This is a genomic window from Tessaracoccus lapidicaptus, assembly GCF_001693815.1.
Lineage (GTDB): Bacteria > Actinomycetota > Actinomycetes > Propionibacteriales > Propionibacteriaceae > Arachnia > Arachnia lapidicapta.
The window spans coordinates 1-56,093 of record NZ_MBQD01000026.1 but is presented as its reverse complement, the minus strand read 5'-3'; the positions used below and the strand labels follow the sequence as shown (position 1 = coordinate 56,093).

General features: G+C 70.8%; 52 protein-coding genes and 4 tRNA genes (1 of these 56 running past the window's edge). 44 read left to right on the top strand and 12 right to left on the bottom strand.

Features of this window, described 5'->3' with window-relative positions; all coding sequences use genetic code 11:
* Positions 1 to 710, top strand: partial view of a 2-succinyl-5-enolpyruvyl-6-hydroxy-3-cyclohexene-1-carboxylic-acid synthase gene (menD, locus tag BCR15_RS12955; RefSeq protein ID WP_068752636.1) — the final stretch only. Its footprint begins 820 nt before the window's first position; the window shows 710 of its 1,530 coding nt (coding positions 821-1,530); its start codon lies off the left edge, out of view; its stop codon occupies positions 708 to 710.
* Between the two features lies 1 nt (position 711).
* Here the strand turns inward: menD and BCR15_RS12950 are convergent, their stop codons facing one another.
* Together BCR15_RS12950 and BCR15_RS12945 are read right to left on the bottom strand one after the other, a co-directional pair.
* Positions 712 to 2,409, bottom strand: a complete 1,698-nt coding sequence (locus tag BCR15_RS12950; RefSeq protein ID WP_068752635.1) for a TM0106 family RecB-like putative nuclease — start codon at positions 2,407 to 2,409, stop codon at positions 712 to 714.
* A gap of 1 nt (position 2,410) precedes the next feature.
* Positions 2,411 to 3,106 carry a demethylmenaquinone methyltransferase gene (locus BCR15_RS12945; protein ID WP_068752634.1) on the bottom strand — a complete coding sequence of 232 codons (696 nt, stop codon included), beginning with the start codon at positions 3,104 to 3,106 and terminating at the stop codon, positions 2,411 to 2,413.
* Between the two features lie 59 nt (positions 3,107 to 3,165).
* Here BCR15_RS12945 and BCR15_RS12940 point away from each other — a divergent pair, with 59 nt between their 5' ends.
* The 3 genes from BCR15_RS12940 to BCR15_RS12930 all read left to right on the top strand — a co-directional run bounded on the left by BCR15_RS12940 (position 3,166) and on the right by BCR15_RS12930 (position 6,221).
* Complete coding sequence (locus BCR15_RS12940) at positions 3,166 to 3,876, top strand: alpha/beta fold hydrolase (protein WP_068752633.1); 711 nt, start codon at positions 3,166 to 3,168, stop codon at positions 3,874 to 3,876.
* 69 nt (positions 3,877 to 3,945) lie between these two features.
* Positions 3,946 to 4,596, top strand: coding sequence for a heme ABC exporter ATP-binding protein CcmA (gene ccmA / locus BCR15_RS12935; RefSeq protein ID WP_141680140.1), 651 nt, complete (start codon positions 3,946 to 3,948; stop codon positions 4,594 to 4,596).
* A gap of 56 nt (positions 4,597 to 4,652) precedes the next feature.
* Entirely contained in the window at positions 4,653 to 6,221 is a 1,569-nt protein-coding gene (locus BCR15_RS12930; RefSeq protein WP_256094656.1) for a DUF6297 family protein, read from the top strand.
* A 26-nt stretch (positions 6,222 to 6,247) separates the two neighbouring features.
* Here BCR15_RS12930 and BCR15_RS12925 read toward each other — a convergent pair whose 3' ends face one another.
* Complete coding sequence (locus BCR15_RS12925) at positions 6,248 to 7,501, bottom strand: isochorismate synthase (RefSeq protein WP_078920494.1); 1,254 nt, start codon at positions 7,499 to 7,501, stop codon at positions 6,248 to 6,250.
* Between the two features lie 236 nt (positions 7,502 to 7,737).
* On the opposite strand from BCR15_RS12925, the gene BCR15_RS12920 reads away from it, so the two are divergent.
* The 16 genes from BCR15_RS12920 to BCR15_RS12845 are packed head-to-tail and all read left to right on the top strand — an operon-like array spanning position 7,738 to position 25,475.
* Positions 7,738 to 9,036 (top strand): geranylgeranyl reductase family protein, encoded by a 1,299-nt coding sequence (locus BCR15_RS12920; protein WP_068752630.1) that lies wholly within the window; start codon positions 7,738 to 7,740, stop codon positions 9,034 to 9,036.
* Positions 9,037 to 9,055: 19 nt separating this feature from the next.
* Complete coding sequence (locus BCR15_RS12915; RefSeq protein ID WP_068752629.1) at positions 9,056 to 9,415, top strand: NADH-quinone oxidoreductase subunit A; 360 nt, start codon at positions 9,056 to 9,058, stop codon at positions 9,413 to 9,415.
* 16 nt (positions 9,416 to 9,431) lie between these two features.
* On the top strand, positions 9,432 to 9,986 hold the full coding sequence (locus BCR15_RS12910; protein ID WP_068752628.1) for a NuoB/complex I 20 kDa subunit family protein: 555 nt from the start codon (positions 9,432 to 9,434) through the stop codon (positions 9,984 to 9,986).
* Positions 9,983 to 10,678 (top strand): NADH-quinone oxidoreductase subunit C, encoded by a 696-nt coding sequence (locus BCR15_RS12905; RefSeq protein WP_068752627.1) that lies wholly within the window; start codon positions 9,983 to 9,985, stop codon positions 10,676 to 10,678. The genes BCR15_RS12910 and BCR15_RS12905 overlap by 4 nt, the downstream gene beginning before the upstream one ends.
* The gene (locus BCR15_RS12900; protein ID WP_078920165.1) at positions 10,678 to 12,027 is read left to right on the top strand and encodes an NADH-quinone oxidoreductase subunit D; all 1,350 of its coding nucleotides are present in this window, start codon (positions 10,678 to 10,680) and stop codon (positions 12,025 to 12,027) included. The genes BCR15_RS12905 and BCR15_RS12900 overlap by 1 nt, the downstream gene beginning before the upstream one ends.
* A complete protein-coding gene (gene nuoE, locus BCR15_RS12895; RefSeq protein WP_068752626.1) occupies positions 12,024 to 12,767 on the top strand; it encodes an NADH-quinone oxidoreductase subunit NuoE in 744 nt (247 codons plus the stop codon). Before BCR15_RS12900 ends, nuoE begins: the two co-directional genes overlap by 4 nt.
* Complete coding sequence (gene nuoF / locus BCR15_RS12890; protein ID WP_068752625.1) at positions 12,764 to 14,077, top strand: NADH-quinone oxidoreductase subunit NuoF; 1,314 nt, start codon at positions 12,764 to 12,766, stop codon at positions 14,075 to 14,077. The genes nuoE and nuoF overlap by 4 nt, the downstream gene beginning before the upstream one ends.
* On the top strand, positions 14,074 to 16,479 hold the full coding sequence (locus BCR15_RS12885) for an NADH-quinone oxidoreductase subunit G (RefSeq protein ID WP_068752624.1): 2,406 nt from the start codon (positions 14,074 to 14,076) through the stop codon (positions 16,477 to 16,479). Before nuoF ends, BCR15_RS12885 begins: the two co-directional genes overlap by 4 nt.
* 3 nt (positions 16,480 to 16,482) lie before the next feature.
* Positions 16,483 to 17,799 (top strand): NADH-quinone oxidoreductase subunit NuoH, encoded by a 1,317-nt coding sequence (nuoH, locus tag BCR15_RS12880; protein WP_068752623.1) that lies wholly within the window; start codon positions 16,483 to 16,485, stop codon positions 17,797 to 17,799.
* Entirely contained in the window at positions 17,799 to 18,356 is a 558-nt protein-coding gene (gene nuoI / locus BCR15_RS12875; RefSeq protein WP_068752622.1) for an NADH-quinone oxidoreductase subunit NuoI, read from the top strand. The genes nuoH and nuoI overlap by 1 nt, the downstream gene beginning before the upstream one ends.
* Entirely contained in the window at positions 18,353 to 19,174 is an 822-nt protein-coding gene (locus BCR15_RS12870) for an NADH-quinone oxidoreductase subunit J (protein WP_068752621.1), read from the top strand. The genes nuoI and BCR15_RS12870 overlap by 4 nt, the downstream gene beginning before the upstream one ends.
* Positions 19,171 to 19,470, top strand: a complete 300-nt coding sequence (gene nuoK, locus BCR15_RS12865; protein WP_068752620.1) for an NADH-quinone oxidoreductase subunit NuoK — start codon at positions 19,171 to 19,173, stop codon at positions 19,468 to 19,470. The genes BCR15_RS12870 and nuoK overlap by 4 nt, the downstream gene beginning before the upstream one ends.
* Before the next feature lie 55 nt (positions 19,471 to 19,525).
* Positions 19,526 to 21,385, top strand: coding sequence for an NADH-quinone oxidoreductase subunit L (gene nuoL / locus BCR15_RS12860; protein ID WP_408647400.1), 1,860 nt, complete (start codon positions 19,526 to 19,528; stop codon positions 21,383 to 21,385).
* A gap of 15 nt (positions 21,386 to 21,400) precedes the next feature.
* Positions 21,401 to 22,915, top strand: a complete 1,515-nt coding sequence (locus tag BCR15_RS12855) for an NADH-quinone oxidoreductase subunit M (protein WP_068752619.1) — start codon at positions 21,401 to 21,403, stop codon at positions 22,913 to 22,915.
* Positions 22,912 to 24,486: an NADH-quinone oxidoreductase subunit NuoN gene (gene nuoN / locus BCR15_RS12850; RefSeq protein ID WP_068752618.1), complete on the top strand. Its 1,575-nt coding sequence runs from the start codon at positions 22,912 to 22,914 to the stop codon at positions 24,484 to 24,486. The genes BCR15_RS12855 and nuoN overlap by 4 nt, the downstream gene beginning before the upstream one ends.
* 23 nt (positions 24,487 to 24,509) lie before the next feature.
* Entirely contained in the window at positions 24,510 to 25,475 is a 966-nt protein-coding gene (locus BCR15_RS12845) for a polyprenyl synthetase family protein (protein ID WP_068752617.1), read from the top strand.
* A gap of 304 nt (positions 25,476 to 25,779) precedes the next feature.
* Here the strand turns inward: BCR15_RS12845 and BCR15_RS12840 are convergent, their stop codons facing one another.
* The 3 genes from BCR15_RS12840 to BCR15_RS12830 are packed head-to-tail and all read right to left on the bottom strand — an operon-like array spanning position 25,780 to position 30,685.
* A complete protein-coding gene (locus BCR15_RS12840) occupies positions 25,780 to 27,729 on the bottom strand; it encodes a M13 family metallopeptidase (RefSeq protein ID WP_068752616.1) in 1,950 nt (649 codons plus the stop codon).
* A 35-nt stretch (positions 27,730 to 27,764) separates the two neighbouring features.
* A complete protein-coding gene (locus BCR15_RS12835; protein ID WP_068752615.1) occupies positions 27,765 to 28,805 on the bottom strand; it encodes a 2-oxoacid:ferredoxin oxidoreductase subunit beta in 1,041 nt (346 codons plus the stop codon).
* On the bottom strand, positions 28,805 to 30,685 hold the full coding sequence (locus tag BCR15_RS12830) for a 2-oxoacid:acceptor oxidoreductase subunit alpha (protein WP_068752614.1): 1,881 nt from the start codon (positions 30,683 to 30,685) through the stop codon (positions 28,805 to 28,807). The genes BCR15_RS12835 and BCR15_RS12830 overlap by 1 nt, the downstream gene beginning before the upstream one ends.
* A 110-nt stretch (positions 30,686 to 30,795) precedes the next feature.
* Between BCR15_RS12830 and BCR15_RS12825 the strand changes: the two genes are divergently transcribed.
* The 4 genes from BCR15_RS12825 to mptB are packed head-to-tail and all read left to right on the top strand — an operon-like array spanning position 30,796 to position 33,529.
* Positions 30,796 to 31,197 (top strand): NADH-quinone oxidoreductase subunit B, encoded by a 402-nt coding sequence (locus BCR15_RS12825; RefSeq protein ID WP_068752613.1) that lies wholly within the window; start codon positions 30,796 to 30,798, stop codon positions 31,195 to 31,197.
* Positions 31,181 to 31,732 (top strand): NADH-quinone oxidoreductase subunit C, encoded by a 552-nt coding sequence (locus BCR15_RS12820; protein ID WP_078920166.1) that lies wholly within the window; start codon positions 31,181 to 31,183, stop codon positions 31,730 to 31,732. The genes BCR15_RS12825 and BCR15_RS12820 overlap by 17 nt, the downstream gene beginning before the upstream one ends.
* On the top strand, positions 31,729 to 32,058 hold the full coding sequence (locus BCR15_RS12815) for a 4Fe-4S binding protein (RefSeq protein ID WP_068752611.1): 330 nt from the start codon (positions 31,729 to 31,731) through the stop codon (positions 32,056 to 32,058). The genes BCR15_RS12820 and BCR15_RS12815 overlap by 4 nt, the downstream gene beginning before the upstream one ends.
* Positions 32,051 to 33,529, top strand: coding sequence for a polyprenol phosphomannose-dependent alpha 1,6 mannosyltransferase MptB (mptB, locus tag BCR15_RS12810; RefSeq protein ID WP_141680139.1), 1,479 nt, complete (start codon positions 32,051 to 32,053; stop codon positions 33,527 to 33,529). The genes BCR15_RS12815 and mptB overlap by 8 nt, the downstream gene beginning before the upstream one ends.
* On the opposite strand, the gene BCR15_RS12805 is transcribed toward mptB, so the two are convergent.
* Positions 33,519 to 34,415 (bottom strand): exodeoxyribonuclease III, encoded by an 897-nt coding sequence (locus tag BCR15_RS12805; RefSeq protein WP_068752610.1) that lies wholly within the window; start codon positions 34,413 to 34,415, stop codon positions 33,519 to 33,521. The genes mptB and BCR15_RS12805 overlap by 11 nt on opposite strands.
* 7 nt (positions 34,416 to 34,422) lie before the next feature.
* Complete coding sequence (locus tag BCR15_RS12800) at positions 34,423 to 34,914, bottom strand: YajQ family cyclic di-GMP-binding protein (RefSeq protein ID WP_068752609.1); 492 nt, start codon at positions 34,912 to 34,914, stop codon at positions 34,423 to 34,425.
* Between the two features lie 113 nt (positions 34,915 to 35,027).
* On the opposite strand from BCR15_RS12800, the gene BCR15_RS12795 reads away from it, so the two are divergent.
* The 8 genes from BCR15_RS12795 to BCR15_RS12760 all read left to right on the top strand — a co-directional run bounded on the left by BCR15_RS12795 (position 35,028) and on the right by BCR15_RS12760 (position 38,373).
* Positions 35,028 to 35,109 (top strand) — tRNA-Tyr (locus BCR15_RS12795).
* Positions 35,110 to 35,173: 64 nt separating this feature from the next.
* Positions 35,174 to 35,884 carry a purine-nucleoside phosphorylase gene (deoD, locus tag BCR15_RS12790; RefSeq protein WP_068752608.1) on the top strand — a complete coding sequence of 237 codons (711 nt, stop codon included), beginning with the start codon at positions 35,174 to 35,176 and terminating at the stop codon, positions 35,882 to 35,884.
* 88 nt (positions 35,885 to 35,972) lie between these two features.
* A tRNA-Thr gene (locus tag BCR15_RS12785) sits at positions 35,973 to 36,045 on the top strand.
* A 34-nt stretch (positions 36,046 to 36,079) separates the two neighbouring features.
* A tRNA-Met gene (locus BCR15_RS12780) sits at positions 36,080 to 36,155 on the top strand.
* A gap of 49 nt (positions 36,156 to 36,204) precedes the next feature.
* Positions 36,205 to 36,375 (top strand): 50S ribosomal protein L33, encoded by a 171-nt coding sequence (rpmG, locus tag BCR15_RS12775; protein ID WP_068752607.1) that lies wholly within the window; start codon positions 36,205 to 36,207, stop codon positions 36,373 to 36,375.
* Between the two features lie 96 nt (positions 36,376 to 36,471).
* Entirely contained in the window at positions 36,472 to 36,888 is a 417-nt protein-coding gene (locus tag BCR15_RS12770) for an FAS1-like dehydratase domain-containing protein (protein WP_068752606.1), read from the top strand.
* A gap of 2 nt (positions 36,889 to 36,890) precedes the next feature.
* The gene (locus tag BCR15_RS12765) at positions 36,891 to 37,298 is read left to right on the top strand and encodes a MaoC/PaaZ C-terminal domain-containing protein (RefSeq protein WP_068752605.1); all 408 of its coding nucleotides are present in this window, start codon (positions 36,891 to 36,893) and stop codon (positions 37,296 to 37,298) included.
* Positions 37,299 to 37,305: 7 nt separating this feature from the next.
* Positions 37,306 to 38,373, top strand: coding sequence for a UDP-N-acetylmuramate dehydrogenase (locus BCR15_RS12760; RefSeq protein WP_228383492.1), 1,068 nt, complete (start codon positions 37,306 to 37,308; stop codon positions 38,371 to 38,373).
* Between the two features lie 7 nt (positions 38,374 to 38,380).
* Here the strand turns inward: BCR15_RS12760 and BCR15_RS12755 are convergent, their stop codons facing one another.
* A complete protein-coding gene (locus BCR15_RS12755) occupies positions 38,381 to 39,556 on the bottom strand; it encodes a M20 metallopeptidase family protein (protein WP_068752604.1) in 1,176 nt (391 codons plus the stop codon).
* Positions 39,557 to 39,611: 55 nt separating this feature from the next.
* On the opposite strand from BCR15_RS12755, the gene BCR15_RS12750 reads away from it, so the two are divergent.
* The 12 genes from BCR15_RS12750 to BCR15_RS12695 all read left to right on the top strand — a co-directional run bounded on the left by BCR15_RS12750 (position 39,612) and on the right by BCR15_RS12695 (position 53,162).
* Positions 39,612 to 41,402: an ABC transporter ATP-binding protein gene (locus BCR15_RS12750; RefSeq protein ID WP_078920169.1), complete on the top strand. Its 1,791-nt coding sequence runs from the start codon at positions 39,612 to 39,614 to the stop codon at positions 41,400 to 41,402.
* Positions 41,399 to 43,225: an ABC transporter ATP-binding protein gene (locus BCR15_RS12745; RefSeq protein WP_068752602.1), complete on the top strand. Its 1,827-nt coding sequence runs from the start codon at positions 41,399 to 41,401 to the stop codon at positions 43,223 to 43,225. The genes BCR15_RS12750 and BCR15_RS12745 overlap by 4 nt, the downstream gene beginning before the upstream one ends.
* A gap of 114 nt (positions 43,226 to 43,339) precedes the next feature.
* A tRNA-Trp gene (locus BCR15_RS12740) sits at positions 43,340 to 43,412 on the top strand.
* A gap of 92 nt (positions 43,413 to 43,504) precedes the next feature.
* Positions 43,505 to 43,942 (top strand): preprotein translocase subunit SecE, encoded by a 438-nt coding sequence (gene secE, locus BCR15_RS14460; protein ID WP_176715251.1) that lies wholly within the window; start codon positions 43,505 to 43,507, stop codon positions 43,940 to 43,942.
* Positions 43,939 to 44,739: a transcription termination/antitermination protein NusG gene (gene nusG, locus BCR15_RS12730; protein WP_068752601.1), complete on the top strand. Its 801-nt coding sequence runs from the start codon at positions 43,939 to 43,941 to the stop codon at positions 44,737 to 44,739. The genes secE and nusG overlap by 4 nt, the downstream gene beginning before the upstream one ends.
* A 57-nt stretch (positions 44,740 to 44,796) precedes the next feature.
* Positions 44,797 to 45,225 carry a 50S ribosomal protein L11 gene (gene rplK, locus BCR15_RS12725; protein ID WP_068752600.1) on the top strand — a complete coding sequence of 143 codons (429 nt, stop codon included), beginning with the start codon at positions 44,797 to 44,799 and terminating at the stop codon, positions 45,223 to 45,225.
* An 89-nt stretch (positions 45,226 to 45,314) separates the two neighbouring features.
* Positions 45,315 to 46,016, top strand: coding sequence for a 50S ribosomal protein L1 (gene rplA / locus BCR15_RS12720; RefSeq protein ID WP_068752599.1), 702 nt, complete (start codon positions 45,315 to 45,317; stop codon positions 46,014 to 46,016).
* Positions 46,017 to 46,109: 93 nt separating this feature from the next.
* Positions 46,110 to 46,865: an enoyl-CoA hydratase/isomerase family protein gene (locus BCR15_RS12715; protein ID WP_068752598.1), complete on the top strand. Its 756-nt coding sequence runs from the start codon at positions 46,110 to 46,112 to the stop codon at positions 46,863 to 46,865.
* Between the two features lie 65 nt (positions 46,866 to 46,930).
* Positions 46,931 to 47,695 (top strand): histidine phosphatase family protein, encoded by a 765-nt coding sequence (locus tag BCR15_RS12710; protein ID WP_068752597.1) that lies wholly within the window; start codon positions 46,931 to 46,933, stop codon positions 47,693 to 47,695.
* Positions 47,692 to 48,573: an ADP-dependent NAD(P)H-hydrate dehydratase gene (locus BCR15_RS12705; protein WP_068752596.1), complete on the top strand. Its 882-nt coding sequence runs from the start codon at positions 47,692 to 47,694 to the stop codon at positions 48,571 to 48,573. Before BCR15_RS12710 ends, BCR15_RS12705 begins: the two co-directional genes overlap by 4 nt.
* Before the next feature lie 108 nt (positions 48,574 to 48,681).
* Positions 48,682 to 49,833, top strand: coding sequence for an endo-1,4-beta-xylanase (locus BCR15_RS12700; RefSeq protein ID WP_068752595.1), 1,152 nt, complete (start codon positions 48,682 to 48,684; stop codon positions 49,831 to 49,833).
* A gap of 14 nt (positions 49,834 to 49,847) precedes the next feature.
* On the top strand, positions 49,848 to 53,162 hold the full coding sequence (locus BCR15_RS12695) for an endo-1,4-beta-xylanase (protein ID WP_176715250.1): 3,315 nt from the start codon (positions 49,848 to 49,850) through the stop codon (positions 53,160 to 53,162).
* Between the two features lie 64 nt (positions 53,163 to 53,226).
* On the opposite strand, the gene BCR15_RS12690 is transcribed toward BCR15_RS12695, so the two are convergent.
* The 3 genes from BCR15_RS12690 to BCR15_RS12680 form a co-directional block, all read right to left on the bottom strand.
* A complete protein-coding gene (locus tag BCR15_RS12690) occupies positions 53,227 to 53,979 on the bottom strand; it encodes an amino acid ABC transporter ATP-binding protein (protein ID WP_068752733.1) in 753 nt (250 codons plus the stop codon).
* Positions 53,980 to 53,984: 5 nt separating this feature from the next.
* Positions 53,985 to 54,728, bottom strand: coding sequence for an amino acid ABC transporter permease (locus BCR15_RS12685; protein ID WP_228383493.1), 744 nt, complete (start codon positions 54,726 to 54,728; stop codon positions 53,985 to 53,987).
* A 215-nt stretch (positions 54,729 to 54,943) separates the two neighbouring features.
* Complete coding sequence (locus tag BCR15_RS12680) at positions 54,944 to 55,852, bottom strand: ABC transporter substrate-binding protein (RefSeq protein ID WP_068752593.1); 909 nt, start codon at positions 55,850 to 55,852, stop codon at positions 54,944 to 54,946.
* Between the last annotated feature and the right edge of the window lie 241 nt (positions 55,853 to 56,093).

Sequence of the window (56,093 nt, the reverse complement as noted above, 5' to 3'; positions counted from 1 at the left end):
CGCGGCCGGTCACCGCGCTGCTGTCGCGCTCGGACGTCGAGGTGGTCGTGGTCGCGGCGACGGCCACCTGGCCGGACCCGGGACACCGCGCGACCATGGTCGCGGACCGGGTCCTCCTGGGCGACCAACCAGACTCCTGGCTGCGTACCTGGCGCGACGCCGACCGCAGCGGCGCCGGGCCCGGCTTCACGCGCCGGCACGTCGCCGACCTGGTCCTCGCCGCGCTGGGCCCGGCCGACGACCTCGTGCTGGGGTCCAGCTCGATCATCCGGGCCGCCGACCTGTCGCCGATCCCCGCCGCGCCGCCGCGGGTCTTCGCCAACCGGGGACTGGCCGGCATCGACGGCACCGTCGCGACCGCGACCGGCATCGGGCTCGCCGGCGGCCGCCCCACCACCGTCCTGCTGGGCGACCTCACCCTGCAGCACGACCTCGGCGCCCTCGTCCGCCCTCCGGGCGAGCCGCGGGCGCGCCTGCGGATCGTCGTGGCCGACGACGGCGGGGGCTCGATCTTCCACGGCCTGGAACAGGGCGCGCCGGACTACGCGGACAGCTTCGAACGAGTGTTCGCCACGCCCCAGGGCGTCGACCTCGTGGCCGTGGGCCGAGCGCTCGGGTGGCGCGCCGTCGACGCGGCGTCCCCGGCGGAGTTCACGGCCGCCTGGGCAGGGGACGCCGAGCTCATCGTGGCGCGCGTCCCCCGACCCTGACTCAGGCTCCTGCCTCGTCGAGGCCGGTCAGCCAGCGCCGCACCGCCAAGGTGGCCCGCACGTCGTCCTCGTTGTACTGCAGGACGCGCCTCCGGGCGGCGTCGCGCTGCTCGGCGGTCCCGCCGGCGACGGCCTCGGCGAACCAGGTCTGCGACGCCAGCCCGCCCGGCTCCTCGTCGCGCCACGCGAAGCCCGCCCCGCGCGTCGCCACGATCTTCAAACCGAGGCCGTCCACGCCCACGAAGTTGTCGCGGACGAAGCTGAACAGGTCGACGAAGTGGTCGTGGATCAGGTCGCAGGCCGCCAGCAGGACACCGCTGCCGCTGCGCTCTGCCAGGCGCCTGAGATGGACCGTCTCGTAGTCGGAGTAGTGGAACACGAGCGCCTCCGGGTGTCGGGACACGACGCCCGCCAGCCAGTCCGCGAACTGCTCGGCCAGTTGCACCTCGCGGCAGCCGCCGCCGGCCTCGAAGCGGCTGAACTCGTGATAACTCGACTCGCCGTCCACCGTGAGCAGCGCGCCCCACAGGTACACGGTGCCGTCGTCGGAGGTCTCGATGTCCAGGTCCACCTCGACGGCGGAGCGCGGCACGCCGATGGCGTCCACACTCACCCGCTCGAGTTCCACCCCACGGGCAAGCATCCGGGCGCGGGTCGCCGCCTGCCGCAGGCGCTGTTCCGCTCGGTCGCGGTGTCCGGTGTGCGGCAGGTAACGGGGGAGAAGCGCATCGACGTCCGCCTCCGCGAGCTGCGCGACCGTGGAGAGCCCCAGGCTCAGGAGCGTCTGGAGCTCCCGCACGTCGAGCGGCGCCTTGGAGAGCCGCAGCGACAGGTCGTCGTCGTCGATGCGCGGGCGGCACACCTGCCACCACGAGCACCACTCGCACTCCTTGACCCGAATGGGCCGCACGACGGGCGGCGGATCGTCGACGCCGGTGCGCGCGGCCGCCTCCTCCGCCACGTGGACGCGGAAGCGGTGCTCGTGGTCGTACCGCTCGAACGCCGAGCGCAGCTTGTGCCCTGCGGTCCGGGAGTAGGTGCGGATGAACTTGTGGCTGAGATCCACCCAGGTGGCCGCCGGCGCGCCGTCGGGGCCACGGTCGTCACCGACGACGGCGGCGACCGGCTCTCCCGAGGCGAAGCCGCACGACTCCAGCAGCCGCCAGTGGTGCGCCAGTTCCAGCAGGGCCCCCTCCCGGTAGACCCGGTACCGCTGATCGGGCAAGACGGCGCGGCGCCCCACGTCCTCCAGGGGCGACCAGCTGAGCGTCGTGGCGCCCATCTGCTTCTCCCGGACGCGATAGGGCTTGACCTTCAGCGGGTGGTAGCCGGGGGTCCCGGCGGCGGTGTCGGCGCCACGGACCAGCGCGTCCGGCCGCCCGCTGCGGTGCCCGTCGAGGTCCAGGGGCAGGACCCCGCCGACGACGACCGGCGCCCGGGCGGCCATGGCCGCGAGGCAGGCCTCCTCGCGCTCCTCCCAGGAGGCGCCGGCGGCATGGAGCCCACGCAGGTCCACCGCACCCGGCGTCTCCACCAGCCGCGCGAGCACCTCGTCGCGGAAGTCCGACCCGCCCTGGAACAACTCGCGCAGCGACTCGTCGATGGGCTCCTCCGGCTTGGCCACCGTCGGGTCGAAGGTGTGGAACGTCTTCACCGGGCAGCTGCGGGCCGCGTACGCGTCGAGGACGAAGCCCCCCACCTCAGGCCTTCCGGGCGCGGTGCAGCGCGACGATGCCCCCGGTGAGGTCCCGCCACTCGACGTCGACCCATCCGGCGGCGGTCATGAGCCCGGCGAGGGTCCGCTGGTCCGGCCAGGCCAGGATTGACTCGGCCAGGTACTCGTACGCCGCGCGGTTGCTCGACAGGCGGGCCATCAGCGGCAGCGCCCTGGGGAGATAGGTGGTGTACAGGCTCCGGAAGGCCGGGTGCGTCGGCGTCGAGAACTCGTTGACGACCAGCCGGCCCCCCGGCCTGGTGACGCGCAGCATCTCCCTGAGCGCGGCGGTGGTGTCCTCGATGTTGCGCAGCCCGTAGCTGATCGTCACGGCGTCGAACGTGTCGTCCTCGAACGGCAACGCCATGCCGTCGGCGTTGACGAAGTCCAGGAAGGGGAAGTTGGCCCGGCCCTCGTGCAGCATGCCGTAGGAGAGATCCGCCGCCGTGACCCGCGCCCCGCGTTCAGCGATCGCGGCCGACGACTTCGCAGTCCCGGCGGCCAGATCCAGGACGTGTTCGCCGGGCCGCGGGGCGATGGCGTCGACCGTGGCCCGGCGCCAGGCCCGGTCCTGGCCGAGCGACATGATCGAGTTCATGAGGTCGTAGCGGTGCGCGACGGCGTCGAACATCCGCTGCACGTCCGCCCTCCGCTTGTCCAGCGTGGCCCGGTCATTCTGCATTCCTGCAGCCTAGCGGTGGCCGGCGACGAGATGCCCGGCCCACCGGGCATGATGGGGGCATGACGCACCCCCCGGGCGGCCAGGTCACGCGCTTCGTGCTCGTGCACGGGTCGATGTCGTCGGCGGCCCAGTGGGCCGACTATCCGGCGTTGCTGCGCGGCCGCGACGTCGTGGCGGTCGATCTGCCCGGACACGGGACGCGGCGCCGCGACGCCTTCACGCTCGACCGGGCGGCCGCCGTCCTCGATGAGGCGGGCGCCGGCCGCCCGGACTCGGTCCTCGTCGGCCACAGCCTGGGCGGCTACGTCGCGGCGCGGTACGCGGCCGAGCGGCACGGGCCGGCCGGGCTGGTCCTCATCGGCGCCACCGGCGACCCCGGCGGGATCGTGGCCGGCCCCTACCGCGCGTTCGCCGCCGCGGCCGGACGGATCCCGTCGCGGGCCCTGGTCCGGGTCCGGCTGGCGGTGGCCCGTCGGCTCGGCGTGCGGGAGGCACTGCTGCCCGACGCCGCGGACTACCCGGCGCTGCCGGCCGTGTGGCGCGCGGTCGCGCAGTCCTGTGGGCCCGCCGACGTCGCGCGCGTCGCCTGCCCGATCCTGCTGGTCAACGGCCGGTTCGACCAGATGCGCGTCGATGAGCGGCGCTATCTGAGGCTCGCCCCGACGGCCCGCCTCGCGGTGGTGCCGGGGGCGACGCATCTGGCCCCGCTCACGCACCCGGAGCGGGTCGCGGAGCTGCTGCGCCGGTTCGCCGACGACCTGTCCGGCTGAGCGGCGAACTGCCTCCCGGTGGGGCGGCCCGGACGGGCCGATGTGCCCGCGCTTCGGCAATGGGTCACAATGGCGGGCGTGGCTAAGAAAGACGTCGTGCTCCAGGTCGACAACCTCAAGAAGTCCTACGGGCCGGTGACCATCGTCGAGAACTTCTCGATGAAGGTGCACGCGGGCGAGGCGGTGGCCCTGACCGGGCGCAACGGCGCCGGGAAGTCGACGGTGCTGCGCTGCCTCGTCGGCGCTGACCGCCCGGACGAGGGCACCGTCACCGTCAACGGCACCAAGGTCACCGAGACCAACCCCGAGATCCGGCGCGCCGTCGCCACCGTCATCGACGATCTCGACTTCTTCCCCGACCTCAGCGTCGTCGAGCACCTCGACCTCCTCGCGCGGGCCCACGGCCTGCACGAGCCGGACGCGCTGGTCGACGAGGTGCTCGAGGAGGTGCAGCTCGTGCCGCAGGCCGGGCAGCTGCCCAGCACGCTGTCGTCGGGTCAGCGCCGCCGCCTGGCTCTGGCCACCGCCTTCGTGCGGCCGCGCCAGCTGCTGGTGTTGGACGAGCCGGAGCAGCGCCTCGACGTCGAGGGCGTCGCCTGGCTGGGGGAGCGCCTCAAGGCCGAACTCGACGGCGGGCTGGCCATCGTGCTGGCGAGCCACGAGCCGGCGCTGCTGCAGGCCATCGGCGCCCGCGAGCTGCGCCTCGAGGGCGCCCGCTGACCGACGAGAGGCTCACCGACGTCGGAGTCGTCGACGAGAAGCAGCTCAAGCTGCTCATGCGCGACTGGCGCCGCGGGCGCGCCGACCGGAACCTGTGGCAGGCGCTGTCCGACGGCTACGTCATGGTGTTCTCGATCGTCGTCATCGGCGCGATGCTGGTGTCGTCGATCCTCCAGGCGCAGGAGACGGCGGCCGTGTGCGACACCGACGGGTGCGTCGCGGCGCGCGGCCTGCTGCCGTGGGCCTCGGTGGCGGGCGTGCTGGCGTTCACCCTGGTCGTGTCGCGGCTGTTCGGGCCCGTCGCCGCCTCCGCGGCCGAGGGCTTCTGGCTCATGGACGGGCCCACGGACCGACGCCGCATCCTCGCCGGGCGTCTCTTCGGCGCGATCGGCGCCGCGGGCGCGCTGGGCGCTGCCGCGGGCGCGCTGATCGCAGCGCTGACCGGCTCCGGACCCGTCGAGATCGGGATCTGGGCGCTGGCGGGCGGGTTGGGCGCCGCGGGGCTCATCGCGTTCGCGGCCGCCGAGCAGGGCCTGGACCGGCACTGGATCGTCACCGGCGTGCAGTGGCTCATCGGGGCCGCGGCCATCGGCACCATGGTGCTGCTCGTCAGCGGCGCCGCCGGCTGGATGGACCTTGGCCGGCTCACGCTGCTGGCCGTGGAACTCGCGCTGATCATCGCCGGGGTGGGCCTGCTGCTCGTCGTCGCCGCCGGCTTCCTCGCGTACCGGCGGTTGCGCAACATCAAGCGCCAGCGCCTCACGTCGGGTGGCTCGCTCATCAGCGGACTGCAGGGCGCCGCCTTCGCGCTCGAGTTCGCGCTCATCCGCGACATCCTCGTCGAGGCCAAGGCGCGGCAGCGCGGCCACGTCCGGCCGACGCGCGGCCTCGGACACGGGACGACGGCGCTCGTCATGCGCGACGTCCAGCGCCTGTGGCGCCAGCCCCTGCCGCTGGTCACCCTCGTCGCGACCATCGTCGTGCCCTACGCCGTGCAGGCGCTGGGCCTGGCGATGCTGAACCCGCCCATCTCCGCGCTGGTGCTGCTGGCGGCGCTGGTGCCCTTCATGAACTCCCTGCGCGTCCTGACCCGCACCAAGGGTCTGCAGCGCTGCTTCCCGTTCGATCCCGGTCAGCTGCGCACGGCCGCCATGATCGTGCCAGCCGTGCTGGCGCTCCTGTGGACCGTCGGGGCTTTCCCCGCCTTCCTGGGCGTCGCCGGGGGAGTGGCGACCGACCCGGTGAGCGCCGCCTCCGCCGCGCTGGTCACCGGCGTGGCCGGCCTCCTCGGCGCGGTGCGCTGGGTGTCGGCCAAACCGGCCGACTACTCCGGCCCCATCGTCTCCACCGGGGTGGGCGCCATGCCGCCGGGCCTCATGTTCTCGCTCCTGCGCGGCATCGACATGGTGGCGCTCATCACGCTGCCGATCGTCTTCAACTGGCCCGCGTGGATCTCGCTGATCATCGCGCTGATCGCCTTCTCCCTGCTGCGCAGCGGCATCGATCGCGACTCGCTCATGGACCAGCAGGCCGAGCAGAAGCGGATGCTCGAGGAGGAGCGGGCGCGTCGAAGCGGTGCGCCCGCCGCGGGCAAGCAGAAGATCCAGGTGCAGCGGAAGCGCTGACCGGGCTCAGTCAATCCTGACCGGGCTCAGTCCAGCCCGAGCGCCTGCAGCATCGGCACGAACTTCGCGGCGGTCTCAGCGAGTTCCGCCTCCGGAGACGAGTCCGCGACGATCCCCGCGCCGGCGAACAGCTGGATCTCCGAGGGGGCGGTCGCGCGGACCTGGCCGCCGCGCAGCGCGATGGCCCACTCGCCGTCGCCCTGGGTGTCGACCCAGCCGACCGGCCCGGCGTAGCGGCCACGGTCGAGGGACTCCAGCTCGCTGATGATGTCGAGCGCCAGGTGGCTCGGCGTCCCGCACACGGCGGCGCTGGGGTGCAGGGCCGCGGCCAGCGTCAGCGCGCCGGCCTCCTGGCACACGACGCCGGTGATGTCAGTGGCCAGGTGCATGACGTTGGGGAGCTTCAGCACAGACGGCGCCTCGGGCACGTTCATGGCCTGGCAGTAGGGCGCCAGCGCCGAGGCCACGGACTCGACGGCGAACTCATGCTCGGAGATGTCCTTCTGCGAGCGCGCCAGTTCCGCGGCCTTGGCCAGCGGGTCGGTGCCCTCGGCGTCCTTCCACACGGTCCCGGCCAGCACCCGCGACGTCACGAGCCCGCCCTGGCGCCGCAGCAGGAGTTCGGGCGTGGCGCCCACGAGGCCGTCGACGAGGTAGGCCCACGTCATGGGGTAGCCGGCCAGCAGCCGGCCGAAGAGGTGCCTGAGGTCGAACGGGGCGTCGGAACGCACCAGCAGGTCGCGGGCGAGGACGACCTTGTGCACTTCGCCGCGGCGGATGAGCTCGACGACCTCGGCGACGATGTCGGTCCAGACGCCCTCGCCCATCGAGCCGCCCAGCACCTCGAGCCCGCCAGGGCGGCGGGTGGGCTCCGCCACCGGAGGCAGCGCCGTCGACCGGTGCGCGGGGCCCAGGCGCGTCATCCAGGACAACTCGCCGCGCCGGCCCACGATCACCTCGGGGACGATGAGGACCGAGAGGTCCTCGGACCGGTCGGGGTCGAAGGTGAAGCTGCCGACCGCCAGGGGCCCGGTGCCGAACTCCCCAGGCATCTCGGAGTCGTGGTCGATGTGGTCGGAGATCTCGTCCCACCAGACGTCGGCGGCCTCGAGGGTGTCGGTCTCGAAGCGGGCGACCTCGCCCAGCGCCACGAAGCCGTCGCCGCGGCGCACGAACGCGCATCCGGGTGCCGACTCGGGCAGGAAGCGCTCGAGCGGCCCGGGGTCGGGGATGGCGACGGTGGTCGCACGCATCCTTGCGCTGCCGAAGTCCAGAATCACCTTCGCGAGCATAGCGGCTCGGCGTGATCTGGTCGCGCTGGGCGCGTGCCCGCGGTGGCCGTGGACGGGCCGTCCGCGCCCGGCAAGGGGTGATGGATTACGCAACGTAGTAATGGCGTAAATGGGTCACAGAAGCCCTTGTCAATACCGGGTGTGGGTGTGTCGGACCGTTTGGTCTGACTATCGGCGCACCCCTAGACTGACCCCCGAGATCCGCCCCCAGACAGGAGTCCTGCATGTCGAACGCCAAGCCTGATGGCGCGGCGCCCGCCGACACCCCGACCGAGTCCGACGTCATCGTCGTCGGCGCAGGGCCCGGCGGTTCGACCACCGCCGCCTATCTGGCCCGCCACGGGCTGTCGGTCACGCTGCTGGAGAAGTCCCACTTCCCACGCGAGAAGGTCTGCGGCGACGGTCTCACCCCGCGCGCGACCCGTGCGCTGACGCGGCTGGGCATCGACACGTCCGAGGAGAACGGCTGGCTCCACAACAAGGGGCTGCGCGTCTACGGCGGCCGGACCGAGCCGTTCGAGCTGCCCTGGCCCGAACTGACGGACTTCCCGCCCTACGGCCTCGTGCGGCCGCGCTCGGACTTCGACGACATACTGGCCCGCCACGCCGTCGCGCAGGGCGCCACGCTGATCGAGGGCGCCAACGTCGACGGCGCGGTGCTCGACGACCGCACGGGCCGGATCACCGGTGTCAGCACCAAGGACGGCCGGACCTTCAGCGCGCCCTACGTCGTCGCCGCCGACGGCAATTCCTCGCGGCTGTCGGTGTCCATGGGCCTCAACAAGCGCGACGACCGCCCCATGGGCGTGGCCGTGCGGACGTACTACACTTCGCCGCGCACGCACGACGACTACCTCGAGTCCTGGCTCGAGCTGTGGGACGGCAAGCCGCACGAGTCGACCCTGATGCCGGGCTACGGCTGGATCTTCGGCATGGGCGACGGCACCTCCAACGTCGGCCTCGGCGTGCTCAACACGTCGAAGAGCTTCGGCAAGACCGACTACCGCGAACTGCTCAAGCGCTGGCTGGACAACACGCCGGAGGAGTGGGGCTTCCGCGATCAGAACATGGTCGGCAAGGTGCAGGGCGCGGCCCTGCCGATGGCGTTCAACCGCCAGCCGCACTACGGCCGCGGCCTCGTCCTGGTCGGTGACGCCGGCGGCATGGTCAACCCCTTCAACGGCGAGGGGATCGCGTACGCGATGGAGTCGGCCGAACTCGCGGCCGCCGCGCTCGCCGAGGCGCTGTCCCGCGGTGCCGGCACCTCCTCGGCGGAGAAGGCCATGCAGGCGTACCCCCAGCAGCTCAAGTCGTCTCTGGGTGGCTACTATCGGCTCGGCACGATCTTCGTCCAGCTCATCGGAGATCCGAGGATCATGCACCTGTGCACCAAGTACGGGCTGCCCCGCAAGACCCTGATGCGCTTCGTCCTGAAGTTGCTGGCCAACCTCACCGACGCGCATGGCGGCGATGCCATGGACCGCATCATCAACGCACTGTGCAAGGCCGCGCCCTCGGCCTGACCGGAAGGAAGTAGCAAGGATGAACCCTTACATCCCGATCGTGGGCATGGTGGCGCTCGCCACCATCTTCGTCGTGATCTCGATGTCGCTCAGCCTCGTCCTCGGTCCGCGGCGGTACAACCGGGCGAAGTACGACAGCTACGAGTGCGGCATCCAGCCCACTCCGCAGCCCGTCGGCGGCGGCCGGTTCCCGGTCAAGTACTACATCACGGCGATGCTGTTCATCATCTTCGACATCGAGGTCGTCTTCCTGTTCCCCTGGGCGGTCGCCTACCGCCAGCTGGGCACCTTCGCGGTCATCGAGATGATCGTGTTCATCATCACCGTCTTCATCGCGTACTTCTACGTCCTGCGCCGCAAGGGCCTCGACTGGGATTGAGAGGAATCCACCACCAATGGGTATCGAAGATAAGCTCCCCAGCGGCATCCTCCTGACCACGGTCGAGGGTGTCTTCGGCTGGCTCCGGAAGGCCTCGTTCTGGCCCGCCACGATGGGTCTGGCCTGCTGCGCCATCGAGATGATGGCCTACGGCACGCCGCGCTACGACGCCGGCCGATGGGGCCAGGAGGTGTTCCGCGCCTCGCCGCGCCAGGCGGACCTCATGATCGTGTCCGGTCGCGTCTCGCAGAAGATGGCGCCGGTCATCCGTCAGGTCTACGACCAGATGCCGAACCCCAAGTGGGTCATCTCGATGGGCGCCTGCGCGTCATCGGGCGGCATGTTCAACAACTACGCCATCGTGCAGGGATGTGACCACTTCCTGCCGGTCGACATGTACGTCCCCGGCTGCCCGCCGCGGCCCGACATGCTCATCGACGCGATGTTCAAGCTGCGCGAGAAGGTGCAACACCGGCCCATCGGCCCGAACGAGACCGCCGCGATCGAGGATGCCGAGCGCGCCGCGCTGGTCGCCCCCGCCAAGGTCGAGATGAAGGGACTCATGCGATGAGCGAGACCCAGCCCGAGCAGAACCTGCCGGCCGAGGCCGCGGCCCCGGAGTCGCAGCCAGTGTTCGCCCGCCGGGCGGGCATGTGGTCCAGCGGCGCCGGTGACACGTCCGGCTACGGCGGTCTGCGCCGCGACCTGGCGATGCCGGGCCGCTCCGAGGGTCCCTTCGGCGAGCCGCACGACTCGGTCCTCGGCCGCGCGCTCGAGGTCATCCCGGCCCTGCGTGACGCGCGGGTCCTGTTCGACCGCGACGAGCTCACCATCTACGTCCCCCGCGAGCAGCTGACCGACGTCGCGCGGCAGTTCCGCGATGACGCGTTCCTGCGCTTCGAGGTGTGCGTGTCCGTCTCCGGCGTGCACTACCCGCAGGAGACCGGCTCCGAGCTGCACGTCGTCTACCACCTGCTGAGCTACACCCACAACCGTCGGGTGCGCCTCGAGGTGACCTGCCCGGAGGAGGATCCGCACGTGCCCTCCGTCGTGGCGACCTACCCGATGGTCGACTACCACGAGCGCGAGACCTGGGACATGTTCGGCGTCATCTTCGACGGCCACCCGTCACTGACCCGCATCCTCATGCCCGACGACTGGAAGGGCCACCCGCAGCGCAAGGACTACCCGCTCGGCGGCGTCGACGTCGAGTACAAGGGTGCGAAGGTCCCCGCCCCCGATAACCGGAGGAGCTACTCCTGATGAGCACGCACGCAGCGACCGAAGACGTCTTCTCCGGCGCCGACGACGTCCACGCCGACCGGGTGTACCTGGCGCAGGGCGGGGACTGGTCCGACATCGCCTCCGAGCAGGCCGAACGCGGCGACGAGACCATCGTCGTCAACATGGGCCCGCAGCACCCCTCCACGCACGGCGTGCTGCGCCTGATCCTCGAGATGGACGGCGAGACCGTCGAGTCCATCCGTCCGGGCATCGGCTTCCTGCACACCGGCATCGAGAAGAACATGGAGTACAAGACGTGGACCCAGGGCGTGACCTATGTCACGCGCATGGACTACGTCGCGCCGCTGTTCAACGAGGCGGTCTACTGCCTCGCCGTCGAGCGGCTCCTCGGTGTCACCGATGACATCCCCGAGCGGGCCAGCATCATCCGCGTCCTCGTCATGGAGCTCAACCGCATCGCCTCGCACCTGGTCGCCATGGGCACCGGCGGCATGGAGATCGGCGCGCTCACCGTCATGACGGTCGCCTTCCGCGAGCGCGAGATGATCCTGGACTTCCTCGAGGGCCTCTCCGGCCTGCGGATGAACCACGCGTACATCCGCCCGGGCGGCGTGGCCAACGACCTGCCGGAGGACGGGCTCAGCCACCTGCGCACCGTCATCGACTGGCTGAAGAAGCACCTCCCCGAGTACGCGACGTTCTGCAACGAGAACCCGATCTTCATCGGCCGCCTCTCGAAGGTGGGCGTCATGGACCTCACCGCGGCGACCATGCTCGGCATGTCCGGGCCGCCCCTTCGCGCCACCGGCTACGACTGGGACCTGCGCCGTACCCAGCCGTACTGCGGCTACGAGACCTACGAGTTCGACACCGTCACGTGGGACACCAACGACGCCTACGGGCGCTTCCGCATCCGCCTGGACGAGTGCTGGGAGTCCCTGAAGATCGTCGAGCAGTGCTACGACCGGCTCCAGCGCACGCAAGGTCAGCCCGTCATGGTCGACGACCCGAAGATCGCCTGGCCCGCGCAGCTGTCCCTCGGGCCCGACGGCCAGGGCAACAGCAACGAGCACATCAAGCACATCATGGGCGAGTCCATGGAGGCGCTGATCCACCACTTCAAGATCGTCACGGAGGGCTTCAAGGTCCCGGTCGGTCAGGTGTACCAGGCCATCGAGTCGCCCAAGGGTGAGCTGGGCTGCCACGTCGTGTCCGACGGCGGCACCCGCCCCTACCGGGTCCACTTCCGCGACCCCGGATTCAACCACCTGCAGTCCATCCCGGCGATGTGCGAGGGCGGCATGATGTCCGACGTCGTCGTCGCGATCGCGAGCCTCGACCCCGTCCTTGGAGGTGTGGACCGATGAGCGGCCACTTCACTAGCCATTTCCCCGAGTCCGGCTCCGTCGACTACTCGGACCAGACGAGCCACATCGACGACACCACCATCGCCGAGCTGCGCGAGCTGGCGGGCCGCTACCCCCAGCCGCGCTCCGCGCTGCTGCCGATGCTGCACCTCGTGCAGTCGGTGGACGGACGCGTCAGCCCCCGCGGCATCGAGGTGTGCGCCGACATCCTCGGCATCACCACCGCGCAGGTCTCGGGCGTCGCGACGTTCTACACCATGTACAAGCGGCGCCCCGCCGGCACGCACCACGTCGGCGTGTGCACGACGGCGCTGTGCGCGGTCATGGGCGGCGACGCGCTGCTGGACCGGGCCAAGAAGCGGCTCGGCATCGACGAGAACCAGACCACGCCGGACGGCCAGGTCTCCCTGGAGCGCCTCGAGTGCAACGCGGCCTGCGACTTCGCCCCGGTGGCGATGGTCAACTGGGAGTTCTTCGACAACATGGACCCCGCCAAGCTCGACGACCTGCTCGACAAGCTGATGGCCGGCGAGGAGGTCGTGTCGCCCCGCGGCGCCACCCTCACGTCGTGGCGCGAGGCCGAGCGCGTGCTGGCGGGCTTCCCGGACGGCCGCGCCGACGAGGGCCCCTCCGCGGGTCCGGCGTCGCTGCTGGGCCGCGAGATCGCGCGCGAGAACAACTGGTCCGCCCCGACGGCCGACGCCACGCCGGCCGCCCAGAACCCGGAGGCCACCAAGTGACCGACCTGCTGACCCCGGTCCTCAGCGCCCACTGGGGTGAGGACAAGTCCTGGAAGCTCGCCCGCTACGAGACCAACGGTGGCTACCGCGCCCTGCGGACCGCGCTGGGCATGCAGCCGGCGGAGGTCGTCAACCTCGTCAAGGAGGCGAACCTGCGCGGCCGCGGCGGCGCCGGCTTCCCCACGGGCATGAAGTGGTCGTTCGTCCCGCAGGACAACCCCAACCCCAAGTACCTCGTGGTCAACGCCGACGAGTCGGAGCCGGGCACGTGTAAGGACATGCCGCTGATGCTGGCCACCCCCCACACGCTGGTGGAGGGTGTCATCATCTCGTCGTACGCCATCAACGCGCACACGGCGTTCATCTACTGTCGCGGCGAGGTCCTGCACGTCATCCGGCGGCTGCAGCAGGCGGTCCGCGAGGCGTACGCGGCCGGCTACCTCGGCAAGAACATCCTCGGCACGGGCTACGACCTGGACATCATCGTCCACGCCGGCGCGGGCGCCTACATCTGCGGCGAGGAGACCGCGCTCCTCGACTCGCTCGAGGGGCGCCGCGGCCAGCCCCGTCTGCGCCCGCCGTTCCCCGCCGTCGCAGGCCTCTACGCGTCTCCGACGGTGATCAACAATGTCGAGTCCATCGCCTCGGTTCCGGCGATCATTGCCAACGGCGCGGCCTGGTTCAAGAAGATGGGCTCGGAGAAGTCCAGCGGCTTCACGCTGTACTCGCTGTCGGGCCACGTCGCGCGGCCCGGCCAGTTCGAGGCGCCGATGGGCATCACCATGCGCCAGCTGCTGGAGCTCTCCGGCGGCATCCGCGAGGGGCACGAGCTGAAGTTCTTCACCCCGGGCGGCTCCTCGACTCCGATCCTCACCGCCGAGCACCTCGACCTGCCCCTCGACTACGAGGGCATGGCCGGCGCCGGCACGATGCTGGGCACCAAGGCGCTCCAGGTCTTCGACGACACCACGTCGATCGTGCGGACCACGCTGCGCTTCGTCGAGTTCTACAAGCACGAGTCGTGCGGCAAGTGCACCCCGTGCCGCGAGGGCTCCTGGTGGCTCGTCCAGCTGCTGATGAAGTTCGAGGCCGGCACCGCCCAGGAGGGCGACGTCGACAAGCTGCTCGACATCTGCGACAACATCGGCGGACGCTCCTTCTGCGCCCTGGCCGACGGCGCCGTGGCGTGCGTGACCAGTGCGGTCAAGCACTTCAGGAGTGAGTTCGAACTGGGCTACCACACGCCGGCCTGGGAGCTGTTCCCGTACGAGAAGAGCGCGCTGTTCGCCGTGCAAGGAGAGATTCGATGAGCGTCGACACCAAGACGACGACGGGCGAGGAGGTCGCGCCGCGGCCCGACCTGGTCACCCTGACCATCGACGGCACCCAGGTCAGCGTCCCGAAGGGGACCCTGATCATCCGGGCCGCCGAGATGATCGGCACCGCGATCCCGCGGTTCTGTGACCACCCGCTGCTCGACCCCGTCGGCGCGTGCCGCCAGTGCATGGTCGACATCCCCGACGCCGGCAACGGCCGCGGATTCCCCAAGCCGCAGGCGTCATGCACCATGCCGGTCGCCGAGGGCATGGTCGTCAACACGCAGGTCACGTCCCCGGTCGCCAAGAAGGCGCAGGTCGGGATGCTCGAGTTCCTGCTCATCAACCACCCGCTCGACTGCCCCATCTGCGACAAGGGCGGCGAGTGCCCCCTGCAGAACCAGGCCCTGTCGCACGGTCCGGGGGAGAGCCGCTTCACCGAGCTGAAGCGCACCTTCCCGAAGCCGGTGAGCATCTCGGCGCAGATCCTCCTCGACCGGGAACGCTGCGTGCTGTGCGCCCGCTGCACCCGCTTCTCCGAGCAGATCTCGGGCGACCCGTTCATCGCACTCGTGGAGCGTGGGGCGCTGCAGCAGGTGGGCAGCTACGAGCAGGACCCTTACGACTCCTACTTCTCGGGCAACGTCGTCCAGATCTGCCCCGTCGGCGCCCTGACGTCGGCCGCGTACCGCTTCCAGGCCCGCCCCTTCGACCTCGTGTCGACGACGGTGACCTGCGAGCACTGCGCCTCCGGTTGCGAGCTGCGCGCGGACCAGCGGCACCACCAGGTCAAGCGCCGCCTCGCCGGGAACAACCCCGCGGTCAACGAGGAGTGGAGCTGCGACAAGGGCCGCTTCGGCTTCATGTACAGCCGTGGTGAGGACCGGATCACCCGGCCGCTCGTCCGTCGCGACGGCGTGCTGCAGCCCGCGTCCTGGCCCGAGGCGATCGACGCCGCCGTCCACGGTCTGCGCGCCGCGGCCGGCTCGGTGGGCGTCCAGACCGGCGGCCGCCTGACGGTCGAGAACGCCTACGGCTACAGCCGGTTCGCCCGCGTCGTGCTCGGCACCAACAACATCGACTTCCGGTCGCGGCCCGCGTCGGCGGAGGAGGCCGAGTTCCTCGCCGCCCGCGTGGCCGGCGGGACGCTGGCCGGCTCGGTCACCTACGGCGATCTCGAGTCCGCATCGCGCGTCGTTTTGGTGGCCTTCGAGCCCGAGGACGAGTCGCCCATCGTGTTCCTGCGCCTGCGCAAGGCCGTCCGCCAGAACCGGCTCCAGGTCACGACGCTGGCCCCGTTCGCGTCGCGCGGCACGGAGAAGCTGTCCGCGACGCTGGTGCCGGTCGCGCCGGGCGGCGAGGTCGCCGCGCTTGACACCCTCACCGACATCGACGCCGGCACGGTCCTCCTGGTCGGCGAGCGCGCCGCGACGGTGCCCGGGCTGCTCAGCGCCGTCGGCGCGCTGGCGGACTCCAGCGGGGCCCGCCTCGCGTGGATCCCGCGCCGCGCCGGCGACATGGGCGCCATCGAGGCCGGCTGCCTGCCCGGGCTGCTGCCGGGCGGCCGCCCCGTCGCGGACGCCTCGGCGCGCGTCGACGTCGCCTCCCACTGGGGGGTGGCCTCGCTGCCCGGTGAGGCAGGACTCGGTGCCGACGAGCAGTTCGCCGCCGCCGCCGACGGCAGCCTGAAGGCGCTGGTCCTCGCCGGCGTCGACCCCGCCGACCTGGCAGACCCCGCCGCTGCGCTCGCGGGCCTCGAGGCGGCCGAGTTCGTCATCAGCATCGAGCAGCGGCTCTCGGCCGTCACCGAGCGGGCGAACGTCGTGTTCCCTGCGGCGCTGTTGGAGGAGCAGTCGGGGCACTTCCTCAACTGGGAGCACCGCCACGGCCGCGTCCGGATCGTCAACAAGAACGTCCCCTCGCCGATGACCGACCTGCGCATCCTGGCGGCGCTCGCCGACGCCATGGGGTCCACGCTCGGGTTCCGCGCGTCCAAGCAGGCGTACGCGGACTTCGCCGAGCTGGGTGCCTGGGACGGGACGCGGCCCGCCGCCCCCGCGCACCAGGCGGCGGCCATCGGTCAGGGCCTCGTGGCCGCCGGCTGGCGGGAACTGCTCGACGCGTCCCAGGGCAACGACTATGAGCTGGCCCTGCGCGCCACGGCCCGCCCCGCGGTGGCCCGCGTGTCGCCCGCGACCGCCGACCGGCTGGGCCTCGGGGAGGTCGCCACGGTGAGCGCCGGCGGCGTCAGCACAGTGCTGCCGCTCGAGGTCACTCCCGGCATGGTCGACGACGTGGTGTGGGTCCCGCTCAATCCCGGCCTGGGGGAGCGGCTGCCCGTGGTGCCCGGCGCGGCCGTCACCGTCGCCGCCGTCTCAGTGGATGAAGGAGTCTGAGCCATGAACATCTTCTTCCAGGATCCCTGGTGGCTGATCCTCATCAAGGTGGTGGCGATGTTCGTCATCCTCCTGGTGTGGACCATCTTCAACGTCTGGTACGAGCGGCGCCTCGTCGGCAAGATGCAGCACCGCCTCGGCCCGATCATGAACGGCCCCTTCGGGCTCGGTCAGGCCCTCGCCGACGGCGCCAAGCTGCTGGCCAAGGAGGACTTCCGGCCGAAGAACGCCGACAAGTGGGTGTTCAACCTGGCGCCGATCCTCACGGGTGTCGCGGCCTTCACGACCTGGACGGTCATCCCGTTCGGCGGTGAGGTCGAGATGTTCGGCGTGACCACCCGCCTGCAGGTCACCGACCTGCCGGTGTCGACGCTGTTCATCCTCGCCATCGCGTCCATCGGCATCTACGGCATCGTGCTGGCCGGCTGGGCGGGCAACTCCACCTACTCGTTCCTCGGGTCCATCCGGTCCACGGCGCAGATGATCTCCTACGAGATCGCGATGGGCCTGTCGATGGTGGCGGTGTTCCTCATGGCGGGCGCCATGTCCACGTCGCAGATCGTGGAGGCGCAGCGCCAGACGATCCTCTTCCGGGTGCCCTTCACCGACATGACCTTCGACCCGGGCATCACCGGCTGGTACGCCATCCTGCTGTTCCCGTCGTTCGTCATCTACAGCATCTCGATGGTCGGCGAGACCAACCGCGCCCCCTTCGACCTGCCCGAATGTGAGTCGGAGCTCGTCTCCGGCTACCTCACGGAGTACTCCGGCTTCCGCTACGCGATGTTCTTCCTCGCCGAGTACATCAACATGGCCACCGTGTCCGCGGTGTGCACCACGCTGTTCCTCGGCGGCTACCTGCCGCCGTGGCCGCTGAACCTCATCCCATTGTTCAACAACCCGTGGTTCGGGCCCGTGTTCTTCATGATCAAGGTGCAGCTGCTGATCTCGGTGTTCGTGTGGCTGCGCGGCACGCTGCCGCGCTTCCGCTATGACCAGTTCATGAACCTCGGCTGGAAGCGGCTCATCCCGATCTCGCTGGTGTGGATCCTCATGATCGCGATCGCGCCGGGTTACACCATCGGGCTGGGGCTGGCGCTCTTCGTGGTGCTCTACCTCATCCAGGTCGGGCGGGTCGACGCCGTCGCCGACGAGCCGGAGCATCCGGAGGCCGTCGAGGACCAGGTCTACGACCCCTTCGCCGGCGGCTACCCGACGCCGCCGCGGCCGGGCCAGCTGCTGCCCGAGCTCGCCGGCGTCGTGTCCGGACGCGACGAGACGCCCATGGCCGAGGCCACCGCAGAACGGAAGGATTTCTGATGGGACTGCTCGATCCGTGGGCCGGGTTCGGCGTCACGTTCAACACGATGTTCCGCAAGACGTTCACGCAGTCGTACCCGCACAAGAAGGGCGCGGAGAAGGTCACGATGCCGCGCTTCCACGGCCGGCACCAGCTCAACCGCTGGCCGGACGGGCTCGAGAAGTGTGTGGGCTGTGAGCTCTGCGCGTGGGCCTGTCCCGCCGACGCCATCTACGTCGAAGGCGCCGACAACACCGACGACGACCGCTACTCGCCCGGCGAGCGCTACGGCCGCGTCTACCAGATCAACTACCTGCGCTGCATCTTCTGCGGCCTGTGCATCGAGGCCTGCCCGACGCGCGCGCTCACGATGACCAACGAGTTCAAGATCTCCGACGACACGCGGCTCAAGCTCATCTACGAGAAGCAGGACCTCCTGGCCCCGCTGCTCACCGGCATGGAGGAGCCGCCGCACCCACGCCGCCTGGGCGACGACGAGAAGGTCTACTTCCTCGGCCTGCCGGAGACCGGCAAGCCCGACACGCGCACCGCCACGACGACAGGAGCGGCCCGATGATCCCCCTCATCCCGCTGGTGACCGCCAGCGAGGTCGCCTTCTGGGTGTGCGCCCCGATCGCGGTGCTGTGCGCCCTCGGGCTCCTACTGGCGCGCAAGCCGGTGCACTCGGCCATCTCCATGGCCGGCGTGATGGTGAGCCTGGCCGTGCTCTACGCGGCCAACGACGCCCCGTTCCTCTTCGTCATCCAGATCATCGTCTACACGGGCGCGATCCTCATGCTGTTCCTGTTCGTCGTCATGCTGGTCGGTGTCGACTCCACCGACTCTGTCGTCGAGACGATCAAGGGCCACCGGGTCTCGTCGGCGCTCGTCGCGCTCGGCGTCGGCCTGCTGCTCATCCTCGGCGTCGGCCAGTTCGCCGTCGGCGGGGCGCCCGCGGGCCTGGAGGCGGCCAACGCGCAGTACGGCGGCAACATCCAGTCGATCGCTGCGTTGCTGTTCTCGAAGTACGTGTTCATCTTCGAGGCGACGGCGGCGCTGCTGATCACGGCGGCCGTTGGCGCGATGATCCTGGCCCACGGCGAGGAGCTCAAGCGCAAGCGGACCCAGCCCGAGATGCTGCAGGACCGGGTCCGGGCATACGCCGAGGACGGCACGCACCCGGGTCCGCTGCCCAGCTCCGGTGTCTTCGCCCGGCACAACGCGATCTCGACGCCGGCGCTGCTGCCCGACGGCTCCGTCGCGGAGAACTCCATCTCCAAGACGCTGGCCATGCGCGGCGTCATCGTGGACGTCGACGAGCTCCGCGCGCCCACCACCAGCGCCTACTCCGCCATCGCGGGGCGCACCGACGAGGTCGAAGGAGACGACGAATGAACCCCGAGGGCTACCTGGTTCTCTCGGCCATCCTGTTCGCCATCGGCGTCGCGGGCTTCCTGCTGCGTCGCAACGCGATCATCGTGTTCATGAGCATCGAGCTGATGCTCAACGCCACGAACCTCGCGTTCGTCGCGTTCGCGAACTACCACGGCAACCTGGACGGCCTCATCGCCGCCTTCTTCGTGATGGTCGTGGCCGCGGCGGAGGTCGTCGTCGGCCTCGCGATCATCGTCGCCGTGTATCGTGCCCGCCGCTCGGCCTCGGTCGACGACGCCAACCTGATGAAGTTCTAAGGGGTCCTCAACCGTGCAACTCCTCGAAAGCGTGTCCGCCCTGTCCGGGGCCGGCATGATGTCCTGGCTGCTCATCGCCGTCCCGCTCGCCGGGGCAGCGTTCCTGCTGCTCGCCGGGCGCCTCACGGATGCCTGGGGCCACCTGCTCGCGACCGCCGCACCCATCGTCTCCTTCGTACTCGGGCTGGTGCTGTTCGTGCAGCTGCTGGGCTCGGCCGAGGACGCGCGGCACATCGACGTGACGGTCTACGAGTGGATCGCGACCGGCTCCTGGTCGATCGAGTTCGGGCTGCTGGTCGACCCGCTGTCGATCCTGTTCGTCCTGCTGATCACCGGCGTCGGCTCCCTCATCCACGTCTACTCCATCGGCTACATGGCGCACGACGATCGGCGCCGCCGCTTCTTCGCCTACCTCAACCTGTTCATCGCCGCGATGCTGACGCTGGTGCTGGCGAACAACTACCTGGTCCTGTTCCTGGGCTGGGAGGGCGTCGGCCTCGCGTCGTTCCTGCTCATCTCGTTCTGGGCGCACAAGCCGTCGGCCGCCGCCGCCGGCAACAAGGCGTTCATCGTCAACCGCGTCGGCGACCTCGGCCTGTCGATGGCGATCTTCACCATGCTGGCCATGTTCGGCAGCGTGAAGTTCGCCGACGTCAACGCCGGCGCCGAGTCCTTGAGCCCCGCCTGGGCAACGCTGATCGGTCTGTTCCTGCTCCTGGGTGCGTGCGGCAAGTCCGCGCAGGTGCCGCTGCAGTCGTGGCTGCTGGACGCCATGGAGGGCCCGACCCCGGTCTCCGCCCTCATCCACGCCGCCACCATGGTCACGGCGGGCGTCTACCTCGTGGTGCGGTCCAACGCCATCTACGCCCAGACGGAGGTCGCCACGACCGCCGTCGCCATCGTCGGCACGGTCACGCTGCTGGCGGGCGCGTGGATCGGCTCGTCCAAGGACGACATCAAGAAGGTGCTGGCAGGCTCCACGATGTCGCAGATCGGCTACATGATGCTCGCGGCCGGCCTCGGCCCCGCAGGCGCCTCGTTCGCCATCTTCCACCTGTTGACGCACGGCTTCTTCAAGGCCAACATGTTCCTCGGCGCCGGCTCGGTCATGCACGGCATGAACGACGACGTCAACATGCGCCACTACGGAGCGCTGGCGAAGTCCATGCGCATCACGTTCTTCACCTTCGCGATGGGCTACCTTGCCATCATCGGCTTCCCGTTCACCTCGGGCTTCTACTCGAAGGACCACATCATTGAGGCGGCGTTCCACGAGAACACCCTCATCGGTGTCCTGGCCCTCATCGGCGCCGGGGTGACCGCCTACTACATGACGCGCCTGATGATGATGACGTTCTTCGGCGCCAAGCGCTGGGAGAAGGACGTTCACCCGCACGAGTCGCCGGCCGTCATGACGGTGCCGCTGATCATCCTGGCGGTGCTGTCCATCGTCGCCGGCCTGTTCATGAACGGCTGGATCCAGGGCTGGCTCGAGGAATCGACCGGGCAGCATCCGCACGAGACGGGGCTGCTCACCTTCACCCCCGTCGGCCTGCTGACGCTCGCCGTCGTGGCCGTCGGTGTGCTGATCGGCTGGTGGCTGCACCGTCGCGACATCCCCGTCGACGCCCCCGCCACCGGCAACGTGCTGGTGCTGGCCGGCCGCAACGACCTGTACGGCGACGCCTTCAACGAGTACGCCGTCGTGCGTCCCGCCAAGGGCCTCGCCTCGGGGCTCGCCTGGTTCGACCGCGGCGCCGTCGACGGTGTCGCCATGGGCAGCGCGACGGTGGCCAGCGGCCTCGGTGCGTGGCTGCGTCGCGGCCAGAACGGCTACGTGCGTAGCTACGGCCTGACCCTCGGGGTGGGCCTCCTCGTCCTCGCGATCGTCGTGATCCTCGGGCAGCTGGGCTAAGGAGACCAAGAAGACATGCCATTGCCTCTACTGACCATCCTTGCCCTCGTGCCGCTCGTCGGCTCGCTGGTGCTGTTCCTCGTCAAGGGCCAGGCCGGGCGCCTCATCGGCTACGGCATCGCCCTGACCACCGCGGTCCTCGGCGTGCTCGCCGTCGTCCTGCAGGCGCAGGGTGTCCCGCTGGCCGAGGAGGTGGCGTGGATCCCGCAGATCGGTGCCCACTACGCCCTCGACCTCGACGGCATGGGCGCGATCCTCGTGCTCATGACCGTCATCCTGGTGCCCGTCGTCCTGCTGGCCGAGTGGCGCGTCGGCGAGACGCCCGGCGCACGCTGGAGCGGGACCGCCTTCATGGCGCTGGCCCTCATGCTGCAGTCGTTCGCGCTGTTCGTGTTCATGGCCTCCGACATCCTCCTGTTCTACGTGGCCTTCGAGGCGACGCTGATCCCGACCTACTTCCTCATCGGCGGGTTCGGTGGCCCGAAGAGGTCCGCAGCCGCACTGAAATTCCTGCTCTACTCGCTCGCGGGCGGCCTCGTCATGCTGGTCGCCGTCGCCGGCGTCTACGCGGTGACCGCGGCGGCCGGCAGCCCGAGCTTCCTCATAGGCGACCTCGTCGGCGCCGAGATGAGCACCACCACGGCGCGCTGGCTGTTCGCCGGGTTCTTCTTCGCGTTCGCCGTCAAGGCCCCGATGGCGGGCCTGCACACGTGGCTGCCCGACGCAGCCGAGCAGTCGACGCCCGGCACCTCGACGCTGCTGGTGGGCGTGCTCGACAAGATCGGCACCTTCGGGATGCTGAAGATCTGCCTCACCGCGTTCCCGGAGGCCAGCCAGTGGGCGACCCCCGTGATCCTCGTGTGGGCGATCGTGTCGGTGCTCTACGGCGCGTTCATGGCGTTCGGCGCCACGGACCTGCTGCGGCTGGTGTCCTACACCTCGGTCAGCCACTTCGGGTTCATGGTGTTCGGCATCTTCGCCCTGACGACGCAGTCGATCAGCGGCTCGATCTTCTACATGTTCAACCACGGGCTGTCGACCGCGGCGCTGTTCCTCGTCGTCGGGTTCATGATCCGGCGCCGCGGTTCGCAGCACATCGACGCCTTCGGCGGCGTGCAGAAGGTGGCCCCCGTCCTGGCCGGCGTCCTGCTGATGTCGGGGCTGTCGGCCCTGGCGCTGCCGGGCATGGGCAGCTTCGTGTCCGAGTTCCTCGTCATGGCCGGGGCCTGGCAGCGGTTCCCGGTCTACACCGTCGTCATCACCCTGGGCATGGTGCTCGCGGCCGTCTACGTGCTGCGCATGTACAAGACCACCATGACCGGCCCGGTGACCGAGCAGGTCGCCACCCACGTCACCCACGACCTCAGCGCCCGCGAGAAGGCCGTCGTGGCCCCGCTCCTCATCCTCCTCATCGTCTTCGGGTTCGTGCCGAAGCCGGTGCTGGCCCTGGCTGACGAGACGGCCATGGAGACGATGGCGATCGTCGGCGTCGAGGACCCCGCCCCGCAGGTCAAGGAAGGCAACCGATGATCAACGTGTTGGAGATCGCTGCTCCCACTCTGGAGTGGATGCTGCTGTCGCCGCTGCTGGTGATCCTGGCCGCCGCCTGCCTCGGCGTGCTGGTCGAGGCGCTCGTGCCGCGCGACCTGCGCTACGTCATCCAGGCGGCGCTGGCCGCGCTGGCGGTCGTCGTGGCGCTCGGCCTCACGGTCCTCAACTGGATCCAGGCCGCGCCGCAGATCGCCGCGATGGGCGTCATCGCCGTCGACGGCCCCGCGTACCTGTTCTGGACGCTCCTGCTGGTCTTCGGGCTGGGCGGTGTCGCGCTGTTCGCGGAACGCGGCGTCGGCGCGGGGCAGTCGGCGTTCGCCTCGTCGGCAGCGACCGTGCCGGGCTCGCCGCTCGAGCGGGAGGCCGACAAGCTGCGCCGGGAACACACCGAGATCTTCCCGCTCCTGCTGTTCTCGCTGTTCGGCATGATGATCTTCGCCGCCGCCAACGACACGCTGACGCTGTTCGTCGCCGTCGAGATCTTCTCGCTGCCGCTGTACCTGCTCACCGGCATGGCGCGCCGTCGCCGCCTGCTCAGCCAGGAGGCCGCGCTCAAGTACTTCCTCCTCGGCTCGCTGGCCTCCGCGATCATGCTCTACGGCGTCGCGTTGCTGTACGGCTACGCCGGCGGCTTCCAGCTCGCCGACATCGACGCGGCCATCACGGCCGGCGCCGGCAGCCAGCCGCTGCTGCTCCTGGGCATGCTGCTCACCTCGGTGGGCCTGCTGTTCAAGATCGGTGCGGTGCCCTTCCACGCGTGGACCCCGGACGTCTACATGGGCGCGCCCTCGCCGGTCACCGGCTTCATGGCGGTGGCCACGAAGACCGCCGCCGTCGCGGCGCTGCTGCGCGTCTTCTACGTCGGCCTCGGCGGCCTGCGCTGGGACTGGCAGCTGCTGTTCGCGGTGGTCGCCATCCTCACGATGCTGCTGGGCTCCACGGTCGCGCTGGCGCAGAACGACATCAAGCGGCTGCTGGCGTACTCGTCGATCGCGCACGCGGGCTTCATCCTCGTGGGTGTCGTCGGTGCGGTGCAGGCGGGCGACGACGTGAGCCTGTCGTCGGTGGGGGCGATCGCCTTCTACCTGCTGACCTACGGCCTGGCCACCTTCGGCGCGTTCGCCATCATCATGATGGTGCGCCGCGCGGGTGGTGAGGCGAACAACCTCGACGCATGGAAGGGCCTCGGCCGCCGCAACCCGGTGCTCGCCGCCCTCATGACGGTGTTCATGCTGTCCTTCGCCGGCATCCCGCTGACCGCGGGCTTCGTCGGGAAACTCGCCGTGTTCGCGTCGGCGTGGGCGGGCGGCTACGGTTGGCTCGTGCTCGTCGCCGTGGTGATGAGCGTCATCGCCGCCTTCTTCTACCTCAAGGTCGTCGTGGCCATGTGGTTCCAGGATGCGGACGAGGCGGTCGTCGGCACGGTCGAGACGCCGTCCCTGTGGACGTGGTCCGTGCTCGTGGTCTCCGCCGTGGGGACCGTGGTGCTCGGCCTCATCCCCGGCGGTATCCTCGGCCTCCTGGCCGACGCGGCACAGTTCATCCGCTGAGCCCTGAGACGAGGAGATCCCCTGTGGCGGACGCCACGCTCGATGAGCACCTGACCGCGCTCCTCGACACGTTCGAGGAGCGCCTGGTCGCCACCGCTGTCGCGGGGTCGCCGTTCGTGACCGAGGCGTCGCGGCACATCATCGCCGCCGGCGGCAAGCGGTTCCGGCCGCTGCTCGTGTTCCTGGCCGCCCGCTTCGGCGGGGCGGTCGACCACGACGACCTGATGCGCGCGGCGTTGGTGATGGAGCTCACGCACGTGGCGAGCCTGTACCACGACGACGTCATGGACATGGCGGACCTGCGCCGCGGGGCGCCGTCGGCCAACCGGCTCTGGGGCAACTCGGTGGCGATCCTGGTGGGGGACTACCTGTTCGCGCGCGCGTCGACGACGGTCGCGGAACTGGGCGTCGAGTATGTGGCCCTGCAGGCCGAGACCTTCGCCCGGCTCGTGCAGGGCCAGATCGCCGAGACCAAGGGGCCGGGCCCCGACGAGGACCCGCTGGCGCACTACATCCAGGTGATCGCCGACAAGACGGGGTCGCTCATCGCGGCGTCGGCGCTGTTCGGCGGCATGGTGGCCGGCGCCGACCGGCCGGTTTTGGACGCGCTGGCCGCGTTCGGCGAGGAGGTCGGCCTGGTGTTCCAGCTGTCGGACGACCTCATCGACATCACGTCGACCAAGACGGGCAAGACCCCCGGCACCGACCTGCGCGAGGGCGTCCCCACGCTGCCGGTGCTCATGCTGCGCGCGGAGAATGACCCGGCGGACTCCGAGCTGCTGGCGCTCATCGACGGCGACCTCAGCGACGACGCGGTGCTGGCCGATGTCCTGCGCCGGCTGCGCACGCATCCTGTCATGGGCCGGGCGAAGGCAGAGGTCGAGCGGCGCGCGGACGTCGCGCGAGCCCACCTGGCGCCCCTGCCCGACGGCGAGGCGAAGGATGCGCTGCTCAAGGTCTGCACGGACCTGGTGGACCGCACGGCCTGACCCCGCCCGCCCCGCCCCGCTCAACGACCCGGCCGACCGGCCGTGGCGGCCCGCGGCCCCCTGGCACGACACGCCGTGGAACTCCGGTTCCGACGTCGTGGAGAGCGTCGGCGTGCCAGGCGGGCTGTCATTCGTGCCGACGGCCGAGGAGGGTTCAGCCGCCGCCCGCCCCGTCGGACGAGACCTCAGCGAGCGAGGACGTCGGCAGTCATGAGCACGAATGACAGGCCAACTCCGCCGTCGACCGTCTGAAACGACGTCGACGGCGAAGTTTCACGGCGTGTCGTGCCGGGGGGGCGCGGGGTCACCAGATGGCGACGCGGTCCTGCTCCGGCAGCCAGAGGGCGTCGTCGGGCGCGACGTCGAACGCCTCGTAGAACGCGTCGAGGTTACGCACGATCTGGTTGCAGCGGAACTCGTTGGGCGAGTGCGGGTCGGTGGCCAGCAGCACCTTCATCGCCTCGGGACGACGCTTGCCGCGCCACGCCTGGGCCCAGCCGACGAAGAACCGCTGCGCGGGCGTCAGCCCGTCGACGGGGTCGCCATCGGGATCGCCGCCGGCGAGCAACCACGCCTGGTAGGCGATGCCCAGCCCGCCCAGGTCGCCGATGTTCTCCCCGACGGTGAGCTTGCCGTTGACGGAGCCGCCGTCGACGCCCTCGGGCACGAGCCCGTCGTACTGACCGACGAGCCGGTCGGCGAGTGCCTCGAAGGCCTCCCGGTCGGCCGGCTGCCACCAGTCCCGCAGGCGCCCGTCGCCGTCGCAGGTCGAGCCCTTGTCGTCGAAGCCGTGGCCGATCTCGTGCCCGATCACGGCGCCGATCGCGCCGAAGTTGACGGCGTCGTCGGCGTCCGCGTTGAAGAACGGCGGCTGCAGGATCGCCGCGGGGAAGACGATCTCGTTGCGCAGCGGGTGGTAGTAGGCGTTGACGGTCTGCGGGAACATCTGCCACTCGTCGGGGTCGACCGGCCCGCCGATCCGGCTCAGCGTGTAGTCCAGCTCGAACGAGTTGGCGGCGAGCACGCAGGCGACGAGGTCACCCGGCGTCACCACCAGCGACGAGTAGTCGCGCCACTTGACGGGGTAGCCCACCTTCGGGGTGAACTGGGCGAGTTTGCGCAGCGCCTCGGCGCGCGTCTCGTCGGTCATCCACGTGAGCCGCTCGATCGACTCCTGGTAGGCGGCCAGCAGGTGTCCCACCAGGGCGTCCATCGCGGCCTTCTTCTCGGGCTGGAAGTGGCGCTCCACGTAGAGGCGCCCGACGGCCTCGCCGACGACGCCCTCGACGAACGCGACGCCGCGCTTCCACCGCGGCCGCTGCTCCTCGTTGCCGTTGAGGGTCCGCTCGTAGAAGTCGAAGCGCGCCTCGACGAACTCCGCCGACAGGTACGGCGACAGGCCCGAGACGGCCTTCCAGCGGGCCCAGCTGCGCCAGGCGTCCAGCGGATGCGCGGCCAGCAGCGGCGCCACGCCCTCGAGGAACGACGGCTGGGCCACGATCACCTCGGCCAGCTTCTCCCGCGGGATGCCGGCCCCGTCGACGAAGGCGTCCCAGTCGAACCCCGGCGACATCGCCACCACGTCTTCGTAGGAGGTCGGGTTGTACATGGCGCGCAGGTCGCGGCAGCGGACGCGGTCCCAGTGCTGCGCGGCGATGGCGGTCTCGAGCTCCATGACGGCGCGCGCCTGCCCGGATGGGTCGTCCAGCCCCGCCAGCCCGAGGACGCGGGCGACGTGGTCGACGTACTTCCCTCGGATCTCGGCGTGGGCGGCCTCGCGGTAGTAGGCCTCGTCGGGCAGGCCCAGCCCGCCCTGCGACGAGAACACGGCGTAGCGGGTCGGATCACCCGGGTCCGACTCCTCGTAGAGGTGGACCAGGGGGCTGAGGCCGTGCCGCAGCGACCAGCCGAGGTGCCGGGCCAGCGCCGCGGGGGAGTCGACGGCGTCGATCGCGTCGAACACCGGCCGCAGCGGGGCGGCCCCGAGCGCGTCCACGGTCTCGACGTCCATGAACGCGCGGTACAGCGTCGCGACCTTGCCCTCGTCGGTCGCGGGATCCGCGGCCGGGAGACCCTCGATGAGCGCCAGCACATCCTTCTCGGCCTGTTCGGCGAGATCCACGAAGCCGCCGGCCGAGGAGCGGTCCGGCGCGATGGGCGCGGTGCTCAGCCAGGTTCCGTTGACGTGGCGGAAGAGGTCGTCCTGCGGGCGGACCCCGCGGTCGAAGTGCTCGAAGGCGATGGCAGCAGTCATGCGCGCCAGCCTAGCGAGCCGACGAAGGGCTGAGGTCAGCGCTCGTCGGCCTCCCACGTGTCCTGGCCCGCGATGACCGCGGCGAGCGCCGCGGCCTGGTCCTCGGCCCGCACGGCGTCGATCTGCTCGCGCACGAGGTCGTCGTACGCGGGGCGCGGCACCCGGCGGAAGATCCCGATCGGGGCCTGCCGCAGCACGCCCGCCTCCGTCAGCCGCGACAGCGCGAACGCCTGCGACGGGTCGCCGCGCGTCTCGTCGTGCACGACGATGCGCTCCGGGTCAGCCGTCTCGGTCTCCGCGACGCGGATGTCGCCGTCGGCGTCGCGGACGACGCAGAACCGCCCGCCGCCGAACACGATCGGTTCCCCGTGCCGCAGCTGGATGAGCGCGCCGTCGGGGCTCTTCAGCGTCGCGAAGGCGTCGTCGTTGAAGATCGGGCAGTTCTGGTAGATCTCGACCAGCGCGGCCCCGCGGTGCTGCGCGGCCGCCGTCAGGACCTGCGTCAGGTGCGCGCGGTCCGAGTCGATGGTCCGGGCCACGAAGCCGGCCTCGGCACCCAGCGCCAGCGACACCGGGTTGAACGGGGTGTCCAGCGACCCGTAGGGCGTGGACTTCGTCACCTTGCCCAGCTCCGACGTCGGCGAGTACTGGCCCTTCGTCAGCCCGTAGATGCGGTTGTTGAACAGCAGGATCGTGATGTTGACGTTGCGGCGCAGCGCGTGGATGAGGTGGTTGCCGCCGATCGACAGCGCGTCGCCGTCGCCGGTCACGACCCAGACGTTGAGGTCCGGCCGGGTCACCGCGACACCGGTCGCGATCGCCGGCGCGCGCCCGTGGATCGAGTGCATGCCGTACGTGTCGACGTAGTACGGGAACCGCGACGAGCAGCCGATGCCCGAGACGATGACGGTGTTCTCGCGCTTGATGCCCAGCGTGGCCACCATCGACTGGAACGTCGACAACACGGCGTAGTCGCCGCAACCCGGGCACCAGCGGACCTCCTGGTCGCTGGTGTAGTCCTTCTTGCTGAGCGGCTCGAGGGCGAGCGGCACTCCGGCCAGGCCGTTGGCAGTCATCAGTTCTCCTCCTGGAGGGCGTCGATCTCGGCGATGAGGTCCACCTCGAGCTCGCTGAGCGAGATCGGCAGGCCGCGGACGCGCGAGTAGCTCGAGATCTCGACGAGGTAGCGCGCCTGCAGGATGGTGGCGAGCTGACCGAGGTTCATCTCCGGGACCACCACCTTGTCGTAGGCGCGCAGGACCTCGCCGAGGTTGGCGGGCATGGGGTTGAGGTGCCGCAGGTGAGCGGTGGCGACGGCGCGGCCGCTGAGCCGGACGCGGCGCGCGGCGGCGGTGATAGGACCGAACGTCGACCCCCAGCCGAGGACCAGCACGCGGGCGCTGCCGCTCGGGTCCTCGACGGCGATATCGGGGATGTCGCGCACGATCCCGTCGATCTTGGCCTGCCGGGTGCGGGTCATGTACTCGTGGTTGTCCGGGTCGTACGACACGTTGCCGGTGCGGGCGGCCTTCTCGATGCCGCCGATGCGGTGTTCCAGCCCCGGCGTCCCCGGAACGGCCCAGGCGCGGGCCAGGGTCTCGGGATCGCGCTCGTAGGGGTGGAAGGCGTCCTTACCGGCGTCGTCGGTGGCGTTGACGGCGGTGGCGAAGCCGGGCTCGATGGCCGGGATCGCCGACAGGTCCGGCAGCCGCCACGGCTCCGCGCCGTTGGCGAGGTAGCCGTCCGACAACATGATGACGGGCGTGCGGTACGTGACCGCGATCCGGCACGCCTCGATGGCCGTGTCGAAGCAGTCGGCCGCGGACTTGGCCGCCAGCACAGGGACCGGGGCCTCGCCGTTTCGGCCGTACAGGGCCTGCATGAGGTCCGCCTGCTCCGTCTTGGTGGGCATGCCCGTCGACGGGCCAGAGCGCTGAACGTTGACGATGACCAGCGGCAGCTCGGTCATGACCGCCAGGCCGATCGCCTCGCCCTTGAGCGCCATGCCGGGGCCCGACGTCGTCGTCACGCCGAGCGCGCCTGCGAAGGACGCGCCGATGGCGGAGCCGACGCCCGCGATCTCGTCCTCGGCCTGGAACGTCATGACGCCCAGGTCCTTGCGCCGCGACAGCTCGTGCAGGATGTCGGAGGCCGGCGTGATCGGGTAGGACCCGAGGAACAGCTGCAGCCCGGCCTTCTGGGCGCCCGTGATGAGCCCGTAGGCCGTGGCCAAGTTGCCCGAGATCTGCCGGTAGCGGCCCTTCTTCATGGGGGCGGGTGCGACGTGGTAGCGCACCTCGAACGCCTCCGTCGTCTCGCCGTAGGCGTAGCCGGCCTTGAACGCGGCGATGTTGGCGTCGCGGATCGTCGGCTTCTTGGCGAACTTCTCGCTGAGGAACGACAAGGTGCCCTCGGTGGGCCGCGAGTACAACCAGCTGAGCAGCCCCAGAGCGAACATGTTCTTGGTGCGCGACGCGTCCTTGCGGGTGAGGTCGAACTGCGACACCGCCCCGGTCGCGAGCCCCGTCAGGTCCAGGGCGTGCACCGAGTAGTTGCTGAGGCTGCCGTCCTCCAGCGGGTTGTGCGCCCAGCCGATCTTGGCCAGGTTGCGCTTGGTGAAGTCCGCGGTGTCGACGATGATGACGCCGCCGCGCGGCAGGTCGCGCAGGTTCGCCTTCAGCGCCGCCGGGTTCATGGCCACCAGCACGTCCGGCACGTCGCCGGGCGTCACGATGTCGAAGTTGGCGAAGTGAAGCTGGAAGCTCGACACCCCGGGCAGCGTCCCCTGAGGAGCGCGGATCTCGGCGGGGAAGTTCGGCAGCGTCGCGATGTCGTTGCCGAAGCTCGCCGTCTCGGCTGTGAAGCGGTCGCCCGTCAGCTGCATGCCGTCGCCGGAATCGCCTGCAAAGCGAATGACGACTCGGTCGAGGGGGAGCTGTTCAGCCACGTGGCTCATCTTCCTAGTGTCAGCGACAGGGGACGTCCCGCCATTCTAGGGTTCCGCCGGAAATCCCCACCGCTGCACGCTTGCGCTGACAGTGAACGAGCGGAAGTAGACTGCGGCCCATGCTCACCGCGCGGGACTGGTTCGACGACGGGCGCGTCTACGTCGTCGACGTGCCGTTGGCCTGCTGCGCGCTCGAGACGCAGGCCGCCGCGCAGGGCCGGCCGGCGGTGGAGCTGTCGGCCGTGCCGGCCGGGGCCACCGTCGTCGTCGCGTTGTCGGGAACCATCACGCACCCGGTGCTGCCGGCGATCCGGGCCGTGCTCGATGCGGTGCCGGCCCCCCGTCGGGTGGTCTCCTTCGGGGCGTGTGCCTGCGTCGGCGGGCCGTACTGGGACTCCTACTCGGTCGTGCCGGGGGCGGGGTCGCTCGTCGCGGTCGACCACGTCATCGCGGGCTGCCCGCCGCCGCCCGAGGCGTTGACCGGCTACCTGGAGGAGGTGCGCCGTGAGCTCCTCGACTGACCGGCAAGTGGAGGTGGTCGCCCCGGAACGGTGGCAGTCGCGGGTGGCGGAGCTGCGGGCCGCCGGCTTCGAGCTGCTCGTCACCCTCACCGCCGTCGATGAGGTGGGCCGCTCGGACCACATCCGGGTGCTGCTGCGCGTCGAGAACCCGGTCGACGGCGGACAGGCCCGCCTCGCCGTCCTGGTGCCGCGCGAGGCGCCCAGCCTCCCCGACGTCGCGGACGTCTACCCGGGCGCGGCGTGGCTGCAGCGCCAAGTGCACGACTTCTTCGGCGTCGAGTTCCTCGGCGGCGACAACCGCCCGCTCATCCACCACGGCGGGGGCGCGCCCATGCGCAAGGACGTGCTGCTGGAGCCGCGCCAGACCCGCCACTGGCCCGGGGCGCTGGAGCCGGGGGAGTCGACCCAGTCCCCGTCGCGCCGCAAGCTCGTCCCTCCGGGGGTCCCCGACCCTGCCGTGCTCACCGACCCCGCCGCCACGGCGGCCGATGTCGCGTTATCTGCCACCGGCGCGCGCGTCAGGAGGGCCCGATGACCGCCCCCCACGGCTCCATCGCGCTCATCGAGGAGCGCTGCACCTCGTGCATGATCTGCGCCCGCGAGTGCCCCACGTGGTGCATCACTCTCACCTCGCACATGGAACAGACCGTCCCCGCGCCCGGCGCGCGCCCGCGGACCCACAACGTCCTCGACACCTTCGAGATCGACTGGGCCCTGTGCATGTACTGCGGCGTCTGCATCGAACAGTGCCCGACGGAGGCGCTGGAGTGGGGCGGGGCGCACGTGCCCTCGGCGGACCGGCTGCAGGACCTCCTGCACGGCCGCGAGCAGCTGGCCCCGCGACAGGAGGGTGGTGCGTAGCCGCCTCGCGCAGGCGACCCGGGACCTCCGCCTGGCCGCGTCGACCCGCGCCGTGTGGTTCGGCTTCCTCGGCAGCCTCGGCATCCTCCTCGGCTCGCTCAGCCCCGCCTACCTGCCCCAGGCCTCTCCCGTGTGGGACGTGCTGCGCGCGTGGGGCATCGACGGCACCACGACGAAGATCCTCGGCACCGTCGCGACGCTGCTCGGCCTCGCCCTGCTGCTGGAGGCCTGGTTCCGGCTGCGTCCCGCCCGGCGCCGGGCCATGGGGCAGCCGCAGCTGCGGCACTGGGCGGTCCTGGCGATCGTCGCGGCGCCGTTGGCGTTCGGGCCGCCGATCTTCTCCCACGACGCGTACTCCTACGCGGCGCACGGCTGGCTCATCCACAACAACCTCAGCCCCTATCAGGTGGGCCCGGGCATCCTGCCCGGCTACTACGCCGACCAGGTCGCGTGGGTGTGGCGCGAGACGACGGCGCCCTACGGCCCGCTGTCGCTGTGGATGAGCCACGGCATCGTGATCCTGGCCGGCTTCGACCCGTTCCTCTCGGCGGTGCTCATGCGGGCCCCCGCCCTGGCCGGGGTGATCCTCATCGGCGCCCTGGTGCCGCGGATCGCGCGCCGAGTCGGCGTCGATCCGGCGGCCGCAAGCTGGTTCGCCGTCCTCAACCCCATCCTCATCATCGACTTCGTGGGCGGCGCCCACAACGACGCGAGCATGGTGGGGCTCATGCTGCTCGGCATCTGGGTGGCCATGGCGCGGGGGCGCTGGTGGCTCGGCGCGCTCGTCGTCGGGGCGGCGGCGGCCATCAAGCAGCCAGCCTTCATGGCGGCGGTGGCGCTGCCGTTCCTCGTCACCCCGTGGACGTCGTGGCGGCCGCGGCCGCTCGCCTGGGCGGCGCTCAAGGCGCTGGCCTCCCTGGCGCTCTCCGTGGGGGTATTCGCCGCGATCTCGGTCGTCTCCGGGATGGGGTTCGGCTGGATCAACGCGGTCAACGTGCCCGGCATGGCCGAGACAGTGTCGCCGTTCACCCTCATCGGCCATCTGTTCCAGTTCCCGGCCTCGGCCCTCGGCTGGGACCCGAGCGGCCGCGCCGTGATCACCGTCAGCCGGGCCGTCGGGGCCGTCGTCGGCGTGGTGGGGATCGCGGTGCTGGCGTGGCGGCATCTCGGCCGGCGCCCGCTCACGTTCCTCGCCTACGGCTTCCTGTGGTTCGCGCTCACGGCTCCGGCGCTGCACTCCTGGTACCTGCTGTGGGGGGCGGTCCTGCTGCCGATGGCGCACCCGTCGTCGAAGACGCTGCGCTTCGCCATCGTCGTGACGGTGGTGCTGCTCGGGTTCGCCGCGATGACCTTCGGGCTGCGCAACGGGCCATGGATGCTCGTGCTCATCCTGTTCGGCGCCGTGTACTGGATCATGCACACCCACGAGCTCAGCCAGCCCATGGACGAGCCGCGGCCGCTCAGCGTCTGAGGGCCGCCGTGTCGTAGTCCGCGACGACGGGGGAGTGGTCGCTGATCCGGTCCTCGTAGCTCGCCTCCCGGCCGACCCAGGCCGCCGTCGCGCTCCGGGCCAGGGCCGCGGAGGCGAGGTGGTAGTCGATGCGCCAGCCGGCGTCGTTGGTCCACGCCTGTCCGCGCCACGACCACCACGTGTAGGGGCCGTCGGCTTCCGGATGGAGCCGGCGCATGACGTCGACGAGGCTCCGGGCGCCCAGGATGGAGCCGAACCACTCGCGCTCCTCGGGGAGGAAGCCCTCGGAGCGCTGGTTGGTCCGCCAGTTGCGCAGGTCCTGGCGGGTGTGCGCGATGTTGAAGTCGCCCATGACGAGGAACTCGCGGCCCTCCGCCGCCGCCTCGCGCCGCGACGCCGTCAGCAGGCGGGCGAAGCCGCGCATGAATCGCATCTTGCGCAGGTACTTCTCCTCCGAGCCCTCCTCGTGTGGCCACGCGGCCCCCTTGGGCAGGTACAGCGACGCCACCCGCACCGGCGCGTCCGCGAGGTCGACCTCCAGGTAGCGGCCCTCGGTGGCGAAGCGCGCCAGGTCGCGGTTGACGATCCGCTCGGCCGGGACCGCCTCGGGGACGAGACCAGGGCCGAACTGGTAGGCCGTGCCGTCCAGGGCGCGCACCCGGGCCGGCTTCACCCGGGTCAGCACCGCGACCCCGTTGCGGCCGGGGAGGAGCCCCGTGTCCAGGGTCACGTGATAGTCGGCGAAGGCCTCCAACGGCAGGTCGTCGACGCGGCAGCGCACCTCCTGCAGCGCCACGACGTCGGCCCCAGTCTCGTCCCAGTAGCGGCGGAACCCGCGCCGCAGCGCCGCCCGGATGCCGTTGACGTTATGTGTGCCGATCCGCATCCCGGCATCAGCGGTAGTTGACGAACTGGACGGCGAAGTCGTAGTCCGCCTCCTTGATCATCCGCTGCGCCTCCTGTAGGTCGTCGCGGCTCTTCGAGGAGATCCGCAGCTCCTCGCCCTGGATCTGGCACTTGACGCCCTTGGGCCCCTCGTCGCGCAGCAGCTTGGAGATCTTCTTGGCGTCCTCCTGCTTGATGCCCTGCTTCGTGGTCGCGGTGATCTTCCACAGCTTGCCGGACACGCGCGGCTCGCCGGCCTCCAGCGCTTTGAGGCTGACGCCGCGCCGCACCAGCTTCGACTGGAAGACGTCGAGGATCGCCTTGACCCGCTCCTCGGACACCGCCTCCATCTCGATCGACTCGCCGGACCAGGCGATCCTGGCGTCGGTGTTCTTGAAGTCGAAGCGCTGGCCGACCTCCTTGACGGCCTGGTTGAGGGCGTTGTCGACCTCCTGACGGTCGACCTTGCTGACGACGTCGAACGAGCTGTCTGCGGCCATGGGGCGCCTCCTTGGGGTCATGTGGTGGACCTCGCCATTGTGCCAGCAGGGGGCGCGTTGGCGCTGCGGGCGAGCCGCTGCTATGCTCGTGCGTCGCCGGGACAGCCCGGCTTGGCAGGTTGCCCGAGTGGCCAAAGGGAGCGGTCTGTAAAACCGTCGGCGTAGCCTACGTTGGTTCAAATCCAACACCTGCCACTGAGGCCCCGAACCGGATTGGTGCGGGGCCTCAGTCATTTCTGCCGACAGAGAGGGGCCGACGATGGCCACCCCGCACATCGCCTGTGAGCCGGGGGACATCGCCCCGCTCGTCATCATGCCCGGTGACCCGAGGCGCGCCGAACGCATCGCGAAGACCCGGATGGCCGACGTCCGGCTGGTGTCCGACGTCCGCGGCATCGCCGCCTGGACCGGCACGGTCGACGGCGTCCCCATGACCGTCATGGCGTCGGGCATGGGAGTGCCGTCGCTGTCGATCTACGCCACGGAGCTCTACTCGCAGTACGGCGTGCGCCGCATCTGCCGGGTCGGCACGTGCGGCGGGATCTCCTCCGACGTCGCCGTCCGCGACGTCATCGTCGCCGCGGCCGCCCACACGAACTCGGCGGTAGCGACCATCGACGTGCCCGGGGTGTCGCTGTCCCTGGCCGCGTCCTACGACATGCTGCGCGGCGCCGTCGAGTTCGCCAGGGCCGAGGACCGCACCGTCCATGTGGGCGCCGTCTACACCAGCGACTTCTTCTACTCCGCGCGCACCGACATCATCCCGGCGCTGGACCGGCTCGGCACCCTGGGCGTCGAGATGGAGGCGGCCGGGCTCTACGCGTGCGCGATGGCCAACCGGGCCGAGGCGCTCGCCGTCCTCACGGTCTCCGACCACCTCAAGGACGGCTCGGCGGACCTGACGGCCGACGAGCGCGAGACCCTGTTCGAGGGCGCCCTCGAGGTCGCGATCGCCGCGCTCAAGGGCTGACCGGGCGCCGCGCGACCGGCCCTCCAGGGCGCCGTCGGGGCGGATTTGTCGAGCCCGTCGCGGTCCGTGTATGGTTGGTCGTCGGCTGGCCCCTATAGCTCAGTAGGCAGAGCGTCTCCATGGTAAGGAGAAGGTCTGCGGTTCGATTCCGCATGGGGGCTCGGTTCCCTCCTGCACCACCAGGGGGGAACTCCTGACGGGGTAGCTCAGTCGGTAGAGCAAGCGGCTCATAATCGCTGTGTCGCGGGTTCAAGTCCCGCCCTCGTCACCAAAGCCCTCGCCCGAGCGCTCCGTGCGCAAGCTAGCTAAGGAATGTGAACATGGCCAAGAAGGCTCAGGACGTACGTCCGAAGATCACGCTCGCCTGCACCGAGTGCAAGGAGCGCAACTACATCACCAAGAAGAACCGCCGCAACGATCCCGATCGTCTCGAGCTCAAGAAGTTCTGCCCGCGCTGCCGCACCCACCGCGCGCACCGCGAGACCCGCTGAGCCGCGGCCACCAGCTGCCGGAACCGGCCGTGCCCCCTGGGGCCGGCCGGTTCTGTCGTTCCCGGGCCAGGGGCGCCCAGGGGTAGCCTTACCCCCATGCCCATCTCCGCCGAGCACGTCGGCCGCCGGTATCCCGCGGCCCCGCCCTACGTGGTGAGCCGCGCCAAGATCGCCGAGTTCGCCGCCGCGCTCCTCGACGACAACGCCGCCTACCGCGGCGACCACCCCGTCGCGCCCCCGACGTTCGCCGCCGTCATCGCGGCCCAGGCCTGGTCCGCGCTGTTCGACGACGACGAGTTGGGCCTGGCGCTGAACCGCACCATGCACACGGACCAGACCTTCACGTTCCACCGGCCGCTGCGCCCCGGGGACCACGTCGTGGCCGAGCTGAGCATCGAGAAGGTGCGGGCCCGCGGCAGCCTCGACATGATCACGGTGCTGGTCGACCTCACCGTCGACGGCGAGGCCGTCTGCGAGGCCCGCTCCACCCTCATGCACACCCGGGAGGACTGACCATGTCGCACGTCTCCGTCGGACAGCAGCTCCCCGAGGTGCGGGTCCGCGTCACCCGATCGACGGTCGTCCGGTACTCGGGCGCGTCCACCGACTTCAACGAGATCCACTTCTCGGACCGGCACGCGCGGGCCATCGGCCTGCCCGGCGTCGTGGCCCACGGCATGTGGACCATGGGCGCGGGGCTGCGGGTGGTCACCGACTGGGTCGGCGACCCCGCGCGCGTCGTCAGCTACTTCGTCCGCTTCACCCGCCCCGTCGTCGTGCCGGACACCGACGAGGGCACCGAGGTCGTCTACACGGGCTCGGTCACCGCGGTCGCGGACGGGATCGCCACGGTCGCCCTGACCGCCACGTGCGGCGACGACGCCGTCCTGGGGGCGGCGCGGGTCGAGGTCCGCGTTGACTGAGTGCCGGATCGACCGCCTGTCGGTGGCCACGCCCGCGCCGGAGGTCGCCCGCTCGTCGCGGCTCGCGGACCACACGACGCTGCGCGTGGGCGGTCCGGCCCGCCGCTTCGAGGTCGCCACGACCGAACGCGACCTCATCGACGTCGTGTCCGACTGTGACGCCCGCGGCGAGCCGGTGCTCGTGCTCGGCGGCGGCTCCAACCTCCTGGTGGCCGACGAGGGCTTCCCCGGCACCGTCGTCCGGGTCGCCACGACGGGGCTCGACGCGGATGTCTCCACGTGCGGCGGCGCCGCGGTGCGGGTCGCTGCGGGGGAGACGTGGGACGACGTCGTCGCCCACGCGGTGACGCAGGAATGGAGCGGCGTCGAGATGCTCTCCGGGATCCCGGGCAGCGTGGGCGCCACGCCCATCCAGAACGTCGGCGCGTACGGCTCGGACGTGTCGCGGACGGTCACGTCCGTGCGGACCTGGGACCGGGTGGCCGGCGCGCAGCGCACGTTCGCCGCGTCCGACTGCGGCTTCGGCTACCGGACGTCGCGGTTCAAGCGCGAGCCCGGCCGTTACGTGGTCCTCGAGGTCGGCTTCCAGTTCCCCCTGGGGTCGTTGGGGCAGCCGATCGCGTATCCCGAACTGGCCGCTCACCTGGGCACGGACGTGGGTCGGCGCGTCCCGGCGGCCGACGTGCGCGCCGCGGTGCTGGCCATCCGCCGCGCCAAAGGCATGGTCCTCGACGACGCCGACCACGACACCTGGAGCGCCGGCTCGTTCTTCACCAACCCTGTGCTGACCCCTGAGGAGGCCGAGCGCCTCCCGGTGGAGGCCCCGCGGTTCTCCGCCGAGGGCGGCACCGTCAAGACCAGCGCCGCGTGGCTCATCCAGCACGCCGGGTTCGCCAAGGGCCACGGCACCGCGCGCGCCGCCCTGTCGACCAAGCACGTTCTGGCGCTCACCAACCGGGGCGACGCCACCGCGGCGGACCTGGTGGCACTGGCCCGCGAGGTGCGCGACGGCGTGGAGGCACGCTTCGGCATCCGGCTGGTCCCCGAGGTCAACCTCGTCGGCGCCAGTCTTTGACGGCGCCTCAGCCCTGGGCCAGGACGGACTCCGCGGCCGCGACATAGCCCGCCGCGAAGGCGTGGGCGGCCAGCCGGAGGGCCTCGCGGCCGGGCAGGAACGCGCCGTGGTGCAGGCCGATTCCGTCCACCCGGCCGGTCCCGACGAACGACATCACCGACGCCGTCGCCAGGCCGTACTCACCGAAGTCGTCGGAGCCGCACGACCGGAAGGGGCTCTCCGCCACGGTGACGCCGGAGCCGGTCAGCAGGGCGTCCAGGCGCCGCACCAGGCCGGGGTCGTTGACCAGCGCGGGGCCACCGTGGATGAAGCGGACCGTCGCCGCGGCGCCCCGGCCCAGGGCGATCGACTCCGCCGTCCTGGCCACCGCCTCGTGCAGGAGGTCGCGGTCGGCGTCGGAGAACGTGCGCAGCGTGCCGCGGCAGCGTGCCTCGTCGGCGATGATGTTGGGCGCCGTGCCGCCCGAGATCTGTCCCACCGAGACGACGGTGGCGTGCGTGGGGTCGATGATGCGGCTCGGCAGCGCCGCGACGGCGGTGACGATGTCGGCCAGGGCGAGGATGGGGTCGATGGCCACGTGCGGGTAGGCGCCGTGCCCGGGCCGGCCGCGCACGATGATCTCGAACTCGTCGAAGGCCGCGTTGACGGCCCCCGCGCCGGTCGAGACGACGCCGCGCTCGACGCCCGGCTGCACGTGGACCCCAATCATGGCCTCGACCTCCTGGTCGTCCAGGAGACCCGAGGCCACGACGTCGCCGGCGCCCGACGGGCTGACCTCCTCGCGCGGCTGCAGGATCGGCACGAGTCCCACCGGGAGCTCGAGGTCCCGGGCCGCGGCCAGGACCGCCCACAGTGCGCCCAGGTGCACGTCGTGCCCGCAGGCGTGCATGATGCCGGGGCGCCGCGACGCCCATTCGATGCCGGTGACCTCCGTGACGGGCAGCGCATCGAGCTCGGCGCGGAGCCCCACGGCGGGCCCGGTCGGACCGAGCCGGGCCCAGGCGCCGCTGTGCGCGACGGGGGACCAGCGCAGCCACTCCGTGGACCGCTCGAACGCGTCGCGAGTGGGCTCCTCCTCGCCGCTGAGGTGCGGCTCCGCGTGGATCGCGCGGCGCAGCGCCGCCGCGTCGGGCAGGGCGCGGTCGATGCCTTCGAGCAGGGCGCTGAGCAGGGCCGACGTCATGACCAGCCAGTCTAAGCGGTTCGACCCGGTCCGGAGGCCGGAGTAGCCTGTCCGGGTGCCCGGACCCCCCAGCCACAGTGTGCTCGCCCCCTCCCCTCGGCGCTCCAGCCTCGTCCGGCTGCTGCCCTACCTGCGCCCCTACTGGCGGCAGTTCACGCTGGCCCTCGTGCTGGCGCCCATCGGCGTCGCCATGGCGGTGCTCATCCCGCTGTTGCTGGGGCGCATAGTCGACGGGCCCATCGCGGAGCGTGACGCCGGGGGAGTGGCGCTGTTCGCGCTGCTCATCCTGCTGGCGGGCGCCGTCGACGCCGCCATCAACCTGCTGCGCCGCTGGATGATGACGCGGGCCACGTCCGCCCTCGAGGCGGACATCCGGCTCGACCTGTTCGACCAGCTCCAGGCGCTGCCGCTCGGGTTCCACAAGCGGTGGGAGTCCGGCCAGCTGCTGTCGCGCATCATGAGCGACCTGGGCCTGCTGCGGCGGTTCATGTCGTTCGGGCTGCTCATGCTCATCATGAACACCATCCAGATCGTCGTGGTCGTGTCGATCATGGTGGCGATGCACTGGCAGCTCGGTGTCTCCGTGCTGGTCGCGGTGATCCCGGTGGTGGCGGTGACGACCTATCTCGTGCGCCGCTTCGGGATCGTCTCCCGCGACGTGCAGGACCGCACCGGGGACGTCGCGTCCACGGCGGAGGAGGCGCTCCACGGCGTGCGGGTCATCCGCTCGTTCGGTCGCGTGCCCCACGCGTTCCGCGCCTTCGACCGCCGGGCCATGGACCTGCGCGACTCCGGCGTGCAGCGGATGCGGCTCGCGGCGGTGCTGTGGACGCTGCTGGAGGCGTTCCCGTCGGCGCTGCTCGTCGTGGTCCTCGGTGGTGCGGCCGTGGCGGCCGCCGACGGGCTCCTCACGCTGGGCCAGGTCGTCTCCTTCGTCACACTGCTGCTGTCGCTCGCCTGGCCCGTCGGCTCGCTGGGGTTCCTCCTGAGCTTCATGCGCGAGGCGCAGACGGCCGCCGACCGCGTGTGCGAGGTGTTCGACGCGCCGCTGGCGGTCGTGTCGGGCACGAAGCGGATCGACGACCCCCGCGGCGCCGTGAGCCTGCGGGGAGTCAGCTTCCGCTTCGACGACGCCGCGACCCCGACGCTGACCGACGTCACCCTCGACATCGCCCCGGGCGAGACCGTCGCCCTCGTGGGCGGCACGGGGTCCGGCAAGTCCACCATCGTGTCGCTGATCCCCCGGCTGCAGGACGTGACCGGCGGCGCCGTCCTCATCGACGGGGTGGACGTGCGCGACCTCGATCTCCGGCAGCTGCGCTCCCTCGTCGCGACGGCGTTCGAGGACCCGATCCTGTTCTCGATGTCCGCGCGGGAGAACCTCACCCTCGGCCGGCCCGAGGCGACCGACGAGGACGTCGCCGACGCGCTGCGAGTGGCATCGGCGGAGTTCGTCTACGACCTCCCGTGGGGCCTCGACACCCGCCTGGGCGAGCAGGGCCTCAGCCTCTCCGGCGGCCAGCGGCAGCGCCTGGCGCTGGCGCGCGCCATCCTCGTCCGCCCGCGGATCCTCGTCCTCGACGACACCCTCAGCGCGCTGGACATCCACACCGAGGCGGAGGTCGAGGCGGCGCTGAAGTCCACCCTCGTCGGCGTCACGGGCCTCGTGGTGGCCCACCGTGCGTCGACGGTGCTGCTCGCCGACCGCGTCGCCATGCTCGTCGAGGGGCGCATCGCCCACGTCGGGACGCACCAGGAGCTGCTGGCCACGGTCCCGGAATACCGCGAGCTGCTGTCGGCGGACTACAGCATCGAACCCGAACTGGCCGAGGAGGCAGCGCGTTGAGCGACCAGCAGGACACCGCCCTCGAGGACTGGCGGGGCGTCAAGCAGGAGATCACGGAGGAGACCGACTCCACCGTCGGCCTGCGGCCCGCCAGCCGCCGGCTCCTTGCCGAGCTGGTGCGCCCCTACCACCGCTGGGGCATGGTCCTCATCGTCGTCGTCGTGCTCGAGTCGCTGGCGCGGCTGGCGATCCCCGTGCTCGTGCAGCGCGTGCTCGACGACGGCATCCCGGCCCTCACCGGTGGCGACGCGACAACCCTGGTCACGCTCCTCGGCGTGATGGTGGCGGCGATCACCGTGCAGGTCGCCGGCCGCGCGTTCTTCCTGCGCCGTTCCGGGATCATCGGCAACGACCTCCTCCTGACGTTGCGGCGCCGCTTGTACCGTCAGTTCCAGCGGCTCAGCGTGCGCTTCCACGACCGCTACACCTCCGGGCGGGCGGTGTCGCGCATGACCAGCGACGTGGAGGCGGTGCAGGAGCTGGTGCTCCAGGGCCTCGACGTCGTCGTCGCCGCGCTGCTGACCATCGTCGGGTCGACGATCATCCTGCTGCTGCTCGACTGGCGGCTCGCGCTCGTGGCCTTCGCGACGTATCCGCTGCTGTGGCTGCTGATGCGGTGGTTCGCCGGCGCCTCGACCCGCGCGTTCCGGCACGTCCGCACGCTGTCGGCCATCGTCATCGTGCAGTTCATCGAGACTATGACCGGCATCAAGGCCGTGCAGGCGTTCCGCCGCGAGCCCCGGTCCCGCGACATCTACGAGGGCGTGGCGCTGCAGTACCGCGACGCCAACACCACCGCCCTGCGCGTGTTCGCGCGGGCCATGCCCGGCATCCAGTTCGTGGGGCATCTGGGCATCGTCGTGGTCGTCACCGCGGGCGGGTTCATGGCACTGTCGGGTGAACTCACGGTCGGCACGCTGGCCGCGTTCGTGTTGTACGTGCGCATGTTCTTCGACCCGATGCAGGACATCGGGCAGTTCATCTCGTCGCTGCAGTCGGCGCTGACCGCGCTCGAGAAGGTGGCCAGCGTCATGGACGAGGAGCCGGACGTCCGGGACCCCGAGCAGCCGGTGCCGCTGCCCGCGGCGCGTGGCGAGGTGACCTTCGACGGCGTCGCGTTCGAGTACGTGCCCGACACCCCCGTCCTGCCCGGCCTGGACCTGCGGATCCCGGCCGGGCAGACCGTCGCCCTGGTGGGGACGACGGGGGCGGGCAAGACCACGATCGCCAAGCTGATCGCCCGCTTCTACGACCCGCAGGAGGGATCGGTCCGGCTCGACGGCGTGGACCTGCGCGACCTCGACGACGCGACCCTGCGGCGGCACGTGACGCTCCTGACGCAGGAGAACTTCATCTTCGCCGGCTCGATCGCGGACAACATCGCCTTCGGGCGCCCCGAGGCGTCGCGGGAGGAGGTCATCGCCGCCGCTCGCGCGGTGGGGGCGCATCCGTTCATCGACGCCATGCCCGCCGGCTACGACACCGACACCGGCAAGCGCGGGTCGCGGCTGTCGGCGGGCCAGCGGCAGCTGGTCGCCTTCGCGCGTGTGGTGCTGGCCGACCCCCGCGTCCTCATCCTGGACGAGGCCACCTCGTCGCTGGACGTGCCCACCGAGCGGGTGGTGCAGCGCGCGCTGTCGACGATCCTGGCGGACCGGACGGCGGTCATCATCGCCCACCGCCTGTCCACCGTCGAGATCGCGGACCGCGTCCTCGTGCTGCAACACGGCCGGGTCGTGGAGGACGGAAGGCCCGCGGATCTCGTGGCGGGGGAGGGTCGCTACGCGGACCTGCACCGCGCCTGGCTGGCCTCGCTGGCCTAGCCGCCAGTTCGCATCCTTGTCGGAAAGCGCCTATAGTTGCGGCTACCGGTACGCAGTTGCCAAGGTCGAAGCGCGCTCAAAACGCGTGTGGACCACGGTCGGTGGGTCCGGTGAAGGGTAGTAGCTCAACTGGCAGAGCAGCGGTCTCCAAAACCGCAGGTTGGGGGTTCGAGTCCCTCCTGCCCTGCTAGGTGGCCGTCACTTCCGGTCGCCTCGCACGCCTGCCACACCCCTGGTGTGGTGAGGCATTTTGTTTGTCGAGCGAAGGGAAGTTCTTCCGTGAGCGACAAGTCGCGCGACGCCGAGCCGGCTGACGCGGTCGCCTCTGACGAAGCCGTGGACCACCCGTCCGTGCCGGACGAGTCGGTGGACGCCGAGTTCGACACCACCCAGACCGAGCCCGACTCGGTCGAGGCCGGCGCCGTTGCGCCCATCACGCGCCGCACCGCCAAGGCCCCGGTCCGCAAGGGCGCCCCCACCCGCCGGCGCAGCGCCGCCCTCGCGGAGGACGAGGACCACTACCGCGCCCACAACCCGGCCGAGTTCGTGCGCCAGTCCGCGGGCGAGCTGAAGAAGGTCGTCTGGCCCACCTGGCCCCAGCTCGTGGTCATGTTCGGCGCCGTCCTCGTCTTCGTGCTCATCATGATCCTCATCGTGGGCCTGCTCGACCTCGGCTTCGGCTGGGCCCTTCTGCAACTCTTCGGGAGCAACGCATGACCGACTCTGAGAACAACGACATCGAATTCGAGATCGACCTGGGTTCCCTCGAGGAGTCCGCCTCCGACGACGTCGAGATCGACCTCGGCGACCTGGGCGAGGACGAGACCGACGCCGACGCCCCGGTGCTGCTGGCCGAGGAGGAGCCCGAGGCCGACGAGTCGGCCTCCGAGCAGGACGACGCCGTGGACGCGGCCCTGGCCGAGCTGCGCGCGGAGCTCGAGTCGAAGTACGGCGAGTGGTACGTCATCCACACGTACTCCGGCATGGAGAACCGCGTCAAGCAGAACGTGGACTCCCGCGCGCAGACCCTCAACATGGAGGACTACATCTTCGAGACGGTCGTCCCCACCGAGGAGGTCGTCGAGATCCGCAACAACGCGCGCAAGACGGTGACGCGCTGCGTGCTGCCCGGCTACGTGCTGGTGCGGATGGAGCTCACCGACGACTCGTGGAGCGTCGTGCGCCAGACCCCGTCGGTCACCGGCTTCGTCGGCCACGGGCAGCAGCCGGTGGCGCTCTCGGTCGACGAGGTCCTCAAGATGCTGACCCCGTCGGTCATCGCCAAGGTGAACCAGGCCCAGGCCGGCGCCGCGGCGGCGCGCCGCAAGAAGGTCGAGGTCGTGGACTTCGAAGTCGGCGACTCGGTCATGATCATCGATGGCCCGTTCACCGGCGTCCACGCGACGATCACCGAGCTCAACCCCAACACGCGGCGGCTCATCGCCCTGGTCGAGATCCTCGGTCGGGAGACCCCCGTCGATCTCGAGTTCAAGCAAGTCGAGAAGGTCGTCTAAGATAGTGCGTTGCGCCCGCACGCGGGCGTTTCCATCCAACAGGTAAAGGACCCATCCATGCCTCCCAAGAAGAAGGTCGCGGCCCTCGTCAAGGTCGCACTGAACGCAGGCTCCGCGACGCCTGCCCCGCCGGTCGGTACCGCCCTCGGCCCGCACGGCGTCAACATCATGGAGTTCGTCAAGGCGTACAACGCCGCGACGGAGTCCCAGCGCGGCAACGTCATCCCCGTCGAGATCACGATCTACGAGGACCGGACGTTCACCTTCATCACGAAGACACCGCCGGCAGCCGAGCTCATCAAGAAGGCCGCGGGCCTGCAGAGCGGCTCCGCGAACCCGCTGAAGACCAAGGTCGGCAAGCTGACCAAGGATCAGGTCCGCGAGATCGCCACGACCAAGCTGCCTGACCTCAACGCCAACGACGTCGAGGCCGCCATGAAGATCATCGAGGGCACCGCGCGCTCGATGGGCGTCACGGTCGACTGACCACACCGCACACACCTGGCAGGGGAGTGCTCCCCACACCAGACACTGGTGGACCGGCCCACGAGGCCGGCTAACACGAAGGAACCAGCATGAAGCACAGCAAGGCCTACCGCGGCGCCGCCGACCAGCGCGACGAGTCGCAGGCATACAGCCCCGAAGAGGCGCTCCGCCTCATCAAGGAGATGGCGTCGGCGAAGTTCGACGAGACCATCGACGTCGCCGTCCGTCTGGGCGTCGACCCCCGTAAGGCGGACCAGATGGTCCGTGGCACGGTCAACCTCCCCCACGGCACTGGCAAGACGGCACGGGTCCTCGTCTTCGCCGGTGGCGACAAGGCGGAGGCGGCCCGCGCCGCGGGCGCCGACGAGGTCGGCACCGATGAGCTGATCGAGAAGGTGGCCGGCGGCTACCTGGACTTCGACGCCGTCGTGGCCACCCCCGACCTCATGGGCAAGGTCGGCCGCCTCGGCCGTGTCCTCGGCCCGCGTGGCCTGATGCCGAACCCGAAGACCGGCACCGTGACGATGGATGTGGCGAAGGCCGTGTCCGACATCAAGGGCGGCAAGATCGAGTTCCGCGTCGACCGGCACGCCAACCTGCAGTTCATCATCGGCAAGGCGTCGTTCGGCGAGCAGCAGCTCACCGACAACTACTTCGCGGTGCTCGAGGAGATCCTGCGTCTCAAGCCGTCGGCCTCCAAGGGCCGGTACCTGCGCAAGATCGCGGTCTCGGCCACCATGAGCCCCAGCGTGCTCGTGGACGTCACCGTGACCAAGCCGGCCGAGGCCTGACAGCCCGGTTCATACCGTCCGACGGGGCGGGCACCTGCGGGTGCCCGCCCCGTCGTCGTTCCCGGCGCCCGCCGTCGGTGCGAGGATGGGAGCATGGCCACCGTCGCCCTCACCCGCCGCGGCACCACCGCGATCCTGACCCTCGACAACCCCGGCAAGCGCAACGCCATGACCGATCCGATGTGGCGGCAGATTCCCGCGTACCTGCGGAGCCTCGACGCCGAGCCCGAGGTGACCGCCGTGATCCTCACGGGCGCCGACGGGGTCTTCTGTGCCGGCTCGGACATCCACAGCCTCGACGAACTGCACCACGCGGAGGGGCCCGTCAACGCCGAACACGCGCTCGCCCGCAGCCCCAAGCCCGTCATCGCCGCGATCGAGGGCCCGTGCATCGGTGGAGGCCTGGAGCTGGCGGTGGCCTGCGACGTCCGCGTCGCCGGTGCGTCCGCCACCTTCTCCGTGCCGCCCGCGACGCTCGGCATCGTCTACCCCGTGTCGGCGACTCAGCGCATGATCCACCTGATGGGGCCCGCCGTGACGAAGGAGATGCTCTTCACCGCCGTCCGGCTCGACGCCCAGCGCGCCCTGCGCGTGGGGCTCGTCAACCGGGTCGTCGACGAGGGGAGCGCCCTCGACGAGGCCCTGGCCATGGCCGAGCGCATGGCCGCCCTCTCCCAGCTGACCCTGCGCGCGTCGAAGGAGATCGTCGACGCGCTGGTCGCGCACGACCTGGACGCCGAGTCCGCGATCTCCTGGGTGCAGCGCGCCAACGCCTCGCCCGACCTGGTGGAGGGCGTCGCCGCCTTCCGAGAGCGGCGGCCCCCACGCTTCACCTGGCGCCCCGAGTGAGCCCGACAGCGCCACGGCGCGCGTGCCCACCGCCTAGGGTGGTCCGATGACGAGAGGAGACGTCCATGAGCACGGTCGCCACGGGCAGTGACGCCACCGGTCCGCTCGAGCTGGTCCTGGTGCGGCATGCGGAGAGCCTGGGCAATGTCGCGGACCGGGAGGCGCTGGCCGCCAAGGCGCACCGCCTCGATCTGGCTGACAGCGACGAGCAGGTCGGCCTCTCGCCGGAGGGTGAGCGGCAGGCCGCCGCTCTCGGCGACCACGTAGCGGGGTTGGCGGACCACCGGCGGCCCACGGTGGTGGTCTCGTCGCCCTACCGGCGGGCCCGCGACACCGCGGCCTCCGCTTTGGCCGCCGTCGGGGTCGAGGTCCTGTTGGACGAGCGCGTGCGTGAGCGGGAGCTCGGCATCTTCGACGGCATGACGTGGTACGGCATCCAGGCCGAGCACCCGGGGGAGTCGGAGCGGCGTGCGCGGCTGGGCAAGTTCTACTACCGGCCGCCGGGCGGCGAGTCCTGGGCGGACGTGGTGCTGCGGGTGCGCAGCCTGCTGGTCGAACTGCAGGCGCGCTACGCCGGCGAGCGGGTCTGGGTGTTCAGCCACGAGGCGGTGATCCTCGCGTTCCGCTATGTGCTCGAGGGTCTCGACGCGGCGTCGGTGCTGGCCCTGCAGAAGTCGGAGCCGATCGCGAACTGCTCCATGACGCGCTACCGCGACCAGGACGGGGCGTTGCGCCTCGTGGCGCGCGACGACGTCAGCGGCATCCAGGGCGCCGCCGAAGTGACCCGCGAGCCCGCCCACACCGGGGAGGGGACGGGGGGCGCGGGATGAGCGCGGCCGACTCCGCGACCGTCGTCACGACGGCGGTGCTGCGGGACTGGCCCCTGCCGTCTCCGGAGGGCAACAAGGAGGCCCGCGGACGGGCCCTCCTCATCGGCGGAAGCGTGCCCAACCCCGGCGGCATGGTGCTGGCGGCCCGAGCCGCCATGCGGGCCGGGGCAGGCAAGACCCAACTCGTGGTCCCGGAGCCGGTGGCCGTGGCGATGGCCGTCGGTATGCCGGAGTCGCTCGTGCGTGGCGCCGCGTGCACGACGGCGGGCGATCTCACTCCGGTGGCGGCGGTCGCGGTCGGCGACTACGCACCGGAGGCGGACGCGGTGTTGGTCGGTCCCGGGATGCTCGACGTCGCCGCGGCGACGGGTCTGCTGGGCGCCGTCGCGGGACAGCTCCGTGGGACCGTCGTGCTCGACGCGCTGGCCATGGCCTGGCTGACGGAGGACCTCGATCGCGGCAGGTCGTTCGAATCGCTGATCCTCTCGCCGAACCTCCGGGAGCTCGCCCTGACCCTAGGGGAGGACGAGGACCGGGTGCGCGCCGACCAGGCGGGCGCCGTCCTGCGCCTCGCCGCCGCGACCGGGGCCGTCGTCAGCTCCGGGGCCGCCAGCACGTTTGTCGGGACCCCCGATGGTGACCTCTGGCGCAGCGACGAGGGCAACCCGGGCCTCGGCGTCGCGGGCTCCGGCGACGTGAAGGCGGGCATCACGGTCGGGCTCTGCGCGCGCGGCGCCCATCCGGCCCAGGCCGCGGTGTGGGCCGCCTATCTGCACGGCACGGTGGGCGGCCGGCTCGCGTCCCGGTTCGGACCGACCGGCTATCTCGCCGGTGAACTCCCCGCGGAGATCCCCCAAGCGTTGTTGGAGATCGGCTAACCGATAGTTCATAACCGCAACTAAACTTCACGAAACCCGTTGACACCCCTCTTTGCCTCGCTTACGGTGCGATTTGTTCGAAAGTCGAACAGAAAGAGGAGTAAGCCAATGTCGACTACTCGCGTCTTCCGCATGGCCGCGGCCGCGGTCGCCTGCACCGCCATCGCCGGCGGGCTGCTCGCCTCCCCGGCCTGCGCCGCCCCCGGGCAGGAGGTCACTTACGGCTCGACCCGCCAGGACACGCTCCGGGGCGAAGCGCCGCGCGACCTGCTCATCGGCACCGCCGTCGCCGGCGGCGGCCACCACGAGACCATGGACTACGACAACCCGTTCTACGCCAGCCCCGAGTACCGCACGGTCCTCGCCGGCGAGTTCAGCTCGGTCACACCCGAGAACCAGCTCAAGTGGGAGTTCGTCCACCCGGCCCAGGGCGAGTACAACTTCGGCCCCACCGACGACATCGTCGCCTTCGCCCGCGCCAACAAGCAGGAGGTCCGCGGACACACGCTGCTGTGGCACAGCCAGAACCCGCAGTGGCTCGAGCAGGGCGAGTTCACCGCCGACGAGCTCCGCGCGATCCTCAAGGACCACATCCAGACGGTCGTCGGCCGGTACCGGGGTCAGATCTACCAGTGGGATGTCGCCAACGAGATCTTCGACGGTCGGGGGAACCTCCGCACCACGGAGAACATCTGGATCCGCGAGCTGGGGCCCGGCATCATCGCCGACGCGTTCCGCTGGGCGCACGAGGCCGACCCCGAGGCGAAGCTGTTCTTCAACGACTACGGCGTCGAGGGCATCAACGCCAAGTCCACGGCGTACTACTCGCTCGCCCAGGACCTGCTGGCCGACGGCGTGCCGGTCCACGGCTTCTCGGCCCAGGCCCACTGGGACATGCGATGGGGGCTGCCGGGCGACATGACGGCCAACCTGCAGCGCTTCGACGACCTCGGCCTCGAGACCGCCATAACCGAACTGGACGTGCGGATGACGCTGCCGGAGGACGGACGTCCCACCGACGAGCAGCTCGCGCAGCAGGCGACCTACTACACCGAGACCCTGCAGGCGTGCCTGGACGTGGCCGGATGCAAGTCCTTCACGCTGTGGGGCTTCAACGACCAGTACTCGTGGGTCCCGGTGTTCTTCAGCGGGAGCGGCGCGGCCACCGTCATGTTCGAGGACTTCGAGACCAAGCCCGCCTACGACGCGCTGGTCCAGCAGCTCGAGGCCGCCACCCCCGGCACCTCGCCGCGCCGGTGACGGGGGCGATGGACATGACACGACGACATCTGGCCCGTCGGGGCCTCGCCACGGCCGCGGCAGCGGCGCTCCTGGGTGGGGCCGCGCTGCTGGCGCCCACGGCGTCCGCCGAGGAGACCGTCCTCAGCGTCGACTTCGTGAACGGCTCGTACGCCCCGCTGGTGCCCAGCGGCCTCACCGACGCCGACCTCGCGGTCGTCGACCTCGACGGGGGCAAGGCGCTGCGGGTCAGCAACCGCGCCGCCGACTTCCACGGCGTCCAGACGGCGCCGGGGACCCTGGCGCCGGGTGAGACCTACGCCTTCTCCGTCGACATCCGGCTCGCCGAGGGCGTCCCCGACGTCCAGGCCCGACTGGTCGGCTTCCCCAGCTACTCCTGGATCGGCAACACCACCGTCACCGACGAGGCCTGGACCACCATCGCCGGGTCGTGGACGGTGCCCGACACCGCCGGCGCCGACGAGGGCAAGGTCTACATCGGGACCGGCGACCTCGCAGGTGCCTACAGCTACTACGTCGACAACGTCCGGATCACCCGGGCCGGCGAGACCGGCGGCGGGGTCGGGGTCCCGACCCGCACGCCGCTCGCCCGGGCGCAGGGGGAGGGCGACGTCGTCGCGCTGACCTTCGACGACGGGCCGAACCCGGGGGAGACGGAGGCGCTGCTCGACGTGCTCGACGCCAACGGTGCGGTCGCGACGTTCTGCGTCATCGGCCAGAACGTGGCCACCGACGACGGGGCACGCATCCTGCGCGACATCGTGGACCGCGGGCACGCCCTGTGCAACCACTCCACGTCCTATGCCGACATGGGGTCCATGACGGAGGAACAGCTCCGCGCCGACATGACCGAGAACCTGCGCATCATCCGCGAGGCACTCGGCGATCCCGCCCACCCCGTCCCGTACTTCCGCGCCCCGAACGGGTCGTGGGGCACCGACGACCTGGTGGCGAGGGTCGCGGCCGACCTCGGGATGCAGCCCCTCGGCCTGGGCAACCTCATCTACGACTGGGACAACGCCCAGCAGGACGCCGACACGTTCGAGGCCAACCTGCGGGCCGCGATCCAGCCCGGGGCGGTCGTGCTCGCGCACGACGGCGGCGGCACCCGCGACGCGGTCGTGGAGGCGGTCCGGCGGGTCCTGCCGGACTACGCCGGCACCTGGCAGTTCACCCTGCCCATGGTGGGTGACGGCTCAACAGCGGAGCCCCTCACACCCATCCGCGACACCCTCGACGTGCCGGTCGGCGTCGCCATCGACCAGCGCGAGACGAGCGGCGCGGCGGCGGACCTCCTCACCACGCACTTCGACCAGATCACGCCCGAGAATCACATGAAGCCCGAGGCCTGGTACGACGCCGACCGCACCTTCCGGGCGGACCCTCAGGTGGGCATCCTCATGGACTTCGCCGTGGCCAACGACCTGCGCGTCTACGGCCACACGCTGGCGTGGCACAGCCAGACCCCGGCATGGTTCTTCACCGATGAGGCGGGGGCGCCGCTGACCACGAGCGAGGAGCACAAGCAGCTCCTGCGCGATCGGCTCAAGGCCCACATCGACGGCGTGGCCGAGCACCTCGCGGACGCCTACGGGCCGTTCGGGTCGGCTGGCAACCCCATCGTCGCCTGGGACGTCGTCAACGAGGTGGTCTCCGACGACCAGCAGGCCGACGGCCTGCGCCGCTCCGAGTGGTACCGCATCCTGGGCGCCGAGTTCATCGACCTGGCCTTCCGGTACGCCGACGCAGCCTTCAACGAGCGTCTCGCCGACCCGGGCGCGGACCGCCCCGTCGCGTTGTTCATCAACGACTACAACACGGAGCACGCCGGCAAGCAGGATAGGTACCGGCAGGTCATCGAGGGCCTCCTCGACCGCGGCGTCCCGATCGACGGGGTGGGCCACCAGTTCCACGTCAGCCTCGCGACCCCCGTCGCCTCGCTGGCCGCGGCCCTCGACCGCTTCGCGGACCTGCCCCTGACCCAGGTGGTGAGCGAGCTGGACGTCACCGTCGGCGGAACCGCCGACGACGCGCTCCTGATCGAGCAGGGCCACTACTACCGGGCGGCGTTCGACCTCTTCCGGGCGCGGGCGGACGAGCTGTTCTCCGTGACGGTCTGGGGCCTGACCGACGACCGCAGCTGGCTGACCGAGCAGTCCCCGCTCATCTTCGACGCCGGCCTGCAGCCCAAGCCCGCCTACTACGGCATCGTGGGCTCGGACGAGCTCGCCCCCATCGCCAAGCGCGGCGTGGTCTTCCGGGGAGAGATCACCGGCGGTGTGTCCGACCCGGCGTGGGGGGACCTTCCCCTCCGCGACATCGGCACGCTCGGGGGCTTCCAGGCCCGGTGGACCGAGTCCGGGATCACCACCTACGTGACGGCAGCGGGTGGCTACGACGAGATCCGGCTCACCGTCGGCGCTGAGTCCGTCAGTGTCACCCCGGCCACCGAGGGCGCCACGGCGACGGCGGCGCTGGTCACCGTGCCGGGCCAGTTCGGCGAGGGGCAGACCGTGGAGCTCGACGTCACGGTCGTCGCGGGCGGGCAGAGTGCGGAGTGGAACCCCAGCGACGGTCTCGGCGCCATGCGCCTGGTCGAGGAGCTGTCGGTCACCGACGCCGTTGCGGCGGCCGTGGCGCCGATGGTGGACGGCCTCGTCGACGCCGGCTGGGAGGCCGCGCAGTCGGTCGTGACCGACACCTATGTCCAGGGCGTCGAGGGGGCGGCGACGGCGAGCGTCCGCACCGCCTGGCACGGCACGAGCCTGTTCGTCCTGGCCGAGGTCACCGACCCGGTCGTGGACCTGACGGCGTCCAATCCCTGGGAGCAGGACTCCGTGGAGTTCTTCGTGGACTTGGGCAACGCCAAGGCGGGCTCCTACCGCTCCGGTGACATGCAGATCCGCGTCAACGCGGACAACGAGCTGTCCTTCGGCGCGGGGGATGAGGCGCTGCAGCGGGCCCGGGTGACGAGCGCGACGGCGCGGACGGAGACGGGCTACGTCGTCGAGGTGGCCATCGAGCTCGGCGACCTTTGGGGCGCCGGGACGGTGCACGGCTTCGACGTGCAGGTCAACGACGCCGCCGACGGCGTGCGGTCCGGGGTCGTGACCTGGGCCGACCCGACCGGCCTGGGCTACCAGAGCACGGAACGGTGGGGCGTGGTGCGCCTCGTGGCCGCCGAGTCGGTCACCGGGCCCGCCGGGTGTGCCGTCGGTCGCCCCGCCGACCAGGGCAGGCCCGACCATGCGGGACAGCCCGGCGGACGCCCGGACGCGCCGGGCCGGGTCGGCGTGACCGGTGCCGACTGCGTCCCACCCGGTCGCTGACGGGTCCATCGACGACGCCGGCCGCCCCTCGAGGAGGGACGGCCGGCGTTCGTGTCTGGTGAGGTCAGAGGACCTTGGCGAAGAAGTCCCGGGTCCGCTGCTGTTGCGGCGCGTCGATGACCTTGCCGGGCGTGCCCCGTTCGACGACGACCCCGTCGTCCATGAACACCACCTGGTCCGCGACCTCACGCGCGAACCCCACCTCGTGCGTGACGACGATCATCGTCATGCCGCTGGCGGCGAGCTCCTGCATGACGCCCAGCACCTCGCCGACGAGTTCTGGGTCGAGCGCCGAGGTGGGCTCGTCGAACAGCATCAGCTCGGGTTCCATGGCGAGCGCGCGCGCGATGGCGACGCGCTGCTGCTGCCCGCCCGACAGCTGCGCGGGGTAGTGGTCGGCCCGGTCGGAGAGCCCCACGCGGGCCAGCTGGTCGCGGGCGACGCGCTCGGCGTCCGCCCTCGGCACCCGCCGCACCTGGCGCGGCGCCTCCATGACGTTCTCCAGGGCCGTCATGTGCGGGAAGAGGTTGAAGCGCTGGAACACCATGCCGATCTTGGCCCGCTGCCGGGCGATCTCCTGGTCGTTCAGCCGGTGGAGCCGTCCGCCGACCTCGCGCAGCCCCATCAGCTCCCCGTCGACGAACATGCGGCCGGCGCTGATCTGCTCCAGCTCGTTGATGCATCGGATCAGCGTCGACTTCCCCGACCCCGAGGGGCCGAGGATGACGCAGACCTCCCCGCGCCCGACGGTGAGGTCCACGCCCTTGAGGACGTGGAGGTCACCGAAGAACTTGTGGACGCCTTTGGCCTGGACCATCGCCGTCACGGGGTCACCTCCAGGTTGGGGTCGGCGTGCACGGTCCCGGCCGCCAGGATCGCTTGCTGGCGCTTGGACATCCCCTTCGGGGGACGCCCCCCGCCGCCGGTGGTCTGGTCGGTGTCGAATCCGCGACCGTAGTAGGCCTCGAGATGGTGCTGCCCGACCATGAGGATGCTGGTGACGACCAGGTAGTAGATGGCGGCGACGATGAGCAGCGGAACGGGGAGGAAGTTCTTGTTACCGATGGCGTTGGTCACGAACGTCAGCTCCAGGCTGAACGGCACGGCGAGCACCAGCGACGTCGTCTTGAGCATGGAGATGGTCTCGTTGCCCGTGGGCGGCACGATGACCCGCATCGCCTGCGGGATCACGATGCGGCGCAGCGTCGTGCCGCGGCGCATGCCCAGGGCAGTGGCCGCCTCCCACTGGCCCTTGTCCACCGAGTTGAGCCCGGAGCGGACGATCTCGGATAGGTAGGCGCCCTCGTTGAGCCCCAGGCCCAGCACCGCCGCCACGCCGGCGTTGATGACGTCCTGCGTCGAGAACTCCAGCCATTCAGGGCCGAACGGGATCCCCAGGCTGAGGCGCGGGTAGAGGACCGGCAGCAGCCCCCAGAACACCAGCTGGGTGTAGACGGGGGTGCCGCGGAAGAACCAGATGTAGGCCCACGCGACGCCGCGCAGGATGGGGTTGGTGCCCATCCGCATGATGGCGGTGGTCACGGCCAGCGTGATCCCCAGCGCCATGGCCCCGACGGTGAGCAGGAGCGTCCAGCCGAGACCGGAGATGATCCGCGGATCGAGCAGGTGCTGCGCGACGACGTCCCAGCGATAGTTGGGGTTGGTCAGCAGGCCGTGCACGAGCATGGCCACCAGCACGAGGACGATGCCCGCCCAGAGCCACAGGCTGGGCCTGGGGACGGGGCGGGCGCGGATCAGCTCCGGCGTCGGCTGACGCATCATCAGGCCTGCGGGAACAGCTCGGCGGTCTCGAGGCCGGCCTCGGACACGCCCCAGCTGTCGAGGATCGCGGCCCACGTGCCGTCGTCCATGAGCTGCTGGACGGCCCGCTGGATCGCCTCGGCCAGCTCGGCGTCGTCCTGGGCGACGACGATGCCCTGCGGGGCGGCGTCGCGGACGCCGCCGACGACCTCGAGCTGGTCGTTGGTGAGGGCGACGGAGTAGGAGGCCACCGTCGAGTCGGCGTAGAAGGCCTTGACCTTGCCGCCGACGAGGTTCGTGGTGACGTCGGACTGCTTCGCGTAGGGGAGCACCTCGATGGGCTCCTCGCCGGCGTCGGTGCACTCGGCGGTGAACGCGGCGAGCTCCTCCTCCTGCCAGGTGCCCGTCTGCACGCCGATGGTCTCGCCGCACAGGCTCTCCGGATCGAAGCCCTCCGGGTTGCCCTTCTTCACGGCGAAGCTCGAGCCCACCGTGATGTAGGAGATCATCGTGTAGTTGGCGGTGCGCTCGTCGGTGATGGTGAACGATGAGATGCCGATGTCGTACTTCGACCCGATGCCGGGCAGCAGGGACGCGAACTCGCCGTCGACGACCTCGGTCTCCACGCCGAGCACCTTGCCGATCGCCTTGCCCAGGTCCACGTCGTAGCCGATGGCGGTGGTGAGGTCGTCGGCGCGGAACTCGGCCGGGGCGTAGTCGGTGGCCGCGCCGATGGTCAGCATGCCGTCGTCGGCGATCTCCTGCGGCAGGAGCGCGGCGATCTCGTCGACCTTCTCGACGCCCGAGACGTCGTAGGTGCGGTCGGTCGCGTCCGTGGCGCCCGACTCCGAGGGGGTGGTGGTCGACGGGGCGCTGCAGGCGCTCACGGCGAGGGTGGCCAGGAGGCCGGCGGCCAGGATGCGGCGCATGGGGGTCCTTCCGAGATCCAACTAAGTGTCAAGGTCTGACAGATTAATGCACCGGCCCCCGCCGCCCGCGATCGGGACCGTCGCGGGCCCCCGCCCGGTGCGGACCGCCCGCGATCCTGTTGCCTCATGTCAAGATGCCCGCTTGGTTTGAGTCGTTGACTCATCTGGGTTTGCCCGCTTCGGATCGCTGATCTTCCGGCGGGAGAGGTAGACGTGGTTGGTCTTGGCGCGGCGTTGGACG

Coding starts and splice junctions, on each gene's coding strand:
- BCR15_RS12945 (WP_068752634.1), bottom strand. CDS start 3,106: ATGCAGAATGACCGGGCCACGCTGGACAAGCGGAGGGCGGACGTGCAG.
- BCR15_RS12940 (WP_068752633.1), top strand. CDS start 3,166: ATGACGCACCCCCCGGGCGGCCAGGTCACGCGCTTCGTGCTCGTGCAC.
- ccmA (WP_141680140.1), top strand. CDS start 3,946: ATGGCGGGCGTGGCTAAGAAAGACGTCGTGCTCCAGGTCGACAACCTC.
- BCR15_RS12930 (WP_256094656.1), top strand. CDS start 4,653: ATGCGCGACTGGCGCCGCGGGCGCGCCGACCGGAACCTGTGGCAGGCG.
- BCR15_RS12920 (WP_068752630.1), top strand. CDS start 7,738: ATGTCGAACGCCAAGCCTGATGGCGCGGCGCCCGCCGACACCCCGACC.
- BCR15_RS12915 (WP_068752629.1), top strand. CDS start 9,056: ATGAACCCTTACATCCCGATCGTGGGCATGGTGGCGCTCGCCACCATC.
- BCR15_RS12910 (WP_068752628.1), top strand. CDS start 9,432: ATGGGTATCGAAGATAAGCTCCCCAGCGGCATCCTCCTGACCACGGTC.
- BCR15_RS12905 (WP_068752627.1), top strand. CDS start 9,983: ATGAGCGAGACCCAGCCCGAGCAGAACCTGCCGGCCGAGGCCGCGGCC.
- BCR15_RS12900 (WP_078920165.1), top strand. CDS start 10,678: ATGAGCACGCACGCAGCGACCGAAGACGTCTTCTCCGGCGCCGACGAC.
- nuoE (WP_068752626.1), top strand. CDS start 12,024: ATGAGCGGCCACTTCACTAGCCATTTCCCCGAGTCCGGCTCCGTCGAC.
- BCR15_RS12885 (WP_068752624.1), top strand. CDS start 14,074: ATGAGCGTCGACACCAAGACGACGACGGGCGAGGAGGTCGCGCCGCGG.
- nuoH (WP_068752623.1), top strand. CDS start 16,483: ATGAACATCTTCTTCCAGGATCCCTGGTGGCTGATCCTCATCAAGGTG.
- nuoI (WP_068752622.1), top strand. CDS start 17,799: ATGGGACTGCTCGATCCGTGGGCCGGGTTCGGCGTCACGTTCAACACG.
- BCR15_RS12870 (WP_068752621.1), top strand. CDS start 18,353: ATGATCCCCCTCATCCCGCTGGTGACCGCCAGCGAGGTCGCCTTCTGG.
- nuoK (WP_068752620.1), top strand. CDS start 19,171: ATGAACCCCGAGGGCTACCTGGTTCTCTCGGCCATCCTGTTCGCCATC.
- nuoL (WP_408647400.1), top strand. CDS start 19,526: ATGATGTCCTGGCTGCTCATCGCCGTCCCGCTCGCCGGGGCAGCGTTC.
- BCR15_RS12855 (WP_068752619.1), top strand. CDS start 21,401: ATGCCATTGCCTCTACTGACCATCCTTGCCCTCGTGCCGCTCGTCGGC.
- nuoN (WP_068752618.1), top strand. CDS start 22,912: ATGATCAACGTGTTGGAGATCGCTGCTCCCACTCTGGAGTGGATGCTG.
- BCR15_RS12840 (WP_068752616.1), bottom strand. CDS start 27,729: ATGACTGCTGCCATCGCCTTCGAGCACTTCGACCGCGGGGTCCGCCCG.
- BCR15_RS12835 (WP_068752615.1), bottom strand. CDS start 28,805: ATGACTGCCAACGGCCTGGCCGGAGTGCCGCTCGCCCTCGAGCCGCTC.
- BCR15_RS12830 (WP_068752614.1), bottom strand. CDS start 30,685: ATGAGCCACGTGGCTGAACAGCTCCCCCTCGACCGAGTCGTCATTCGC.
- BCR15_RS12825 (WP_068752613.1), top strand. CDS start 30,796: ATGCTCACCGCGCGGGACTGGTTCGACGACGGGCGCGTCTACGTCGTC.
- BCR15_RS12815 (WP_068752611.1), top strand. CDS start 31,729: ATGACCGCCCCCCACGGCTCCATCGCGCTCATCGAGGAGCGCTGCACC.
- BCR15_RS12805 (WP_068752610.1), bottom strand. CDS start 34,415: ATGCGGATCGGCACACATAACGTCAACGGCATCCGGGCGGCGCTGCGG.
- BCR15_RS12800 (WP_068752609.1), bottom strand. CDS start 34,914: ATGGCCGCAGACAGCTCGTTCGACGTCGTCAGCAAGGTCGACCGTCAG.
- deoD (WP_068752608.1), top strand. CDS start 35,174: ATGGCCACCCCGCACATCGCCTGTGAGCCGGGGGACATCGCCCCGCTC.
- rpmG (WP_068752607.1), top strand. CDS start 36,205: ATGGCCAAGAAGGCTCAGGACGTACGTCCGAAGATCACGCTCGCCTGC.
- BCR15_RS12770 (WP_068752606.1), top strand. CDS start 36,472: ATGCCCATCTCCGCCGAGCACGTCGGCCGCCGGTATCCCGCGGCCCCG.
- BCR15_RS12765 (WP_068752605.1), top strand. CDS start 36,891: ATGTCGCACGTCTCCGTCGGACAGCAGCTCCCCGAGGTGCGGGTCCGC.
- BCR15_RS12755 (WP_068752604.1), bottom strand. CDS start 39,556: ATGACGTCGGCCCTGCTCAGCGCCCTGCTCGAAGGCATCGACCGCGCC.
- nusG (WP_068752601.1), top strand. CDS start 43,939: ATGACCGACTCTGAGAACAACGACATCGAATTCGAGATCGACCTGGGT.
- rplK (WP_068752600.1), top strand. CDS start 44,797: ATGCCTCCCAAGAAGAAGGTCGCGGCCCTCGTCAAGGTCGCACTGAAC.
- rplA (WP_068752599.1), top strand. CDS start 45,315: ATGAAGCACAGCAAGGCCTACCGCGGCGCCGCCGACCAGCGCGACGAG.
- BCR15_RS12715 (WP_068752598.1), top strand. CDS start 46,110: ATGGCCACCGTCGCCCTCACCCGCCGCGGCACCACCGCGATCCTGACC.
- BCR15_RS12710 (WP_068752597.1), top strand. CDS start 46,931: ATGAGCACGGTCGCCACGGGCAGTGACGCCACCGGTCCGCTCGAGCTG.
- BCR15_RS12705 (WP_068752596.1), top strand. CDS start 47,692: ATGAGCGCGGCCGACTCCGCGACCGTCGTCACGACGGCGGTGCTGCGG.
- BCR15_RS12700 (WP_068752595.1), top strand. CDS start 48,682: ATGTCGACTACTCGCGTCTTCCGCATGGCCGCGGCCGCGGTCGCCTGC.
- BCR15_RS12695 (WP_176715250.1), top strand. CDS start 49,848: ATGACACGACGACATCTGGCCCGTCGGGGCCTCGCCACGGCCGCGGCA.
- BCR15_RS12690 (WP_068752733.1), bottom strand. CDS start 53,979: ATGGTCCAGGCCAAAGGCGTCCACAAGTTCTTCGGTGACCTCCACGTC.
- BCR15_RS12685 (WP_228383493.1), bottom strand. CDS start 54,728: ATGGCGCTGGGGATCACGCTGGCCGTGACCACCGCCATCATGCGGATG.
- BCR15_RS12680 (WP_068752593.1), bottom strand. CDS start 55,852: ATGCGCCGCATCCTGGCCGCCGGCCTCCTGGCCACCCTCGCCGTGAGC.